The sequence below is a fragment of the Mycobacterium sp. genome, assembly GCF_019247635.1.
Taxonomy (GTDB): Bacteria; Actinomycetota; Actinomycetes; order Mycobacteriales; family Mycobacteriaceae; genus Mycobacterium.
In genome coordinates, this window is sequence record NZ_JAFBAR010000065.1 from 1 (window position 1) to 50192 (window position 50192).

34 protein-coding genes, 1 tRNA gene, 1 pseudogene and 1 riboswitch are annotated in these 50192 nt (G+C 67.0%); of the genes and pseudogenes, 7 read left to right on the plus strand and 29 right to left on the minus strand.

Annotated features, from left to right (window positions below):
• Window positions 1-150: 150 nt before the first annotated feature.
• From JO236_RS09120 to JO236_RS09155, 8 genes are all read right to left on the minus strand, one after another.
• Window positions 151-224 (minus strand) — tRNA-Pro (locus tag JO236_RS09120).
• Between the two features lie 166 nt (window positions 225-390).
• The gene (locus JO236_RS09125; protein ID WP_293327656.1) at window positions 391-2010 is read right to left on the minus strand and encodes a PE family protein; all 1620 of its coding nucleotides are present in this window, start codon (window positions 2008-2010) and stop codon (window positions 391-393) included.
• Between the two features lie 48 nt (window positions 2011-2058).
• Window positions 2059-3459: a ribosome biogenesis GTPase Der gene (gene der, locus JO236_RS09130; RefSeq protein WP_293327659.1), complete on the minus strand. Its 1401-nt coding sequence runs from the start codon at window positions 3457-3459 to the stop codon at window positions 2059-2061.
• Entirely contained in the window at window positions 3456-4139 is a 684-nt protein-coding gene (gene cmk / locus JO236_RS09135) for a (d)CMP kinase (protein WP_293327662.1), read from the minus strand. The genes der and cmk overlap by 4 nt, the downstream gene beginning before the upstream one ends.
• The gene (locus JO236_RS09140; protein ID WP_416362199.1) at window positions 4136-4897 is read right to left on the minus strand and encodes a pseudouridine synthase; all 762 of its coding nucleotides are present in this window, start codon (window positions 4895-4897) and stop codon (window positions 4136-4138) included. Before JO236_RS09140 ends, cmk begins: the two co-directional genes overlap by 4 nt.
• Window positions 4897-5592 (minus strand): SMC-Scp complex subunit ScpB, encoded by a 696-nt coding sequence (gene scpB, locus JO236_RS09145; protein ID WP_293327668.1) that lies wholly within the window; start codon window positions 5590-5592, stop codon window positions 4897-4899. The genes JO236_RS09140 and scpB overlap by 1 nt, the downstream gene beginning before the upstream one ends.
• On the minus strand, window positions 5592-6443 hold the full coding sequence (locus tag JO236_RS09150; RefSeq protein ID WP_293327671.1) for a segregation/condensation protein A: 852 nt from the start codon (window positions 6441-6443) through the stop codon (window positions 5592-5594). The genes scpB and JO236_RS09150 overlap by 1 nt, the downstream gene beginning before the upstream one ends.
• Window positions 6440-7303, minus strand: a complete 864-nt coding sequence (locus JO236_RS09155) for a ParA family protein (RefSeq protein WP_293327674.1) — start codon at window positions 7301-7303, stop codon at window positions 6440-6442. The genes JO236_RS09150 and JO236_RS09155 overlap by 4 nt, the downstream gene beginning before the upstream one ends.
• 233 nt (window positions 7304-7536) lie before the next feature.
• Between JO236_RS09155 and JO236_RS09160 the strand changes: the two genes are divergently transcribed.
• Window positions 7537-8289 carry an O-methyltransferase gene (locus JO236_RS09160; protein ID WP_293327677.1) on the plus strand — a complete coding sequence of 251 codons (753 nt, stop codon included), beginning with the start codon at window positions 7537-7539 and terminating at the stop codon, window positions 8287-8289.
• 27 nt (window positions 8290-8316) lie between these two features.
• Here the strand turns inward: JO236_RS09160 and xerD are convergent, their stop codons facing one another.
• The 13 genes from xerD to tyrS all read right to left on the minus strand — a co-directional run bounded on the left by xerD (window position 8317) and on the right by tyrS (window position 21654).
• The gene (gene xerD / locus JO236_RS09165) at window positions 8317-9255 is read right to left on the minus strand and encodes a site-specific tyrosine recombinase XerD (RefSeq protein WP_293327680.1); all 939 of its coding nucleotides are present in this window, start codon (window positions 9253-9255) and stop codon (window positions 8317-8319) included.
• Window positions 9252-9875 carry an NUDIX domain-containing protein gene (locus JO236_RS09170; RefSeq protein WP_293327682.1) on the minus strand — a complete coding sequence of 208 codons (624 nt, stop codon included), beginning with the start codon at window positions 9873-9875 and terminating at the stop codon, window positions 9252-9254. The genes xerD and JO236_RS09170 overlap by 4 nt, the downstream gene beginning before the upstream one ends.
• Window positions 9868-11628, minus strand: coding sequence for a CTP synthase (locus JO236_RS09175; RefSeq protein ID WP_293327685.1), 1761 nt, complete (start codon window positions 11626-11628; stop codon window positions 9868-9870). Before JO236_RS09175 ends, JO236_RS09170 begins: the two co-directional genes overlap by 8 nt.
• 123 nt (window positions 11629-11751) lie before the next feature.
• Window positions 11752-12696: a copper transporter gene (locus tag JO236_RS09180; protein WP_293327688.1), complete on the minus strand. Its 945-nt coding sequence runs from the start codon at window positions 12694-12696 to the stop codon at window positions 11752-11754.
• A 22-nt stretch (window positions 12697-12718) separates the two neighbouring features.
• Window positions 12719-13900, minus strand: a complete 1182-nt coding sequence (gene steA / locus JO236_RS09185; RefSeq protein ID WP_293327690.1) for a putative cytokinetic ring protein SteA — start codon at window positions 13898-13900, stop codon at window positions 12719-12721.
• Window positions 13901-14109: 209 nt separating this feature from the next.
• Window positions 14110-15855 carry a DNA repair protein RecN gene (gene recN / locus JO236_RS09190; RefSeq protein WP_293327693.1) on the minus strand — a complete coding sequence of 582 codons (1746 nt, stop codon included), beginning with the start codon at window positions 15853-15855 and terminating at the stop codon, window positions 14110-14112.
• A gap of 3 nt (window positions 15856-15858) precedes the next feature.
• Window positions 15859-16782 carry an NAD kinase gene (locus tag JO236_RS09195; protein ID WP_293327696.1) on the minus strand — a complete coding sequence of 308 codons (924 nt, stop codon included), beginning with the start codon at window positions 16780-16782 and terminating at the stop codon, window positions 15859-15861.
• Window positions 16779-17588 (minus strand): TlyA family RNA methyltransferase, encoded by an 810-nt coding sequence (locus tag JO236_RS09200; RefSeq protein WP_293327699.1) that lies wholly within the window; start codon window positions 17586-17588, stop codon window positions 16779-16781. Before JO236_RS09200 ends, JO236_RS09195 begins: the two co-directional genes overlap by 4 nt.
• A 5-nt stretch (window positions 17589-17593) precedes the next feature.
• A complete protein-coding gene (locus JO236_RS09205) occupies window positions 17594-17779 on the minus strand; it encodes a hypothetical protein (protein WP_293327702.1) in 186 nt (61 codons plus the stop codon).
• Between the two features lie 23 nt (window positions 17780-17802).
• Window positions 17803-18810, minus strand: a complete 1008-nt coding sequence (locus JO236_RS09210) for an HAD-IIA family hydrolase (protein WP_293327704.1) — start codon at window positions 18808-18810, stop codon at window positions 17803-17805.
• Window positions 18811-19605 carry a tetratricopeptide repeat protein gene (locus tag JO236_RS09215; protein ID WP_416362200.1) on the minus strand — a complete coding sequence of 265 codons (795 nt, stop codon included), beginning with the start codon at window positions 19603-19605 and terminating at the stop codon, window positions 18811-18813. It lies immediately after the preceding gene.
• 39 nt (window positions 19606-19644) lie between these two features.
• Window positions 19645-20004: a DUF732 domain-containing protein gene (locus tag JO236_RS09220; protein ID WP_416362202.1), complete on the minus strand. Its 360-nt coding sequence runs from the start codon at window positions 20002-20004 to the stop codon at window positions 19645-19647.
• A 369-nt stretch (window positions 20005-20373) separates the two neighbouring features.
• Entirely contained in the window at window positions 20374-21654 is a 1281-nt protein-coding gene (gene tyrS / locus JO236_RS09225; RefSeq protein WP_293327707.1) for a tyrosine--tRNA ligase, read from the minus strand.
• Window positions 21655-21818: 164 nt separating this feature from the next.
• On the opposite strand from tyrS, the gene JO236_RS09230 reads away from it, so the two are divergent.
• Window positions 21819-22697, plus strand: a complete 879-nt coding sequence (locus JO236_RS09230; RefSeq protein WP_293327711.1) for a bile acid:sodium symporter family protein — start codon at window positions 21819-21821, stop codon at window positions 22695-22697.
• Between the two features lie 399 nt (window positions 22698-23096).
• On the opposite strand, the gene JO236_RS09235 is transcribed toward JO236_RS09230, so the two are convergent.
• Window positions 23097-23714, minus strand: a complete 618-nt coding sequence (locus tag JO236_RS09235) for a DNA-3-methyladenine glycosylase (RefSeq protein ID WP_293327713.1) — start codon at window positions 23712-23714, stop codon at window positions 23097-23099.
• 59 nt (window positions 23715-23773) lie between these two features.
• Between JO236_RS09235 and JO236_RS09240 the strand changes: the two genes are divergently transcribed.
• Genes JO236_RS09240 through JO236_RS09250 form a run of 3 tightly spaced genes read left to right on the plus strand, consistent with a single transcriptional unit; the run spans window position 23774 to window position 25927 of the window.
• Window positions 23774-24538, plus strand: a complete 765-nt coding sequence (locus JO236_RS09240; protein ID WP_293327716.1) for an ABC transporter ATP-binding protein — start codon at window positions 23774-23776, stop codon at window positions 24536-24538.
• Complete coding sequence (locus JO236_RS09245; protein ID WP_416362201.1) at window positions 24472-25302, plus strand: ABC transporter permease; 831 nt, start codon at window positions 24472-24474, stop codon at window positions 25300-25302. Before JO236_RS09240 ends, JO236_RS09245 begins: the two co-directional genes overlap by 67 nt.
• Before the next feature lies 1 nt (window position 25303).
• Window positions 25304-25927 (plus strand): TetR/AcrR family transcriptional regulator, encoded by a 624-nt coding sequence (locus JO236_RS09250; protein ID WP_293327717.1) that lies wholly within the window; start codon window positions 25304-25306, stop codon window positions 25925-25927.
• Here the strand turns inward: JO236_RS09250 and JO236_RS09255 are convergent.
• Together JO236_RS09255 and JO236_RS09260 are read right to left on the minus strand one after the other, a co-directional pair.
• Window positions 25893-26105, minus strand: coding sequence for a Trm112 family protein (locus tag JO236_RS09255; RefSeq protein ID WP_293327720.1), 213 nt, complete (start codon window positions 26103-26105; stop codon window positions 25893-25895). The genes JO236_RS09250 and JO236_RS09255 overlap by 35 nt on opposite strands.
• Window positions 26098-29070 (minus strand): acyl-CoA synthetase, encoded by a 2973-nt coding sequence (locus tag JO236_RS09260; RefSeq protein ID WP_293327742.1) that lies wholly within the window; start codon window positions 29068-29070, stop codon window positions 26098-26100. The genes JO236_RS09255 and JO236_RS09260 overlap by 8 nt, the downstream gene beginning before the upstream one ends.
• Before the next feature lie 214 nt (window positions 29071-29284).
• Here JO236_RS09260 and JO236_RS09265 point away from each other — a divergent pair, with 214 nt between their 5' ends.
• Window positions 29285-31066 (plus strand): ABC-F family ATP-binding cassette domain-containing protein, encoded by a 1782-nt coding sequence (locus JO236_RS09265; RefSeq protein WP_293327723.1) that lies wholly within the window; start codon window positions 29285-29287, stop codon window positions 31064-31066.
• A 178-nt stretch (window positions 31067-31244) separates the two neighbouring features.
• Here the strand turns inward: JO236_RS09265 and JO236_RS09270 are convergent, their stop codons facing one another.
• Complete coding sequence (locus JO236_RS09270) at window positions 31245-32960, minus strand: NAD-binding protein (RefSeq protein WP_293327745.1); 1716 nt, start codon at window positions 32958-32960, stop codon at window positions 31245-31247.
• Window positions 32961-33289: 329 nt separating this feature from the next.
• Window positions 33290-33459, minus strand: a riboswitch (M-box (ykoK) riboswitch).
• Between the two features lie 120 nt (window positions 33460-33579).
• Here JO236_RS09270 and JO236_RS09275 point away from each other — a divergent pair.
• Window positions 33580-34863: a cytochrome P450 gene (locus JO236_RS09275; RefSeq protein ID WP_293327747.1), complete on the plus strand. Its 1284-nt coding sequence runs from the start codon at window positions 33580-33582 to the stop codon at window positions 34861-34863.
• Here JO236_RS09275 and JO236_RS09280 read toward each other — a convergent pair.
• From JO236_RS09280 to JO236_RS09295, 4 genes and pseudogenes are all read right to left on the minus strand, one after another.
• Window positions 34846-35922: pseudogene (locus tag JO236_RS09280) on the minus strand (type III polyketide synthase); the annotation flags it as partial. The gene JO236_RS09275 and the pseudogene JO236_RS09280 overlap by 18 nt on opposite strands.
• A 148-nt stretch (window positions 35923-36070) precedes the next feature.
• A complete protein-coding gene (locus tag JO236_RS09285) occupies window positions 36071-39175 on the minus strand; it encodes a type I polyketide synthase (RefSeq protein WP_293327726.1) in 3105 nt (1034 codons plus the stop codon).
• Window positions 39176-39331: 156 nt separating this feature from the next.
• Window positions 39332-45649: a type I polyketide synthase gene (locus JO236_RS09290; protein ID WP_293327729.1), complete on the minus strand. Its 6318-nt coding sequence runs from the start codon at window positions 45647-45649 to the stop codon at window positions 39332-39334.
• Window positions 45646-50192 (minus strand): SDR family NAD(P)-dependent oxidoreductase (locus JO236_RS09295; protein WP_293327732.1); only part of this gene is annotated, 4547 nt, incomplete at its 5' end. The genes JO236_RS09290 and JO236_RS09295, both read right to left, overlap by 4 nt.

A 50192-nucleotide genomic window follows, 5' to 3' on the forward strand; every position in this document is an offset into this window, starting at 1 on the left:
CACCGGGACACTGATCCGCAAACTCGTCTTAGACCCCACCCGCGACTACCAACCACGCGGCGTCAAATGCGGAAACAGCCCCGAAAACCGGCTAGAGGTGTAAACCATGTCTCGGGACACCCGTCAACGATGTCCCGAGACATGACAGTGTCGGGCTGACAGGATTTGAACCTGCGACCACTTGACCCCCAGTCAAGTGCGCTACCAAACTGCGCCACAGCCCGGTGCCTCCGGCACGTCACCGGCGGCAGGTCGACAGCCTACCGCAGACGAAGCGCAGACCCGGAAGGCCTACGCGCGTTGCCACACTCCGCGACCCTTCACAAGCGTGAACTGAGGGCGAAAATCGGCAAAGATTTTCGCCCTCAGTACACGTTGGACGAAACGCAGCTAGATGCTGGCGAAGTCGCCGACGATCGATTCGGCCGCAGACACGAGGACTATCGCTTCAAAGCCGCCTGCGATGGTGAACAGCGCGGTATCGGCCGCGATCGGATCGCCAACGGCATTGATCACCCCGGCCGGGTCACCGTTGACCGCTTGCAGGATCCCGTTTAGGAACAGATTGGCGTCATAGGACGGAACAGAAACGAGGGCGGCATTCCCGAAGTCTGTTGTCGGAAGCAGAACAGAGTAACCCGTCGAAAGCGCACTCGAAATGGCATTGGTGACACTGGTGTTCGTTGCCTGGAGCGACCCGATGACGCCGGGGATCGACGGTGGTGCGCTCAGCGACGGCGGCTGAATCACCGACAACGGCTGTGAGACCCCGGACAGCGACAGACCCGATCCCTGCGCGCCGACGTCGCTGACGAAAGCCCCGATGCCCTGCTGGGTGCCGGTGGCCAGATCGCCCAGGACTTCGCCCGCGTTGATCGGTGGGAACAGACCGAACGAGGTGGGCACGTTTGGCGGCCCGGTCGACCAGCCCTGGTCGGGGCTGCCGTAACCCAGGTTGACCAGGATCCGCATGTCCGGCTCGAGCAGGTCCGCCACCGGATTCCCGACGACCGGGATGGCGCGCAGCGGCTCTAACAACGGCAGATGCGGGTTGGGAATCATGTAGTAGTGGGTCAGGGTGGGCCCCACCGTGTTCGTCAACGGGATGGCCGAATTGATCTGTCCGGGTGTGAGATCCGCATAGGTGCCGTGCACGTAGTAGATGCCGGCCAGGGCGTTGAGGTCGGCGAGGACATTGATCGGGTACTGCGGAAAGTCGGCGAAACCGTCGTACTCGATCGTGTAGATGTTCGTCGGGAAGTCGTTGTCCGGCGTCGCGCCGTAGAACGTGAAACCCAGACTAGGCATAGTCAGGCCCGGGAAGCGCGCCAGGAGACCACCATTGGGATTCATCGGGTCACCGAGCAGTGTGAAGACGACGGGCAGCGAGCTTGGCGTACCGCTGGGGTCGAGGTTCTCCATTTCCAGCGACGCGATGATGGAACTCTGTGAAAACCCCAACACGGCAACGTGATTGCCGAGACTGAGTTGCTGCTGGATTGCGTTGTCGAGAATCGTGACGCCCCGGGCCACCGACACATTCGGAACCAGGTCCTTGATGCCGGTGAGCGGATAAAACGCCTCGGGCGTGAACAGTGCCTGCGCGTCGGCCACGGTGAAACCCGGGAAATTGGGCGTAATGTACTTCGCGACAACGGCGTTCACGTAGCTCAGTGGCGGTATCGGATTGCCGCTGCCGCCCATCACCAAAGTTACGTTCGCGGCGGCGTTGGCGGCCTCGGTCTCGGTGTAGCCGCCGAACGCGGATGACAACGCCTGGGCGAACTTGTCACGAAAAGCGCTGGCCTGCTTGATCATCGCCTGAAAGTCCTGGGCGTATGCGCCAAACAGCGTCGAGGTGGCCGTTGACACCTCGTCGCTAGCCGCGGGCACCACACCGGTGGTCGGTTCCGCCGCGGCCACGGCGGCGTCGTTAATCACCGAACCGATGCCCGTGACATCCGCGGCCGCCGCCACCAGCAGGTGCGGCGGGACGGTCACGAACGTCATTGGCAGAGCCTAAAGCGATCCCGGCCGCGGCGTCCGACATTTGCGCTCTTAGCGCCGCCGGGTTCCCCGCTTCTCGCGCGTACGGACGTTGATCCGGATGGGGCTGCTCTCGAAACCGAATGTCTCACGCAGCCGTCGTTCCAGGAACCGTCGGTAGCCGGCTTCGAGGAACCCGGTGGTAAACAGCACAAACGTGGGCGGACGCGCGGTGGCCTGGGTGGCGAATAGGATGCGTGGCTGCTTGCCGCCGCGCACCGGGGGCGGCGTGGCCGCCACGACCTCTTTGACCCAAGTGTTCAACGGGCCGGTCGCGATCCTGGTGTCCCACGACGCCAGCGCGTTCTCGAGCGCCGGGACCAGCTTCTGCACCGCGCGCCCCGTCCTGGCCGAGATGTTCACCCGCTGGGCCCAGCGCACCTGCGCGAGCTCGCGCTCCACCTCACGCTCCAGCAGATCGCGGCGGTCCTCGTCGACCAGGTCCCACTTGTTGAACGCCAGCACCAGCGCCCGCCCGGCTTCGATGACCATGGTCAGCACCCGCTGATCCTGTTCGGTGATCGGCTGCGACGAGTCGATCAGCACGATCACCACCTCCGCGGCATCGATCGCGCCGTGCGTGCGCACCGACGCGTAGAACTCGTGCCCACTGGCCTGGCCGACCTTGCGACGCAACCCCGCGGTATCGACGAAACGCCAGACTCTGTCGCCCATTTCGATGAGTGAGTCAACGGGATCAACTGTCGTCCCGGCCACGTCGTGCACTACCGATCGTTGGTCACCAGCCAACTTGTTGAGCAGAGAACTCTTGCCCACGTTGGGTTTTCCGACGAGGGCGACGCGTCGCGGGCCACCGGAGGCCGACGCCGACTCGGACACCTCGGGCAGCGCGGCAAGCACGTCGTCGAGCAGGTCGGCCACGCCGCGGCCGTGCATCGCGCTGATCGCGTAGGGCTCACCCAACCCGAGCGACCACAATGCCGCCGCGTCGGATTCGCTCCTTTCAGTGTCAACCTTGTTGGCGGCCAGGAAAACTGGCTTGCCCGAGCGGAGCAGGATGCGGGCCGCGGCCTCGTCGGCGGTGGTGGCGCCGACGGTGGCATCGACCGTCAGGATTATCGCGTCGGCGGTACGCATCGCCACCGAGGCCTGCTCGGCGACCAGTTGCTGCAGGCCTTTCGCGTCGGGTTCCCATCCCCCGGTGTCCTGCACGACGAATCGGCGTCCGGTCCACAGCGCGTCGTAGGAGACCCGGTCGCGGGTGACGCCCGGGACGTCCTGCACGACCGCCTCGCGGCGCCCCAGGATCCGGTTCACCAGCGTTGACTTCCCGACATTGGGCCGGCCGACGACCGCCACCACCGGCGCGGGTGCCGATTCGGCGACGTCGTTCGGATCGGAACCTTCGAACTCCCAATCACTTTCGTCGGTCCAGGTGCCGTCCTGGCTCATCGCACCGCCCCGCTTCGTCGCCGTATCAGCTCTAACAGGTGGGCGATGACCTCGGCCTCGGTCATGGCGCTGGTGTCGACGACCACCGCGTCCGACGCCGCGCGCAGCGGCGACACGGCCCGGGTGGAATCGAGGTGATCGCGGCGGCGGACGTCGGCCAACACGCCGTCGTAGTCGTCGGCCAGTCCCGCCGCGACATTCTGGTCGTTGCGACGCCGGGCGCGGGTTTCGGCCGACGCGGTCAGAAAGATCTTTACCGGTGCGTCGGGCAACACCACGGTTCCGATGTCACGGCCCTCCACGACGACGCTGCCCGGACCGTCGGCCATCAGGCGTTGCAGGTCCACCAACCGCGCGCGCACCGCCGGAACCGCCGATACCGCCGACACCGCACGGGTCACTTCATCTCCCCGGATATCAGGCGAAACGTCCTGTCCCGCAAGGTAACAACGATCACTTTCCGGGTCGTAGCTCACCGACAGCTGCGCGGTCGAGGCAACCGACTCGACGGCGTCGGCGTCCGCGGGGTCGACTTCGGCGCGCAACACCGCCAGCGTCACCATCCGGTACATCGCGCCGGTATCCAGGTATCGGGCGCCCAGCTCGCGGGCCAAACCCCGTGATACCGAGGACTTTCCGGTCCCAGCCGGGCCGTCGATGGCAACGACGACGTCGCTCACAGGTCAACCGCTTTGTACAGTTGGCCGACCTCGTCGCGCCGCAGCGCGCGAATGCTGCCCGGCCGCTGATTGCCAAGCGAGACCGCGCCGATATCGGTGCGCACCAACGCTTCCACCGGAAATCCCACTGCCGCCAGCAGCCGTCGCACAATCCGGTTGCGTCCCTCATGCAGCGTCAACCGCACCAACGTTTTTCCCGGAATCGCATCCATCACCGCAAAATCGTCGACGCGCGCCGGTCCGTCATCCAATTCGACCCCCGCGCGCAGCGTCTTGCCAAGGCCGCGCGGCACCGACCCGGATACCGTCGCCAAATACGTCTTGGGCACCTCGTGGGCGGGATGCATCAGCCGGTGGGCCAGCTCACCGTCGTTGGTCAGCAGGATCAGCCCTTCGGTGTCGGCGTCGAGGCGCCCGACGTGAAACAGGTTCTTGTTGCCCCGCACCTTTCGCTCGATCAGGTCGCCGATGCAGGGTCGCCCGCGGTCGTCGGACATGGTCGACTGCATCCCACGGGGTTTGTTCAGCGCCAGGTACACCAGCGAATCGTCGATGACCACCCTGGCCCCGTCGACGCGGATCACCGAGGCGTCCGGTCGGACGCGGGTGCCCAACTCGGTCACCACGTGCCCGTCCACCTCGACGCGGCCGTCGATGATCAACTTCTCGGCGGCGCGCCGCGAGGCAATTCCAGCCTGGGACAACACTTTCTGCAGCCGGATACCCTGGGGCTCGTCCGGATCGTGAGTCTGAGCCATCAATCCTGGTCCACGTCGAACGACAGTGCTCGCTCAGCCGATTGGCCGCGGTCCAGTTTGATGAAACGTGGCTCACTGTCCAGGGATTCGGTCAGATCGTCGATTGTGTCGACGTCGGGAAGCAGCGGCGCGATGTCGGGAAGGTCGGTTAACGACGTCAATCCCAAGCGCTCGAGGAACAGCTCGGTGGTGGCGAAAGTGACCGCACCGCTGTCCTCGTCGGTGCCGACCTCGGTGATCAGGCCGCGGGCCAGCAAGGTGCGCATCACGGCATCGACGTTGACCCCGCGCACCGCGCTCACGCGCGCACGGGTGACGGGCTGGCGATAGGCCACCACCGCCAGCGTCTCCAGCGCGGCGCGGGTGAGCTTGGAGCGCGCGCCATCCAACAGCAGCTTCTCGACGTAGGGCGCGAACCGGGCGCGCGTGTACATCCGCCAGCCCGCATCGGTGTTGCGTAGATCGATGCCGCTGTCGCGGTCGGTGAGATCGTCGGCCATCGCCTGAAGCCTGGCGGCGATCCGGTAGACAGGTTGTTCGGTGGCTGCGGCCAGCGCTTCGACGGTAACGGGGGTATCGACCACCAGCAGCAGGGCTTCGAGCACCGAGCCGAGCTCGTCAGGATCGAGTTCCACGGGCTCGGCGATGTCCGGGATGCCGCCCGCCACGTCGGGTTCCGGGAAATCTGCAGTCACTACTGGTCTCGCACTTCGCTGGTCGGCCGTTTCCCGGTCCATGAGATCTGGAGCACGCCAAGCGGCTCTGATTGCTCGAATGCTACCGCCCGCCCCCGATACAGTTCGAGCAGCGCAAGGAAGCGCCCGACGACCTCCATCGACGCCTGACAGTCGGCGACCAGCTCGGAAAATGTGGCCCACTGGCCAACGCCCCGCGTCTCCAGAATCGCGAGCAGCAGCCTGGCCTGCTCGGGAACCGAGACCTGCGGGTCATGCAGGTGCCCGGTGGCCACCGTCGGCACCGGCCGGGGTGTGAACGCGACCGCGGCGATCTCGGCGAACCGCGCGGCGTCGACACCGAGCATCACCTCCGGCAACAGCCCGGCGAACCGCTCCTCCAGCGACACCGAGCGCGGATAGCTGCGCAGCGCGGTGGCCTCAAGCTCGGCGAACATCTCCGCGACGTGCTTGAACGCGCGGTACTGCAACAACCGGGCGAACAGCAGATCACGCACTTCGAGCAGCGCCAGGTCCTCCTCGTCGTCCACCTGCCCGGCCGGCAGCAGACGGGCGGCTTTGAGGTCGAGCAGAGTGGCGGCAACCACCAGGAACGCCGTGGTCTCCTCGAGGCCCAGCTGGGGACCGATCTCGCGGGTATAGGCGATGAAGTCGTCGGTGACCTGGTGCAGCGCCACCTCGGTGACATCGAGCCGGTGGGCGAAGATCAGCTGCAGCAGCAGATCGAACGGCCCTTCGAAGTTGGACAGCCGGACCTGAAAGCCGGCCGAGTGACTATCCGAGAAGCCGTTCTTCGGTGCCTTCCGGCCGTGCTCGGTATCGTGCTGAGAGCCGTTCGTGGTGCCGGTCACGCGCCGAATCGGTCGATGAATTCGCGGGCCAGCGAACGGTAGGCGAGGGCGCCGCCCGATTTCGGCGCCCAGGTGGTGATGGGTTCGCCGGCCACGCTGGTTTCCGGGAAGCGGACCGTGCGGGTGATCACGGTGTCGAACACCAGATCCCCGAACCGCTCCACGACGCGCGCCATGACCTCGCGTGAGTTGACCGTCCGCGGGTCATAGCGGGTGATCAGGATGCCGCTGATGTCCAGTTTGGGGTTGAGCCGGTCGCGCACCTTGTCGACGGTGTCGGTCAACAACGCCAGGCCGCGCAGCGAGAAGAACTCACACTCGGTCGGGATGATCACGCCGTCGGCGCATGCCAGGCCGTTGACGGTGAGCAGGCCCAGCGAGGGTTGGCAATCGATCAGCACATAGTCGTAGCGGTCGAGCACCGGGTGCAGCGCCCGCGCCACGGTCTGCTCCCGGCCCACCTCGTTGACGAGCTGGATCTCGGCCGCCGACAGGTCGATGTTGCTGGGCACCAGATCCATGTGCTTGACGCGGGTGTGCAGCAGCACCTCGTCGATCGACACCCGTGGCTCCACGAGCAGGTTGTGGATGGTCTTGTCCAGCTCGTAGTGGGGCACGCCCAGGCCCGCGGACAGCGCACCCTGTGGATCCAGATCCACCAACAGCACACGGCGGCCGTACTCGGCGAGCGCGGCACCCAGATTGATCGTCGACGTGGTCTTGCCGACGCCACCCTTCTGGTTGCACATCGCGACGACCTTGGCAGGGCCGTGCGAGGTGCGCGGCCCGGGCTCGGGAATCGCCCGCGGCGGCCGTCCGGTCAGACCGATTTCGACTACGTCGTCGGAGGGGTCGGTCATGCCCGGTCGCGGCTGGAGGTGACGGGCGTCAGGGTGGACATCGCAGGAAAGTCTAACGGTTGGCTCCGCGCCAACCGGGTTGTCAGCGCAGTGTCGCGCGGGCGATTAGCGCTGGTTGCATGGGCCGAACCGTCTCACGTCACACCCGTCACACCCGTATCGGAAGTGGGTGTCTCGACCAATCGCGGACGTGCAAGCGCCGGCGATATCTGCGACGCATATCGTGGATTTCCATGAACCTCAAGCGAAGGATTCCGCTGCTCCGCTGGTCGGCCTGGCGGATGGCGCCCGGAATTCGCAACATCAACAGGACGGGTCAGATCGGTGACGGCCGCGAAGCCGCCGCGGTCGACTATGTGCTGAACAACGCGCGTCCCGGTGACATCGACGACGTGCTGGCCACCATCGACAAGTTCGGCTACGAGAAGTCGATCCTGATCAACATTGGCGACGAGAAAGGGTTGATCCTCGACGCCGCGGTACAACGCGCCAACGCCGCGTTGGCCCTGGAGCTGGGCACCTACTGCGGCTACGGCGCGCTGCGGATCGCGCGCGCGGCCCCCAACGCGAAGGTGTATTCCGTCGAACTCGCCGAGGCCAACGCCGCCAATGCCCGCCAGATCTGGGCCCACGCCGGCGTCGCCGACCGCGTGACGTGCGTGGTCGGCACCATCGGCGACGCGGGGCGAACCCTGGACCGGCTTGCCAACGATTATGGATTCAGCTCTGGCGCACTGGATTTCATCTTCCTCGATCACGACAAGGACGCCTACCTGGATGATCTGCAGAGCATTATGGCGCGGGGCTGGCTGCATACGGGGTCGGTCGTGGTGGCCGACAACGTGAGGGTTCCGGGCGCCCCGAAGTACCGCAAGTACATGCGCGACCAGCAGGGCCAGCACTGGAGCACCACCGAGCACAAGACCCACCTGGAATACCAGAGCCTGGTCAGCGACCTGGTGCTGGAATCGCAATACCTGGGCTGAGTCCTGGAGAGCGTGCGGCTGGAAACGCTAGGTGGCTCGCGGGTGGGCCCCGGCCCACACTTCACGCAGCGCATGCACGGTGACCAGGGTGTAGATCTGCGTCGTGGTCACCGAGGCGTGGCCCAGCAACTCCTGGACCACGCGGACGTCGGCGCCGCCTTCGAGCAGGTGGGTGGCGAACGAATGGCGCAGCATATGCGGCGAGACGCCGGAGGTGATGCCGGCGCGGTCGGCGGCGTCCTGCAGCACCTGCCACGCGCTTTGCCGCGACAGCCGACCGCCGCGCGCATTGAGGAAGATGGCGGCCGTTCCGCGGCCGCGACGGGCCAGGTCGGGGCGCCCACGCACCAGATAGGCGTCCAGCGCCTGCACGGCGGGCCGCCCGACCGGCACCAGCCGCTGCTTGCCGCCTTTGCCGCGCAGCAGCGCCGACCTGGCCTCGGTGTCGATGTCGTCGACGTCGAGGCCGACCGCCTCGGAGATCCGAGACCCGGTCGAGTACAGCAGCTCCAGCAGCGCCCGATTGCGCAGTGTGAGCGGGCCGTCGGCCGGGCCATCGCCACCCGCGGCCTCGAGCAGCGCGAGCACCTCGTCGATCGTCAGGCTTTTGGGCAGCCGCCGTCCCGGTGTCGGCGGCCGCACGGCCCGCGCCACGTCGGCTTCGGCCAGCCCCTCCGCGGCGGCGAAGCGGTGCAGTCCGCGGACCGCGATCAGCGCGCGGGCCGCCGACACCGCCGACAGCGCCACCGCCCCGGAATCGGGATCCCCGCGCCGCAGCGCCACCAGGAAATCGCTCACATCGTTTTCCGCGACCCTGGCGAGGTCGTGGATACCGCGGTCCTCCAGATGCTTGGAGTACCGGCGCAGGTCTCGGCGATAGGAGCTCAACGTGTTGGCCGCCACGCCGCGCTCGATGGTGAGGTGGTCGAGATAGCCCTGGAGTTGCGTCTCGAGCACGACCGTCATCGCGCGGTCTTCCGCGTTATGAACGCCGTCGGCTTGTCGATCCATGGGGTGTCCAAGGGGCGCGCCTCGGCGAACCCGTTCGTCACCGCGTGGGCTGCCAGAATGCCGCCAACGGCAATGGAATTGACGATCTCGCCATGCAGCACCCGATGCGCGGCCTCGGCGATGGCGACCCACTGCATCGTCATGTCGGCTTCTTCGTCCTGGGCCTCCGGCCGGCCGACTTGGGTCAGCCCGGTAGCCAAATACACCCGCACCGATTCATCGCTGTAGCCCGGCGCGGTGTTGATGTCGATGAGCACCTGCCAGGTGTCGGCTTGCAGGCCGGCTTCCTCCTCGAGTTCACGCACGCCGGTGAGGTGCGGCGGTTCCCCCGGGACGTCGAGCAGACCAGCGGGCAGCTCCCATATGCGTCTGCCGTAGGTGTGGCGGTACTGGTAAACCAGCGGGATGTTGCCGTCGTCGTCCATCGCCACGACGGCAACCGCACCGTAGTGCTCGACGACTTCACGTTTCGCGATGGTGCCGCCAGGCATCCGTACCTCATCCCGGCGTAACGCGAAAATGGCTCCCTGATGCAGGGTTTCGGACGCTACGGTCTCGAAGACATGGTCACCCACGAGATGCGGGTTCGGGTAGCGGCTGCCCGACGCTATCCCGGTGCGGGCTGCCGTTCGGCGCTTGCTCAGCAACTTCGGGAATCTCGACGGGCAGCAGCTCGACGTCCTTGTATTCGATGGCCGCCTTGACGAATGCGACAAACAGCGGATGCGGGCGGGTAGGCCGGCTCTTCAACTCGGGATGTGCCTGGGTGCCGACGATGAAGGGATGGATGTCGGGCGGATATTCGACGAACTCCACCAGATGACCGTCGGGCGACGTCCCCGAGATCCTGAGACCGCCTTCGGTGAGCTTGTCACGGTAGGCGTTGTTGACCTCGTAGCGATGCCGGTGCCGCTCGGACACCTGCGTCGTCTGATACGCCTGGGCCACAATCGAATCCGGCTCCAAAACGGCCGGGTAGGCGCCCAGCCGCATCGTGCCGCCGAGGTCGGCCGCGCCGGCCACGATCTGTTCCTGGTCGGCCATCGTGGAGATGACGGGATCGGGTGTCTCCGGATCGAATTCGGCCGAACTGGCGTCGCTGAGACCCACCGATCGCGCGGCCTCGATCACGATGCACTGCAGACCCAGGCACAGTCCCAACACGGGCAGCCCGTTGGCGCGTGCGTGCCGGATGGCACCGATCTTGCCCTCAATGCCGCGGATGCCGAAGCCGCCTGGGACCAACACGCCGTGCACTTCGGCCAACGCCGCCGCCGCGCCAGCGGGGGTCTGACAGCCATCGGAGGCCACCCAGATGATCTCGACCTTCGCGTGGTGCTTGAACCCGCCCGCGCGCAGCGCTTCGCCCACCGACAGGTAGGCGTCGGACAGTTCAACATACTTGCCTACCAACGCGATTCGCACCGTCTCGTGGGGCTCGTGCACCCGGCGCAACAGGTCGTCCCATTCGGTCCAGTCGACGTCGCGAAACGGCAGATTGAGCCGCCGGACCACGTATGCGTCTAGTTCTTCGCGGTGCAGCACCTTGGGGATGTCGTAGATCGAGGGCGCGTCCGGGGTGGAGATGACGCCGTCGATGTCGACGTCACACATCAGCGCGATCTTGTCCTTCAGGGCCTCGGGAACGTTGCGGTCGCTGCGCAGGATCAGCGCGTCCGGCGTGATACCGATGCTGCGCAGCGCGGCCACCGAGTGCTGCGTCGGTTTGGTCTTCAGCTCGCCGGACGGGGCCAGGTACGGCACCAGCGACACGTGCAGAAAGAACACGTTCTCCCGGCCGAGGTCGTGGCGGACCTGCCGCGCCGCCTCCAGGAAGGGCTGCGACTCGATGTCGCCGACGGTGCCGCCGATTTCGGTGATCACCACGTCCGGGCGGTTGCCGTCGGTGTCCGGTTCGGCCATGGCCAGGATGCGGCCTTTGATTTCGTCGGTGATATGCGGGATGACCTGGACGGTGTCGCCGAGATATTCACCGCGCCGCTCCTTGGCGATGACGGTCGAATACACTTGTCCGGTAGTGACATTCGCCGAACCGGACAGATCGCGGTCGAGGAATCGCTCGTAGTGCCCGACGTCGAGATCAGTCTCCGCGCCGTCCTCGGTAACAAAGACTTCACCGTGCTGGAACGGGTTCATGGTGCCCGGGTCGACGTTGAGATAGGGATCGAGCTTTTGCATCGTCACATGCAACCCGCGAGCGGTCAGTAGCTGTCCGAGACTGCTGGCGGTCAAACCCTTGCCGAGCGAAGAAGCGACGCCACCGCTGACGAAGAGGTGCTTGGTGGTGGTTTGCGGATGCTTACGCACTTGAAGCGACCTCCGTGAAGACGGGCAGGGCTGTTATGGGCCTGCCAACCCACGGGAATCCACCCTAACATCCGGCGCGCCGGGCCGCCGGTAACACGCCCTAGGTGTGACCTACTACGACCGCTACTGCGGCACGGTGAGCGAGGTGGCCCCTTTGCCGGCGCCGTACTGCGCGCTATGGCCGCCGTTGACCAGATCGTGCAGGCCCAGGATCGCGGTGATCCGTCCGGCCTCGGCGTCGACGTTGTCGACGGTGCTAATGGTCGCGGCCATGCCGCCGTCGGCGCGGGTCACGGCAACTGCGGCGGAGCCGGTCGCCGAGCCGTCGCGGCCGGCCAGCAGGGTGCCCGACCCATGCGGCGCCAGCGCCGCCGCGAACCGGGCCACCGTGGCCCCCCGGTTGCCAGCGTCGGTGGCCACCCCCCCGCCGGTGATCACCAGCGCGGCGTTTGCTGCGCCGAAGTGGTCAATGGGCTGATAGGTGATAAAGCCGGTGTCCCGCAGGGCGGCCAACACCGTGTCCCGCTGGGTGTCGTCAACTGAGGGGGCGCCTGGGGTGGCGTTGATCAACAACGCGATCCCGAGTAGGTCTCCGGCCTGCGAACCCTGATCCACCAGCTTGGTGCTCAACTGGGTGCCGGCCGGCAGGACGGACGAATTCACCACGGTGCGCAACTTTTCGGCGGAGTTGGCCTCGACGAACTCCTGTGTCAGCGTCACCGTCCCGGTGACCGAACCGCCGGCCTGGCCGACGATCTTCGACACGGCGGCCACGTCGTCGTCCTTGGCGTCCGGGGTGCGGAAGACCACCACCGTCTTGCCCGTCAACGCGTCGTGCACGATCCGGCCCAGCACCTGAGCGTCGAAATTGTTTGCCGCGCTGAGCTTCTCGCTCAGCGCATTCTTCTGGTCGGTGAGTCCGCTGATCTGCGCGTAAAGGTCGCGTTTCTCGTTACGCAGGCTGGACAGCAGGGTGTCGGAGAAAAAGCCGGAACCCAGCACCACTCCCACGGCCAGCGCAAGGAAGACCGCGGCCAGCGAAATCGCATGTTGGCGTAACGAGATCATGTGGACCACCGTCCTCGAAGGTTTAGGACACCAGGTGCTGCACCCAGAGGGAGAACCGGTTCCAGTAGTCGACGACCCAGTGCAGGACCGTGGCGTCCGTCCGCGACACCCACAACGCGACGATGACCGCGATTAGCATGGTCATCGCCAGCAGCGCGATGGCGCCGGCCGAGATGTGGTTGCGGTACAGGGTGGCAACGGCCTTGGAGTCCACCAGCTTCTCCCCCACTCGTAGCCGGGTGAGGAAGGTCGAGGGGTTGCTCTGCGCGCGTGTCCGGTCGAAGAAGGTTTCGATATTGGCGGTATGGCCGGCCGTGACCAGCAGCGCCGCCCCGTGATGATCGGCCAGCAGCAGGGCCAGGTCTGTCGCCGAGCCGGCCGCGGGGAACGTCATCGCCCCGACCCCGAGGTCTTGGATCCGCTCCAGGCCGGGCGCATGGCCGTCGGCGTCGGCGGGCAGTACCACCTGCGCGCCGCACTTGAGGACCTCGGTGCTGATCTGGTCGGGGTCGCCGACGATGAGTTGCGGGCGGTAACCCGCCTTGCGCAACACATCGGCGCCGCTGCCCACCCCGACCAGCACCGGCTGGTACTCCTTGATGAATGGCTTGAGGGATCGCAGATCCTCGGCCGCGCCGGGCTCGTCGGAAACGATCACCACATGCCGGCGGCGCATGTCGACGTCGATGTCGGGGATGCCGATACCGTCGATCAGCAATGGGCTTTCGCTGCGGATGAACTCAATTGTGTTGCCGGCGAACGCTTCCAGATGGGCGGCCAGGCCGCTTTTGGCCTCGCGCATGAGATCGGCGATGTCGTGGTCGGTGCGCTCGGTACCGCGGATCAGCCGGCGGTCACCCGAATACACGCCGCCCTCGTGCAGCCGAATCTTGGCGCCGTCCTTGATCTTCTTGAAGACGTCGGGGCCGGTCTCATCGATAAGCGTGACCCCGTTGTTGACCAGCACCTCCGGGCCCAGATTGGGGTAACGGCCCGAGACAGACGGCGACGCGTTGACGACGGCCGCGATGTCGGCTTCCACCAGCGCGTCGGCGGTGATGCGGTCCAGGTCCAACACATCGAGGACCACGATGTCGCCTGGGCACACCCGTCGCAGCAATCGGTCGATGTTGCGATCGACCCGTGCGGTGCCGATCAAACCCGGCCGGGAGGCGTTACGGGACAGAAGCGTTGTCATCCTCATGGGGGCCGATTCTGGCCGCCGCCGATGGCAGTCGCGGGGAGGCGCGCCGTAACTTCTGCCCCAGAAGTTAAATCGTGTCACATCTGTATCAGGGTCGAGTTTGACTTTTCGGCGCGGGCCAGCTTGCGCGAAGGTGCACAGTTGTACGCCCGGCACGGCGTGTCCCTGTACCAACACGCACGGTCGCGGGTGGGAAGGGGAGTTGGGTTTTAGTTGCGGTCGTTCTGGGCGGTCTCGAGCAACTCCCGGGCGTGCGCGCGCCCGCTGTCGGACTCGCCGAGCCCCGCCAGCATCCGGGCCAGCTCGGCCACCCGGTCGTTGTCGGCGACCCTCCGCACCCCGCTGGCACCGTCGACGCTGTGCACCACGAGGTGGACGTCGGCGTACGCCGCGACCTGGGGCAGATGCGTGACCACGATGACCTGGTGAGTGCGCGCCAGCCTCGCCAGCCGCCGTCCGATCTGGACCGCCGCCCAACCGCCGACGCCGGCATCCACCTCGTCGAACACCATGGTCGTGCCCGCTGAGATCTTTCGAGACGCCGCCAGCACCACTTCCAGAGCCAGCATCACCCGGGACAGCTCACCCCCCGACGCGCTCTTGGCCAGCGGCAGTACCGTCATGCCGCGATGGGCCGCGAAGCCGAACTCGACCTCATCGATGCCGTCAGCTCCGACCCGAGCCAGCTCACCGGACGGCAACTGCAGCCCGGCGGGATCCTCGTGGCCGGCCAGGTCGGTGCTTACCCCGATGGTGAATTCGGCATCGGCCATCGCCAGGGCGGACAACTCCGCGGTGACCTCTTTGGCCATCCGCTTGGCCGCTTTGCGCCGGATTTTGCTGAGATCGACTGCGGCTAGGCATAATTCGCGTGCCAGCTCGTCGGTACGGCGTTCCAGCGCCGCCAGACTCTCTTCGGAGACGTCGAGTTGGGTCAGCCGGTCGCGCGATTGCTGCGCCCATTGCATAACCCCGTCGATGTCCGCGGCATACTTGCGGGTCAACGTGCGCAGCTGGGCCTGACGTGCCAGTTTGGCTTCCAAGGCGCTGGCGTCGGTCGGCAGCGCTTCGAGATAGTCGCCGAGTTCGCGGGCCGCGTCGACGACCACCGTCAAGGCCTCGTCGAGCTGTGCGGCCAAGGTGCGCAGCGCGGCGTCATCGGTCGATTCCAGTGCCGCCCTTGCCCTTCCCAAACCATTGGTGGCGCCGAATTCGTCGACGTCATCGGCTGACAGCGCGGCGCGTGCCGTCGCGGCGGCCTCACGCAGCGTGTCGAGTTCGGAGAGCCGGACAATGTCGGCGACGAGCGCGTCGTCCTCCCCCGGTTGCGGGTCGACGGCGTCGATCTCGTTGAGCGCGAACTTCAGTCGGTCGGCCTCCTGAGCGAGTTCGCGTGCGCGGTCGCGACGGTCGATGAGGTCGCGGCGCGCCGTTAGCCAGGCGTCGCGCAGCTTGCGATACCGCTCCAACGCGGGGCCGGTCGCCGCGAAACGGTCCAGCGCGTTGCGTTGTTCCTCTGGGCGCATCAGCCTGAGCTGATCGTTCTGACCGTGCAGCGTGAGCAGTTCGGCGGTGAAACCGCTCAGCGACTTGGCCGGCACGCTGCGCCCGCCCAGGTAGGCGCGTGATGGCCCGTCGCGGCTGACCGATCGCAGCGCGATCACTGAGCCGTCCTCGTCGCGCTCTGCTCCCGACGCGTCCAGCATCGCGTCCAGTTGCGCGACCGCATGGCCATCGAAATCGGTTGTGGTGAAACGACCTTCGACGACAGCGCGCTCGGCGCCGGACCGGACCCGGGTGGCGTCGGCTCGAGCGCCGCCGAGCAGGTGCAGGCTGGTCACCACCATGGTCTTGCCGGTGCCCGTCTCGCCGGTGAGAACGGTCAGGCCGCGATCGAACTCGGCGGTCGCGACGCTGATCGCACCCAACGATTCGATGCGTATCTCAGATAGCACAAGTTACTTCCCGCGCCAACCCGTCACCGGCAACCGGAACTTGCGCACCAGCCGGTCGGTGAACGGCGCGCTGTCCAGCCGTGCCCACTCCACCGGGGTACCACAACGGATCACCTCGAGCCGGCTGCCGGCCGGTACCACCATTTCGCGGCGACCGTCGCAGAAAACGAGGGCGTCGTGACCGTCCGCCTCGATCTCGATGGCGATGGTGGCATCGGGACTGGTGACCATCGGGCGGCCGAACAGCGCGTGAGCGTTGTTGGGTACCACCAGGATCGCTTCCAGATCCGGCCACAGCACGGGGCCGCCCGCGGAGAAGGCGTAGGCGGTGGATCCAGTCGGCGTGGACACCAGCACCCCGTCGCAGCCGAACGCGGACACCGGCCGTCCGTCGATTTCGACGACCACCCCGAGCACGCCGAGTCGCGGGCCCTTCTCCAGGCTGACTTCGTTGAGCGCCCATCCCTGCGCGATCACCCGGCCCTTAACGCGTAGCACGACGTCCAGCGTCAGGCGTTGCTCGACCCGATAGTCATGCGCGACAACGTGTTCGAGCACCAGGTCGATGGCCTCAGCCTCGGCCTCGGCCAGAAACCCGATCCGGCCCAGGTTCACCCCGAGCACCGGAATGCCGGCGTTGCGGGCCAGTTCGGCCGCGCGCAGGAAGGTGCCGTCGCCGCCCAGCACGAGCACCAGTTCACAACCGTCGGCGGCGTGTGGGTCGGCGTCGACCACCTCGATTCCGACGCCCATCGCACGCACGTCGCCGGGCGAGAGGTGCAAGGATCCCCTGTCGACCGCTTCGGCAGAGAGCACCCGCAGCGCAATTCCGTTGTCGCTGAGGACCTTCTGTACACGGCGTGCGGTTTCGGTAGCTTCGTCTCGGCCGGTGTGCACGACCAACAGGATGGTGCGCTCGGCGTTCATCGCGGGCCCTCGCTAACGGCCCGCTGGACGGCAGCCTGCAGCGTGCTACCGGTCATTGGCTGATTTGCCCGGGCGCGCAGCCAGAGGAAGTACTCGACGTTGCCCGACGGGCCCGGCAGTGGGCTGGCCGTCACCCCCACGGTGTGCCAACCCAGCTCGCCGGCGCGGCGGGCGACGGCGAGCACCGCGTCGCCGCGCAGCCGCGGGTCATGCACCACCCCGCCGGCGCCGACGTGGCCCCTGCCTACCTCAAACTGCGGCTTCACCATGGGAACGATATCCGCGTCCCGCGAAGCGCACGCAATCAGCGCGGGCAACACCGTTGCCAGCGAGATGAACGACAGGTCGGCGACCACCAGGTCGACGGGGCCGCCGGTCGCCTCGGGCGACAGGTCCCGCACGTTGGTCCGTTCGACGACAATGACCCGCGGATCGCAGCGCAGCGACCAGGCCAGCTGGCCGTAGCCCACATCGGCGGCCACCACTTCGAGCGCTCCGCGGTCCAGTAGCACTTCGGTGAAGCCGCCCGTCGACGCGCCGGCGTCCAGGCAGCGACGGCCCAGGACGGGGATCCCGAAGGCGTCCAGCGCGCCGATGAGTTTGTGCGCGCCGCGTGACACCCAGGCACGCTCGGCGTCGGCGGCGACCGTCAGGGCGGCGGTGACGGCGACGGCGGTGCTCGGCTTGGCCGCGGGCATGCCGTCGATGCTCACTTTTCCCGCTCCGATCAGCTCCGCGGCCTGCTGGCGGGATCGCGCCAGGCCGCGCCGGACCAGTTCGACGTCAACGCGGGCACGCCGTGCCACTGCGCTCAGCCCTTCTCCGCCGACTCCAGGGCCTGCAAAAGCACGTCATGCGCCTCAGAAAGACGGCGTGCTATCTCTTCGAGCTCGGCGAGAGACGGTCCCTTCCCGGCGTCGACCGGATGGGCCGGATCCGGCAGCTGGGCCAGCAGCGCGTCGATTTCGGCACGAATTTGGACGGGATCAATAGTCATTGAGTCCATACGGTAGTCACCCGCTAGTCGTCATGCAGCAGCGACCAGCGGTCCAGCGCGTCACGGGCCCGCTCGTCGCCGGCCTCGATCCGCGGGGGCCGGCCGTCGGCCCCGGCGTCCCACACCGCGCTGGCAACGGCGCGGACGACAGAAAGCCCATCTCCTTGCGCACCTTGGCCGCGCACTCGCACAGCGTCGGCACTGACGTCAACCTGCCAGTCGTCCTGTGAGCCCACCGCGAGCAGCGCGCCGTCCTGGTGCAGTGCACGCAAATCGTGGCCGATATATGTGGGCCGCCGAGCAGGCTCGGCGTACACGGCCTCGCGCGCAGTGCTGACGCCGGTGAGCACCATCAGGCTGGGCAACCCCGCGGCGTTGGCCCCTTCGATATCGGTGTCCAGGCGGTCACCGATGACCAGTGGCGCCTGGAAGTCGCCGCGGGCCACCGCATCGGCCAGCAGCTGCGGGCCGGGTTTGCCGGCTACCTGAGGCTCGGCACCGGTAGCGGCGCGCAACGCCGCCACCAGGGAACCGTTGCCTGGCAACAGACCGCGCTCGGTGGGCAACGTCGGGTCGATGTTGGCCGCCACCCAGACGGCGCCGGCGCGGATCGCCAACGCGGCCTCGGCAAGCTCCGGCCAGCCGACGGTCAGCGAAAGGCCTTGGACCACCGCGTCGGGCTGGTCGTCAAAGCGCCGCACCGGTCGCAGCCCGACCGCGCTGATTTCGTCGGCCAGCGCTTCGGTGCCTACGACCAGCACCTTGGAACCGGGCGCCAGCCGATCGGCCAGCAGATGCGCCGCGCTCTGCGCGCTGGTGACGACGTCCTCGTCGGCCGCGGTGAAGCCGAGTTCGCGCAGGTGCGCGGCGACCTGGTCGGCGCTGCGCGACGCGTTGTTGGTGACGAACAGCTTGCGGCTGTCGACGCGGGCCAACGACTGGATCGCGCCGTCGGTGGGCTCACGGCCGCGAAAGACCGTGCCGTCCAGGTCGATCAGCAAGCAGTCATATTGCTGCGCAAGCGTTTTCATTCAGCCCAGCTCGCTGACGCGATCTTCGGCGTCGGTGACGCCTTCGACGTCCGCGGCGGCCGACCGCAGAAACCACCGCAGCGCCTCCTCGTCGCGGCCCAGCGCCAGCAGCGTGTCGGCGTAGGCATAGAACAACCGCGCCGCTGTCGAGCCGGTGCGGTGCGGATCAAGCTGCGGCGTCGACAACACGATCAGAGCCTGTTCCAGCTGGCCAAGATCCGCGCGCGCGCCGGCGGCGACAATGCGTAACTCGTCGGCATCGTCGCCGGTGAGCTGGGCCGCCTCGGGGCCGCGGGCAAGTTCGATCGCCCGCTGCGGACGGCCCAGACCACGTTCGCAATCGGCGATCAGCGCCAGCAACTCAGACTTGCTACCCATCCTGCGGGCCGCCCGCAATTCGGAGAGTGCCTGACCCCAATCACCGCACTGATAGGCCGCGATCCCGACGGCCTCCCTGATCGCTGCGATCCGGCTGGCGCGCGCCCGGGCCGCACGCGCATGATCCAGCGCGGCTTGCGGGTCGTCGTCGATCAGCTGGCCCGCGGCCACCAGGTGGCGCGCGACCGCGTCGGCGGTGACACGGTCCAGGGTGCTCAGTTCGCGCCGAACCTCCGGCGCCAATTGCCTGGCGTCAATATCCGCTGGTATCCGGGGTCCCGCGTCGGGTGGATCGTCGCCGTTGGCCGCCGCGTTTTTCGGTTGGACTGGCCGCGCGCGGCCCGGACCGGACCAGGGAATGTCGCGTCGGGAGCGCGATCGTCGCTCAGCACCGCGATCCTGCCTGTCATCGACCACTCGTTAGAGGGTACGGCCTCCCTCGTGTGCCCTCAGCCCCTATGCCTGCAGCCGGTTGGGCAACAACGGCGCAATGATCGCCGGACAGTAGGTCGCAATCGCGATGATGGTAAACACTTTCGCCTTGTCGCGGGACAGTCCATTGCCCTCGGCCATTTTGGACGCGACCCCGTCGAATGATGCTCCCGGCTGGACCACCATAGGGCACACCGATTGACCCAACGCGGTGGCGCTGGTCGCTTGGTTGTACGAGATGCCGGCATTGGTCAGGGCGGTGAGAAACGCATTGCCCATCATGTCGGCCTGTATCGGCGGCGCCGCCAACATCGCGGCGGTCGCCGCCACACTCACGCTCACCGTCAGGAAGCCCACCGCGACCATCCGCTTGCCCCCCGGCATTATTCGCCAGTCACCGAACCGAACCAAGTGCGCTGTCATCTACCATTTCTCATCCGTTGGCCGCTGCAGACGCGGGCGTTTCAGGCGCTGTGACAACAGTGCTCAACGCGGGTCACATCGACAACACGGGGCGGTAAATGTTTGCGCACTAACGCGTTTTGTGACAGTACCGCGCGGCCAAGCGGTAGTAACGCCGGTTGTCCTCCGATCGGAGGAATTCCTACCGCACCTACCCGTCCAGGGGATAGCGGGCCGGCCCGCCCTTGCCGCGACTAGAGCGCATCGCACATACAGACGTCAGCGGGAGCCTCGTCGGCCCTCCCCCACGACATGCGTCCCGCTGAGCTTTGCCGGACCTTCGACATCACGTTAAACCCGCTGTATCCCAGCGATATTGCGCTTGCCACGCCGCAGCACCAGCCAACGGCCGTGCAGATAATCCGAAGGCCTGGGCGCCCACTCTTCGTTTTCGATGCGGGCGTTGTTGACGTAGGCGCCACCTTCGCCGATGGTGCGCCGCGCGGCTTTCCGGCTCTCGGACAGGCCGCTGGCCACCAGCAGGTCGACGATCCCGTCGGGTTCGCCGGGTTTCAGTTCGGCGACCGCCGTCTCGCGCAGTGCCGCCCCGAGCGTCGCGTCGTCGAGGCGGGACAACTCTCCCTGTCCGAACAGCGCCCGGCTGGCATGTTCGACGGCTTCGGTGGCCGCCTCACCGTGCACCAGGGTGGTGAGCTCGGCGGCGAGCCGCCGTTGCGCGGCACGCTGCTGCGGGCGTTCGGCCGTCGCCCGCTCGAGCTCGGCCAGGTCGTCGGCGGACAGGAAGGTGAACCACCGTAGATAGCGGATCACGTCGGCGTCGGCGGTGTTGACGAAGTACTGGTACCAGGCGTACGGGCTGGTCAGCTGCGGATCCAGCCAGAGGCTGCCACCGCCGGTGGACTTGCCGAACTTGGTGCCATCGGCGGCCGTCACCAGCGGCACGGTGAGCGCATGCACTGTGGCGCCGAGCTTTTGGCGCACCAGGCGCACCCCGGCGATGATGTTGCCCCACTGGTCCGAGCCGCCGATCTGCAGTGTGCAGCCGTGCCGTTTGTGCAATTCAACGTAATCGTTGGCCTGCAGCAGCATGTAACTGAATTCGGTGTAGGAGATGCCCTCGCCCTCCAGCCGGCGGCGGACGGTGTCGCGGTCGAGCATCACGTTGACCGAGAAGTGCTTACCGACGTCGCGCAGGAATTCGATGGTGGACATGCCGCGGGTCCAATCGAGGTTGTTCTCGATGATGGCTCCGGTGGGCGAGGCCCCAGATTCCGAGAAGTCGACGAAGCGCTTCAGCTGACCGCGGATGCGATCCGTCCAGTCGGCGACGGTGTCGGCCTCGTTGAGACTGCGCTCGCCGATTTCGCGCGGGTCACCGATCATGCCGGTGGCCCCGCCCGCGAGCACGATCGGCCGGTGGCCGGCCTGCTGGAAACGGCGCAATCCCAACAGCGGCACCAGGTGTCCGGCGTGCAGGCTTGGCGCGGTGGGGTCGAAGCCGGCGTACACGGTCATCGGTCCCCGCTGCGCCTCGGCGGCCAGCGCATCGAGATCGGTGGACTGCGCGATCAACCCGCGCCAGCGCAGCTCGTCGAGGATTCGAGAAGACATCGCGCACGACTCTAGTCGCAGCGCCCCGGCGATTCGTTCACGATGATCCTGGATGGCTTGCGCGCGGCCGGCGCAGCCGTAAACTAGCGTTGCTGTTATATTAAGACAAGCTAATTACCAGGCGCATCGGCGCGCCATCTGCGCACCCAAGACCGTGGAGCGTTATGCAAAACCAATTCTTTCCTCTCGTCGTCGTGGCGGTCATGCTGGCGCTGGGTTTGACGCTCACAATTGCCGACTTCCGGCGCGCCGCTACCCTGCGCCGCCCACTGCTGGTGGCGCTGATCTGTCAATCTTTGCTGCTGCCGGCCTTATGCCTGCTGATCGCCGAAGCCCTCCACCTCGCCCCGAATCTGGCGGTTGGGTTGATGCTGATGGCCGCCACCCCGGGCGGAATGCTGGCGAACGTGCTCAGTCATCTGGTTAACGGGGACCTGGCGCTCAATCTCACGCTGACAGCGATCAACGCCGTGCTGTCGATCTTCGCCATACCCGCGATATTGGCGGTTTCGCTGACTTGGTTCGTCGGCGAAGGCCGGTTCATCCCATTGCAATTCGACAAATTCTTCGCGGTGTTCGCACTTGTGCTGATCCCTACCGCGGTCGGCGTCGCCGTACGCCACCGCTTTCCCGAGCTGGCCCGGCGATTGCAAAACCCGATCAGAATCGCCGCGGCGGTGCTGATGGTGATCGCCGTCGTCGCCGGGTTCGCCGGAGGCCAGGCGACGGTATGGAAGAACTTCGGCGTGCTGAGCGCGGCGGTCATCTCCTTCTGCACGGTCAGCCTGACGGTGGGCTATCTCGTGCCACGCCGGATGCATCTCGCGCCACGTCAGGCCATCGCCGTCAGCCTGGAGATCGGACTGCACAACGCCGTGGTGGCCGTGGGGCTCGCCCTGAGTCCACAACTGCTGAACAACACCGAAATGGCGACCCCCGCCGCGGTCTACGGCGTCCTGGCACCCTTTATTGCCTTGACGTTCGTGTTCGCTGTGCGCCGCCTAGACCCCGGGTATCGGAACCTCTCCCGCTCGGCCGTCTAGCGGCGATCGCAAGAGCGGCGAAGCCGGTCGCAAGAGCGGCGAAGCCGGTCGCAGCGGGTCGCCGCCATCAGCCCCGCGGCGATCGCAAGAGCGGCAAAGCCGCTCGCAGCGGGAAGTCACGGCGAGATCCAGGCGCGATTTTCGCCCAGAGAACACGCTCGGCGAGGGGCGCGCAGATGGCCGCACCGTGGGCACGCCGAGCGTGAAGTGAGGGCGAAAATCGGGCCCGATTTTCGCCCAGAGAACACGCTCGGCGAGGGCGCGCGGCCGGCCGCCCAGGGGGCGCGCGGCTGTCCGCCCCGTGGCCGCCCCTGGCCGTGCGGATGGCCGCCCCGTGGCCGCCCCCTGGCCGCGCGGCCGGCCGCCCCCCTGGCCGCACCGTGGGCGCACAGAGCGGACCTAGTCGCTGGCGCCGGGTGCGGGTGCCCGCGGACTGCGCCGGTACCCAGACACCTCGGGGCGGCCGGCCAGCCACAGTCGCCAGGGCCGATCGGCGGCCTGGCTGATCCCGACGCGCGGGCCCGCTACCGCGCCGTGAGCCTCGTTGAGCCGCAATCGCAGCCTTACCGGGCTGCGTCGACCAAACAGGTCAATCCCGTTGTCGTCCATGGTGATTCCGAGTGCCGAACACAGGTTTCCCGGGCCACGCGCCAGCGCGACGGGACGGATCGCCGCACCGCGCCTGGTCTGCGCGAGGTCGATGCCCTCCTCGATGACGGCCGCGCGCAGCAACACGGCGGCGGCAACGCCGTCGGGCCCGCAGACGACGTTGGCGCACACGTGGATCCCATGGCTGCGATAGACGTAGAGCCGTCCGGGGGGACCGAACATCACCGCGTTGCGGCCACCGAGACCGCGGTAGGAATGCGCGGCGGCGTCGGGCCAGGGGCCGTCCGGGACCCCGCCGTACGCCTCGACCTCGACAACCATGGCGCTCACGCCACGCCCCGTGAGGGTGGCGCCCAGCAGTCGACGCGCGGCCGAAATCGGATCAGCTGTCAATTGCTCGGCGCCCACCGCACAGATTCTGCACTCCGGCTCTTGACAATCCTTCGCCAGGGGCAGATATTCATCACATGATGACTTCATCATCGGATGAATTACGGTCGGGCGACGGCGAGCCGGCCGTCAGCATCACCAACTTGCGGGTGATTCGCGGTAAACGGCCAGCGCTGCAGGACTTTTCGGTGGACATCGGCCGGGGCGCCATCACTGGCCTGCTGGGGCCCTCCGGTTGCGGCAAGAGCACGTTGATCCGCTGCATCGTCGGCACGCAGATCGTTACATCCGGCAAGGTCACGGTGCTCGGCCGGCCTGCCGGCTGCGCGGCCTTGCGCCACCGCGTGGGATACCTCCCCCAGGACCCGACCATTTACAACGATTTGCGGATCATCGACAACGTCCGCTACTTCGCCTCGCTCTACGGTTTCGACGCCGCCGCCGCCGACAGTGCCATCCAGCGAGTCGGCCTGACCGAGCACCGAACCGCCTACTGCGGCAACCTGTCCGGCGGCCAGCGCACGCGGGTCTCGCTGGCGTGCGCACTGGTTTGCCAACCCGAGCTGCTGGTGCTCGACGAACCCACGGTGGGTCTGGATCCCGTTCTGCGAGTAGACCTTTGGCAACAGTTTACCGAGCTGGCCCGCGCCGGGACCACGCTGCTGGTCTCCAGCCACGTGATGGACGAGGCCGACCACTGTGGTGATCTGCTGCTGCTGCGGGAAGGCCATCTGGTTGCCCACACCACCCCGTCCCAACTACGAGAGGACACCGGATGCACGTCGCTGGAGGAAGCGTTCCTGTCCATCATCAAACGCACCATAGAGCGCCGAGCCGGGTAGGGCTGCAGGGGTCGCTGAAGCCGTACGTCGCCAGCACCGCGCGGATTCTGCGGCAGCTCGCCGCGGATCACCGCAGTGTCGCGATGATCCTGCTGGTGCCGGTGCTGGTCATCACGCTGATGTATTTCATGTTTGAAAACGCCCCACATCGCCCCGGTACGCCGACGCCGTTCAACAACACCTGCCTGATCCTGCTGGGGCTGTTTCCGCTGTTTCTGATGTTCATCATCACGTCGATAACGATGCAGCGCGAGCGCGCCTCGGGCACGTTGGAGCGGATCTTGACCACTCCGCTGCGGCGACTCGATCTGCTACTCGCCTATGGAACCGCGTTCTCGGCTGCCGCGGCCACCCAAGCTGTCCTGGCTTGCATCGTGTCGTTTTGGTTGCTCGGCTTCGACACCGCGGGCAGCCCGGTCTGGGTTTTCGTGATCGCGATCGTCAACGCGGTGTTGGGCGTTGGGCTGGGCTTGCTGTGTAGTGCGTTCGCGCGCACCGAGTTTCAGGCCGTTCAGTTCATCCCGTTGGTGATGGTGCCGCAGTTGCTGCTGGCCGGCATCATCGTGCCTCGGGCCGCGATGCCGCACTGGTTGCAACTGATCAGCGATGCGCTGCCGGCCAGCTACGCGCTCGAGGCCTTGCAGCAGGTCAATACTCACCCGGAGCTGACCGGCACGGCAGTGCGCGACATCGTCGTCGTGCTGGGTTTCGCCCTCGCGTCGTTGTGTTTGGCCGCAGCCACGCTGCGGCGACGGACACCGTAGCGTGTCCGGTACCAAGGTCGCGCGCCGGCGCCCCGGCCGGCCCGCGGGATCCTCCGACAGCCGCGATCGCATCCTGGCCAGCGCGCGAGAACTGTTTGCGCGCAACGGGATTGACCGGACCTCAGTGCGGGCTGTGGCCGCTGGAGCGGGTGTGGACGCCGCCCTTGTGCACCACTACTTCGGCACCAAGCAGCAGCTTTTCGCGGCCGCAATCCACATCCCGATCAATCCGATGGACGTTCTGGTGCCCCTGCGGCAGATACCGGTCGAGCAGCTGGGCTACACGCTGCCGTCGGTGTTGCTGTCGCTGTGGGATTCCGAGATGGGCGCGGGGTTGATTGCCACGCTGCGGTCCCTACTGGTCGGCGACGAAGTGAACTTCGTGCGGTCCTTCATCCAGGAGATCATCGTGGCCGAGGTGGGTCCGCGTGTCGACACACCGCCAGGGACTGGCGCGCTGCGCATCCAATTCGTCGCGTCGCAGATCATCGGCTTGGTGTTGGCGCGCTACATCGTGAAGATTGAGCCGTTCGCCTCGCTACCGGCCGAACAGGTCGCGCGGACCATCGCACCAAACCTGCAGCGCTACCTCACGGGGAAGCTGCCGGAGGGGCTTGTGCCATGAGCTTGGCGTGCTCGTCGTCGTCGACGTCGCGGGCCTCGTCGACGAGCAGCACCGGGATGTCGTCGTCGATGCGATAGGCGCGGCGCAATCGCGGGTTGTAGAGCAAGTTGCCGATCAGCAGCAGCGGACCTCGGTCGGCCGGACACACCAGGATGTTCAGCAGTGCCTCGTCAACCATTGGTGGGCTCGCCGGTCAGCTCGCCGTATACCGCGGGGGTCAGCTTGCGAAACTCGTTGCTGGTTGGGTCCAAAGACCAGCTGTGCCGCCCGGGTTTGGGAATGCCCGCCGCTCGCAGCGCACTGACCGTGGGCCGGCAGGTCGCGCTGAGCGTCAAGTCCGAGACCACGTGGACGACGTCGGGCCCCAACCCCACGGGCATGGCGGCCACCGCTTCGGTCAGGTCGGCGGCGGTGATGCTGGCTCCCGGCAGCAGCGTCAGCGCCGACACCGCGACCTGACGGTCACCCACCGACACCCCGTAGGTCACCGCGAGGTCGACGCCGTTGATCAGGCCGAGCGCGTCGCTGACCGGCTCGGCGTAGACCATGCCGCGTGCTGTATGCACCTCCGAACCGCGCCGGCCCGCCAGCCAGTAGTCGCCGTCGTGGTCACGCCAGAACAGGTACTCGGTCGATATCCAGGTGTCCGCCGGCGCGAACACCCCACGTTTCACCGCCGCGGTCGGGTCGATCGGACCGCTGGACTGCGCCAGCAGCACCCCGATCTGGTCGACGTCGGCAACGTCGACGAAGCCGCGGTCGTTCTCCAGGATCAGGTCGTGCTCGGCGTCGTAGGCAGCCAGCTCCACCCGTCCCGCGCCGGGCAGCGGCCGGCCCTTGCTGCCGACCTTGGCCCCTGCCACGTTGGCCAGCACCGCCTGCCCGTCGGTGGTGGCGAAGAACTCGACGACGTGGGCGGGGGCGAACGCCTCGACCACCCGTCCCCACAAGCCGGTCGGCATACCCGAGCCGATGAACAACCGCACCGGATGGTTTCCGTGCAGCACGAAGGCCGGATCGTCGACGACTTCGCGCAGCATGGCCCAGGTGTAGGACACCACGGTCACGCCGTATTGCCGTACCTCCTGGACGAACCGGTCCGGGCGCAGGCCGCGCGACAATGCGATGCGGGTTCCGCCGACGACCGCACCGCCCAGGCTGACCAGTAACGCGGACTCGTGGTACAGCGGCGTTAGGCAGTACACCGTGTCTTTGCGGTCCAGACCCGCCGCCGACGCGGTGCCGAACGCGGAGACCGCCCAGCGGTAGTTGGTGATCTGCTTGGCGGTCAGCTCGCCGCCGACCGCGCTGAACGCGATGAACGCCAGGTCACGCGCCAGTCCCGGGTTTCGCCGATACCACGCCGGCAGCGCGACGGCCTCCGGGTCGATCTGTTCCATGTCGATCACTTGGTTTTGTTGCAAGGCGTCGTCGGGCAGATGCAGATCGCGCGTCTCCCCGCCGCCCAGCACCAAGACGTGCCCGGGCAGCTGCCGCGCGGCGTCGAGGTGGGTGGGGTCGGTGATGATCTCACTGACTCCCCCGAGCCGCACCTGCGCCGCCAGGTCGGCGTCGGGCCGCGTCACCACCGCGATCGCGCCAAGCCGGGACAGCGCGGCGATTGCGACCAGCGCGCTGGGCCGGGTCTCCATCAGGACGCCCACCCGGTCGCCCTGCCGGACCCCGACCTCGATCAGGCCGCGAACGACGTTGTCGATGCGCCGGTTGACCGCCTCGTAGGTGTGCACCCGCCCGTCGAACAAGAGGAATTCGCCCTTCGGGGCGTCGTGGGCCTGCTCCTCGATGATGCGGCCCAGCGATATCCGGGTGTGGTCGTTGAGCTGTCCCAAGCGGACCAGTCGCGGCAGGGTACGGACCGTCTCGACGGCCATGGTGCGCATCGACTTGTTGGCCGTGACGACGGCCCCGGCCGCGCCGCGCGCCAGCGCCAGCGCCGCTTCGGAAACCTCCCCAATGCTGTGGACGATCCGGGAGCTGAACGCGACGCCGCTGTCGGTGTGCTGCTCGGGCTGATCGGCCATCAGGTCGATGCTGTTGGGCTTGTCGCCCCCGGCAGAAATCCAGCTCACCCATTCGGCGACCGTGGGCCAGCTCTCGTGGGCAGCCTTGGTGCCGACCACCAGACCGAAATGACCTGCCCGGATGGGGCGTTCGTAGACCTCGGCGTTGGGCGCCGCGCGCCGGATGCCGCGCACGGATGCGGGCTGGCCGATGTCGTCGACCTCGCCGACGAACGCCAGGACGGGGCAGGTGATGTCGGTGAGCGTCACCATCTGCCCGTTGATGGCAAAACCGCCGGTCATCATTCGGTTGTGTGCGATGAACTGTTTGAGCAGCTCGGAGATGGCCGGGCCGGACCAGGCGATCCAGCCTTCGGACTCGAGGAATCGGCGCTGCTGTTCGCGCGGCAGCAGCGCCTCGCGGTCGTGTAGTTGTCGCACGAAGTCCACCCTGGCCTTCGCGGTTTTGAGCGGGTCCAGCATCTGAAAACCGGTGCGCGCCAACCAACTTGGCACGTTCAACCGATTGAAGACGTGATCGGCCATGAAATCGGCCATGGCGGGAGCCAGGTTCGCCGGCAGGCCCATGGGCAGCGCGGCCAGGGTGTCCACCGGGGAACCGAACGTCACGATGCTCGCGAGGTTCTTCGAGCGCCGATACGCCGCGACCTGATAGCACCACATCCCGCCCTGCGAGTAGCCGACCAGGTGCACGTCGTGGCCCGTGGCGTCCTTCACCGTGTCGATCGCCTGATCGAGCGCGACGATGTGGTCGGCCAGGGTGCGCTGCATGCCGCCCTCGACCTTGTCGGGTGAGCCGAAGTCGATAACCCACGGATCCAGGCCGCTGGCGTGCAGGATGCCCACCGCGCCGTCCCCGCGGGTGACATCCCACATATCCGCCGACATCATCATCGGGTGCACCATCAGCACCGGCTGACCCGCTTTTGCCTGCCCGGACCGGCCGCCCGGCGGGAAGTACCGTCGCAGCTTGTACATCGGTACGCTCTCGACGACCTGCGACGGCGAGGGCACGCTTTCGGTTTCCAGGCCCCCCAGTCGCAGGACTTCCAGTCCGTTCTGCGCCGTGGCCACCAGGCGCTCCACCGGCCGCGTGACCATCGAAAAGTTCAGCTCCACCGCCACTCCTGACGCGCACACCTTGACAGCCTGGCAATCATGGCACACCGGCGTTTCGCCCGGTTTTGATCAGGCGATTGCCGGCGCGACGGGCGCTCACCGCCACCGCGTCGAGATTGCCGTGAGGGCTGTGATTTCGGCCGGATCACGACCGTGGCGGCAATCTCGCTGACTGTTGATCGGTAGCTTTGGCCGGGTGGCGCACCTCCTCGGGGCCGAGGCCGTCCACCTGGCATATCCGACCCAGGTGGTGTTCGAGTCGGTCTCCCTCGGCGTCAACGACGGCGCGCGCATCGGCATCGTGGGCCGTAATGGGGACGGCAAGTCCACGCTGCTGGGCCTGCTCATCGGTCAAGTGCGACCGGACTCCGGACGGGTCACTCGGCGCAGCGGGTTGCGGGTCAGCGCGCTGAGCCAGGCCGACACCCTGGACCCCGGCCGCACCGTGGGCTGGACGCTCGTCGGCGACCAACCCGAGCACCAGTGGGCCGGCGACCCGCGGGTGCGTGACGTGGTGGCCGGCCTGGTATCCGATATCGATTGGGGTGCAACGGTTTCCACGCTCAGCGGGGGTCAGCGGCGACGGGTGCAGCTGGCTCAACTGCTGATGGGCGAATGGGACGTGATCGCTCTCGACGAGCCGACCAACCACCTCGACATCGAGGGCATCACCTGGCTGGCCGGGCACCTGCGAGAGCGCTGGGCCCGTAACACCGGCGGCCTGTTGCTGGTCACCCACGACCGGTGGTTCCTCGACGAGGTCGTCACCACCACCTGGGAGGTGCACGACGGGATCGTCGAACCATTCGAAGGCGGCTATGCGGCATACGTGCTGCAGCGCGTCGAGCGCGACCGGCAGGCCGCGACGGCCGAGGCCAAGCGGCAAAACCTGATGCGCAAGGAGCTGGCCTGGCTGCGCCGGGGTGCACCGGCCCGGACGTCGAAACCCAGGTTCCGCATCGAGGCCGCCAACCAACTGATCGCCGACGTGCCACCGCTGCGCAATGGCGTGGAGTTGGCCAAGCTCGCGACCGCGCGGCTGGGCAAGGACGTCATCGACCTGCTCGACGTGTCGGTCTCATTCGAGGGGCGCCCGGTGCTGCGCGACGTCGAATGGCGGATCGCCCCGGGCGAACGCACCGGCATCGTCGGGGCCAACGGCGCCGGCAAGTCGACGCTGCTGGGACTGATCGCCGGCACGGTGCAGCCGGATACCGGGCGCGTGAAGCGCGGCAAGACCGTCCGGCTGGCGGTGCTCGACCAGCTGGGCGACGAGCTGGCGGCGATGTCCGGCGACCGGATAGCCGACGTGCTGGGCAGGCTGCCGGGCGACTATGAGGTCGAGGGCCGCGAGGTCACCCCCGCCCAGCTGCTGGAGCGCCTCGGCTTCGCCCGTGGCCAGCTGTCCGCGCGGGTCGGTGAACTCTCCGGCGGTCAGCGGCGACGGTTGCAGCTGATGCTCGCGCTGCTGTCCGAGCCGAACGTGCTGCTGCTCGACGAGCCGACCAACGACGTGGACACCGACATGTTGACCGCAACGGAGGACCTGCTCGACTGGTGGGCGGGCACGTTGATCGTCGTCTCACACGACCGGTATCTGCTCGAACGTGTCACCGACCAGCAGTACGCGATCCTCGATGCCACGCTGCGACACCTGCCCGGCGGCATTGACGAATACCTGCGGCTGGCCGCCCGGCCGGTGCGCACGGCCGAGACGGGTCGACAATTAGCGCCCGCCGAGCCGCCAGCGATGTCCGGCGCGCGGCGGCGGGCAGCGGAAAAGGAGTTGGCCTCCATCGATCGTCAGCTCGCGCGCCTCGCCGACCGGATCGCAGCCAAGCACACCGAACTCGCCGGCGAGAGTGAGTCTGGGGATCACGTTGCCCTGACCCGGCTGACCGAAGAGTTGCGGGCCCTGGAAGACGAGGTCGCCATAACGGAGAGCCGGTGGTTGGAACTGTCGGAAATACTCGAGTAGGCAACTGTCACATCGACCGATCCGACGCAGCACACGCAACAGAGTGAAACGTGTGGCCGGCGTGGGTTCGAGCGCCACCGCGGCGAAAGGCACCTACCCGCAGGTCACCGAGTTGGCTGAGCCGACGGCAAGACCGCCGGTTCGGTTCGTCGCCTGCCGCGCAACACGCCTGAACCGTTTAAAGCGTGGCCTCGCGCGCGGGCTGAGTGCCGAGGCCGGGCTCACAGACCCGCCGCGCCTTGCGCAGCGTGTCCAGCAACTCCCGGTACGGGCCCACCAGATAGGCGGTGTCCCCGGCGCGCAGGTGTGTGTCTCGGCGTGGGTGCAGCGTGACCGGTTCATCCTGCCGGGTAATGGCGATCACGCGGGTTTGGGTGGACATTTCGAACATGCGCAGCCCGTCGAGTTCGCTGCCCGCCTCCACATGCATCGCGCCGACCATGAACGACCTCTGCCCAATCGAAAACGTCCCCAGGACGTCCAGACCCATGGCGGCGCCGATGAACCACGGCGCGGCCAGGTCGACGGTCGAGCGAACGTTTTCGAAACCGAACCGCTGTGCCACCGCAAACCCTAGTTCGCGGTCGTAGATCCGCAGAACGAATGGAGCCCCGGGCCCGTCGAGCGTCATCGCGGGACCGTACATTTCGTGCAGCACGATCCCGGTCTCGATGTTGACCATGTCGTCCTGGGTCAGTACCGCCACACCGCGGGCCCGCTCGATGCCAGCCGATTCGAGCGTCTGCTCCATGGTGGCGTCCCCGAAGATCACCGGCACGCCGAGTTCGGCCGCGACCGGCAGGAAGGGGTTTTCGTCGTCCTGCTCGATGACAGCGACGTCATACCCGGCGGCGGTCAGCTCACTGACCACCCGAATCCCGACGGAGCCCAGTCCCACGACCACGACGTGATCGCGGAGATGGCGCACCCGCCGCATTCCCGACGAGTGCACAAAACGCCGCGACAGCAGCAGGTCAGCGATGAACGCAATGAGGACCGCGGTGGTGGTCATGCCGGCGAACATCAACACGACACTGAACATTCGCAACCAGGTGGGCTGTTGAGCGAAGCTGAAGTCGCCGTAACCCACCGTCGTGATCGTCTCGGCGCTGAAATACATCGCGTCGAGCCACGTCATCCCCGGGGGACGCTGGTAGCTGAAGCGCAACATGATCGTCGAGCCGATCATTAGCGCCATCCCGATCGCCGACGCGGGATAAAACGCCGGGTTGACGTCATCACGCGCGGTGCGCACCGCGTCGAGCACACGCCGCAGCAGGTGCCAGCGCGATCGCGTCAGACTCGGACCGGGGCCCTTGATGCCGTTGGCCGTCAGCTCTTCGGCAGTGCCGATCATCGCCGTCCAATCACCGGCATGCACCGTCAGGTCGCGGCCGGGGCAGACCACGATTTCGCCGGAGGCCGGAGAGTTCTCGCCGCGGATCACCGCCACCGGGGCCAGGTCGCCGTGCAGTTCGCGCAGAGTCGCCTCACGCGGCACCTCGCTGCCCCAAACGGAGAATTTGATGCCGGCGGCTTCGAAGGGGTGGGTAGCGCTCGACAGGCACGCCTCGACGACGGACGGCGCCGCCAGATCCGCGACATCCAGGATCGCCCCTTGCCCGTTGTTGGCGGCCATCGCACCCCGCACCACATCGTTGTCCAGCCTCACTACGACGCGCACGTCAGGATTGGCTCTCCTTGCCAACAGGGCGATTTCGAGATTCGTCGCGTCGTCGTCCCCGGCGCAGACCACGGCGAAGGCCTTGGCAATCCCGGCGCCGGCAAGCTCGGTGGCGGCGAGCTTGACCACCCGCGCACCCGCGTTCTTCAGCTCCTCGACGATCGTCGTCGCCAACGCGTCGTCGCCGCTGACGATGACATGGCGATCCAGGCGGAAATCGGCGTCGTCGAGGTCGTCGAACGCTTCGACTTCGTCCAGGTCGTCGAAGCCGACGTCGCGAACGCTCCACCAGGGTTTTGCTACATGCATGATAAACACCCATTCCTGCTGCACTGATGTCGAATCGGGGATCGACCCTGCGCGCCTGGCGGTATCTGAGGTAGCTAGCGCGAAACGGCGGCGCGGGGGACCGATTTGCGGCAAACGGTTTTCGGATGAGGACTGTCGCTTGGACTGTTCGCGCCCATCGGGCCCTCACCTCCTTGCCGCCGGGACACGCGCGGGTGTCGTCGTTTGTGCCGCAGGCACGGGTGTGAGGACTTACACCTCTCTCGTCAGAGCTTCGGCACTGCACGACGTATCCGGAAGCCCGGAAGCCACTTTGGCTCAACCCTTAAGCCGGGAAGAGCTGTCCTGACCCGGGGCGTCTTTCGACGTTCGGGGTCAGTGGCCTTTGTTCGCGCAGACGCCTCACCTAGCGAGGTGCTTGCTGTGCCCCATAATGACTGTCCAAGCGTTGCAAGTCAATCCGATCGGTGGGCGGTGCCACCGGGTGGCCGTCGGGTAGTGTCGGAGCCGAAACGCCATGAGCAAACACCCATATCGGACGGTGGCTTACCGACCCGGCGAAGCGCTGCTCGGGCTGTACCGCCGGCGGGGAGCGGTGATCAACTCCGGCATCGGCCGCTACGGCTACACCTATCTGCTCGGCGCCGAGGCGAACAAGTTCGTGTTCGCTAACGCCGACGCGTTCAGTTGGCAAGAGACGTTTGACACCCTCGCTCTGGTCGACGGGCCGACCGCGTTGATCGTCAGTGACGGTGACGATCATCGGCGCCGGCGCAGCGTGGTGGCCCCCGGCCTGCGGCACCGACAGATCCAGGATTACGTCCAGACCATGGTGGCGAAGGTCGACGCCGTGATCGACGGCTGGCAGCCCGGCCAGCGGCTGGATGTCTACCGACAGCTCCGCTCCGCGGTGCGGCGCAGCACCGCGGAAAGTTTGTTCGGCTCGCGCCTGGCCGCCTATTCCGACCTCCTTGGCGAACAGCTGCAACCCCTGCTGGACCTGACCCATCAGCTCCCCCCGCTGGTCCACCTGCAGCGCCGGCTCAACGCTCCCGGTTGGCGGCGGGCGATGGCCGCCCGCCGGCGCATCGACGACCTCGTCGACGCCCAGATCGCCGACGCGCGCGCCCATCCGAGACCCGACGACCACCTGCTGACCATGCTGATCGACGGCCGCGGTGAGGAGGGTTATGCGCTCAGTGACAACGAGATTCGCGACCAGATCGTTTCGCTGATCACCGCCGGTTACGAGACCACCAGCGGCGCGCTGGCGTGGGCCGTCTATACGTTGCTGACGCTTCCCGGCGCGTGGGAGACGGCGGCCGGCGAGGTAGATCGAGTGCTAGGTGGCCGGGCGCCGGTCGCGGCGGACCTCGACGCGCTCACCTATCTGAATGGCGTTGTGCACGAGACACTTCGGCTGTATTCGCCGGGTGTGGTCTCGGCTCGCCGCGTGATGCGCGACCTGCGGTTCGACGGCCACCGGATCCGGGCGGGACGACTGCTGGTGTTCAGCGCGTACGTAACCCACCGGCTCCCCGAACTCTGGCCCGAGCCAACCGAATTCCGCCCGCAGCGCTGGGACCCCGACGCGCCGGGCTACCGGAAACCGGCCCCGCATGAATTCATCCCGTTCAGCGGGGGTTTGCATCGCTGCATCGGGGCGGTGATGGCCACCGTCGAGATGACCGTCATGCTCACCCGGCTGCTCACCCGGACCACGCTGCGCTTGCCGCCTCAGCGCCTGCGGGCCGGAAATTTCGCCGCGCTGTCCCCGCGGCCGGGTCTGACGGTCGAAGTCAGACGGTTAGCGCCAACTCAGTAGCACCAGTTCCGAACAGAATCCGGGACCCATCGCGAGCATCAGCCCGGCACTCCCGGCGGGCGGCTTCTTGGCGATCGTGTCCCGCAGGATATGCAGCACCGACGCCGAGGAGAGGTTGGCGATCTCGCCCAGCGAGCGCCACGTCAGCTCGAGTGCGTCCGAGGGCAGCTCGAGGCTGTCGCTGATCGCGGTGATGACCTTGGGTCCGCCGGGGTGGCTCACCCAGGCGGCGATGTCGTCCTTGGTCAGACCGTGGGTGCTCAGGAACGAGTTGACGTCGTCGGGCAGGTAGCGCTCAATGAGTGTGGTCAGCTCCGGAGAAAGGCGCAACTGAAGGCCGTGCGAACCTACGTCCCAGCCCATGATGTGCAGCGATTCGGGATAGAGCCGGCTACACGAGTCGATGATGTCGGGCCCGCTGGCGCGAACCTGTTCGGCGCGGTTGGCGCCGACGGCCACCACCGCGGCCGCGCCGTCGCCGAACAACGCGGTGCCGATCAGGCCTGACACCGTGGGCTTGACCGCCGGGTAAGTCAGCGAGCAAAGCTCGACCGACAGCAGCACCGCGACGTCGTTCGGCGCTCCGCGCAGGTAGTCGTGCAACCGGGCTACCCCTGCCGCCCCGGCCACGCAGCCCAGGCCGAACAGCGGCATCCGGCGCACGTCGGGACGCAGGCCGACGCGCTCGGCGATTCGGGCGTCCAACGACGGCACCGCCACGCCGGTGACCGTGGTGGTGGCGATCATATCGATGTCCTGAGGCTGCAAGCCGGCTTCCTCGAGCGCACCCGTCAGCGCCTCAATGCCAAGCTCGACGGCCTTCTCGATAAAGATCTCGTTGGCTTCGCCGAAGTCGGTCAGCGACGGATACCGCTCCAACGGCAGGACAAAGTGACGACTGTTGACCTTGGCGGCCTTGTGCAGGCGCCGAACGATCTGTTCGTGCTCCTTCAAGCCGGGGAACTCGACGAACTGGTCGGTGACCTCGCTCTGGGTATAGCGATGCGGTGGCAGCGCACCGAACACACCTGCGATGACGCTCATGCCCCTGCCTCTGTGGTTCTGCTGTGTAGTTTGTGCTGGTACGGAATCCCCTTGGGTAAAAGCTTATGCGGCACGGCGCGGTCCCGCAAAGTCCCAGTTATTCAACACCTGTCGTATTTTCTTCTTACTGATGTAGCCGTAATTGAGTCTGCCAGATCGGGTTTCATGACTCATCTTCCCCGTCGGCCGGGTTGAGCGCCAACGCGATCAGCGCTTCGGGGTCCAGCGAGTCGATAACGTCGTCGCTGACAGTTGTGCCGTGAGACGTTTCGCGCTCACCGGCGAGCAGCAGCAGTTTGTCGAGCAATCCGGTTCTGCGCAATTCGTGGATAGGTATCTTGCGCAACATAGCCCAGATCTTCTCGTCGTCGTCTGCGGTATGACCGGTGTGCAGTTGTCGGCTCAAATGGTCGACCAACGCTATCGGGGTGGGGTAATCGAAGATGAGGGTGCGCGACAAGACCAAGCCAGTATCGGCTTTGAGGCGGTTGCGAAGTTCGACTCCCGTCAACGAGTCGAACCCGAGCTCTTGAAAGGCACTTTCGGCATCGATGTCGTGGCTGCTGGAGTGCCCAAGCACGGCGGCCGCGTGCGAGCACACCAACCGCATCAGGTGTGGGCGTAGTTCGTTCGGGCTCAATCCTTTCAGGTGCTCGGCGCGGCCTTCTCCGACTGGTGGAGCGGGCGGCTCTTCTCCCGTCAGCCAATAATGTTGTTGGACAAAGCCGTAGGTGGGGAGCTCGACCCGCCGAGCGCCGGGAAAGGCCATCCGCCAATCAACCGATATGCCGTTACAGAACAAGTGTCCGGCCGCGTTCAACACCGAATCCGCCTCGGGGCGGTCCTTGGTGATCGATACCAGGGGCAACGCCTGCTCGATGACCGCATTCAGATTGCCGCCGGGTCCGACCTCCACGAACAGCCCCGCACCCAACTCCTCGGCGGCCCGAACGCTCTGGGCGAAACGCACCGGCTTGCGCACGTGTTCAACCCAGTACGCCGCCGACCCGTATCCCGGACCGGCGAGTTTTCCAGTTACACTGGACACCAACGTAATCCGTGGGTGGTGGAAAGAGATGTCGGCGAGCTCATCTGTGAACTGCGGCAACATCGGCTCCATCAGCGTCGAGTGGAACGCATGCGAGACCCCCAGCCGACGCACGCGTCGACCCCAGGCCGCGACACGATCGGCGACTATGCCCACTGATCGCTCGGAACCCGAAATCACCACGGCGTCAGCAGCGTTGACCGCTGCGATATTCACATCCGCGCCAAGCATCGGTGCCAGCTCCTCTTCGCTGGCGTCCACCGCGACCATCGCACCGCCGGCCGGCAACTCCGCCATCAACCGGCCTCGAGCCGCCACCAGCCTGGCGGCATCCGTGAGTGACAGCACCCCGGCCACCTGGGCCGCGGCGATCTCCCCCACTGAATGGCCGATCAGGAAATCTGGTGTGACACCACAGTGTTGCCATAACGCGGCCAACGCCAGTTCGATTGCGAACAACGCCGGCTGAGCGAACTCCGTACTTTCCAGCGTCGTCGCGTCGGAACCCCAGATCACCTGCCGCAACGGCAGCCGCAGATGGGCGTCCAACGCCCGAGCCGCCTCGTCGAACGCGTGCGCGAACGCCGGGAAGCGGGCATGCAGCTGTCGCCCCATACCGAGCCATTGCGCGCCTTGACCGGGAAACATGAACGCCACCTTGCCCAGCGGGCGTACACGACCCGCCACCGCACCGGGCTCTTCGGCGGCCAAGGCCGCCACACCGGCCAACAGTCGGTCGCGGTCACCGACCACCACCGCGCGCTGCTCGAATACCGTCCGCGTCGTCACCAGCGACCAACCCACATCAGCCACACCTAGGTCCGGCCGCTCGCTGACGTAAGCCAGCAACCGCGCCGCCTGGTTGGCCAACGCGGCACCCGACCGAGCCGATAGCACCCAGGGCACTACCACGTCATCATCACGGGGTTGCTCCACAGTGCTTTTCGGTATTTCCGGCGCGGGGGCCTGCTCCACAATCACATGCGCGTTGGTGCCACCCATCCCGAACGAGGACACACCCGCGCGGCGGGGACTATCGTCGGTGGGCCACGGCGTCAACTCCGTATTGACTTGAAGGCCAAGCCTGTTTACGTCGGCGTCGGGGTTGGGACCTACGTAGTTGAGACTCGCTGGGATCACGGCGTTTTCGACGGCGAGGACGGTCTTGATCAGGCCTGCGACTCCTGCGGCCGCGCCCGAATGACCGATGTTGGTCTTGACCGACCCGAGGAGCAGGGGGCGCTGCCGAGGGCCCGTGAAGACTTCCCCCAGCGCGGTTGCCTCGATCGGATCCCCGACCTCGGTGCCGGTCCCGTGGGCCTCGACGTAGTCGATCTGACTTTTGTCCAGGCTGGCGGCGGATAACGCGCGCCGGATCACATCGACCTGGCCGGCCACCGAGGGCACGGTCAGCCCGGCGCTGCCGTGCCCGGCATTGCCGACGGCGCTGCCGCGAATTATGGCGCGGACGCGGTTCCCGTCCTCCACGGCGGCGGGCAACGGCTTCAGCAGCACCAGTCCCGCACCCTCAGCTCGCACGTAGCCGTCCGCGCGGCCGTCGAACGCATAAGTGTGCCCGGAAGCCGACACGGCGCCGAATTCCCTTTCTAGTAGGGCTGTCTCGGCCACCAGGTTGAGGTGAATGCCACCCGCTACGGCCACGGCCGACTGACCCGTACGCAGTCCTTCACACGCAAGGTGGACCGCCACCAGGGACGACGATTGGCCCGAATCGACTGTCGCGCTGGCGCCCTGCAGCCCGAAGGCGTAGGAGATTCTGTTGGCGATCATTGCCCGGCTCACGCCCGCGAACGTGTGATGACCGAGACCCTGCGGGTCCTCGGGGTTTTCCCGGACGTCGCGGAGCGCCAACACGGCGTAGTCATCGGTCATCGCCCCGATGTACACGGCGACCTGTTCTCCGCGGAGCGTCTCCGGCGCAAGGCAACCATCTTCCAACAGTTCCCAGGTCAGCTCCAGCGCCAGTCGCTGCCGGGGATCCATCGCGCATGCCTCGCGTGGCGACACGTTGAAGAAATCGGCATCGAACCTTGCGACGTCATCCAGCAAACCTTCGCGCTGGGTGTTGGTTCGGTCCGTTGCGCCGGGTAACTGTGTAACTTCCAGGCCGTCACGGACAACGCGCCAGAAGTCCCGGGGGTTTGCAGCGCCGGGGAATCTGCAGGCGAGTCCGATGACCGCTACGTCTGTCGGGTGCACGCGATCCTCCAGCATTCAACTGCGCCTGCAACCAAGCTACCGACGCGATCTCCCAAGGCTATTTGAAAGGTGAGTCCCGCGTAACCGCAGTGCAGGGCCAGTTCCGGAACCGACGGCAACAACGGTTCGTCCGACTGACCCGCGAGCGGTGCTGGTCTAGGGGCCCAACTCGTCATCGAGAATCGCGAACAGTTGGCTTTCGGTGGCCGCGTTGATATCGTCGTCGAACGGATAGGGACTCGGTTCCGGCTGTGGGCGAGGCATACTCAAAGCGTTCAGCAGATTCTGCAGACGGCCCGTAAGGTGAGTTTTCTCATCCGGGCCCCAGCCGGGTTGGTCGATCAGTGCCTGTAATTCGCGGGCGATGTCGTTAAAGCGGCTCATCCGGTTGGGTGGGTCATCGGTGGTGCTGGCGGTGACGGTGGCCAACTGGGTGGCGAGATGTTCGGCCAGCGCGGCGGGTGAGGGATGGTCGAAGATCACGGTGGGCGAAAGGGTCAGGCCGACAGCCGTTTTGAGTCGGTTCCGCAGTTCAACGGCGGACAGCGAATCGAATCCTAGTTCCTGAAAAGCGCTTTCGGCGCTGATGTCTGCGGGGTCGGCTTGTCCCAACACTGCCGCGGCGTTATGGCGGACCAGATCCACCAGTTCGCGGTGGCGTTGTTCGGCAGTCAGCCCCCGCAGTCGTGCCTGCAGGTCCGTCGTGGAGTTGCCACCGTCGGCGACGGCGCGACGGGTTTGGCGGCTGTGGAGTTCACCCAGGAGTGGGGGCAGGCCATCGCTGTGCTCCGCGAGCGCGCTGGGATCCAAGCGGGTGGCCACAACGACGGGGCGCTCATCCAGCATGGCGGTGTCGAACAGTTCGAGGGCATGTGGGGTCGGCAAGGGCGCCAATCCGATTCGGCTGATGCGGGCCTTGTCCCGATCGGCGAGGTGTCGGGTCAGCGCGCTGGATTGTTCCCACAGCCCCCAAGCAATCGACAGACCGGGCAGTCCGTGGCCGTGCCGATAGGCGGCCAGCGCGTCGAGGAAACTGTTGGCGGCAGCATAGTTTGCCTGGCCCGGGGCCCCCACGATCCCCGCCAATGACGAAAACAACACGAAGGCAGACAAATTCAGATCCTGGGTCAGCTCGTGCAGATTCCACGCCGCATCAAGCTTGGCCCGCAGCACGGCATCCACGCGATCCGGTGTCAGCGACAAGATCAGCCCGTCGTCCAGCACGCCCGCGGCGTGAATCACCCCCGTCAGTGGCTTGGGCACATTCGCCAACAACTCCGCCAAGGCGGTGCGATCGGCCACATCGCAGGCCGCGACCCGAACCTGCGCGCCCGCTTGGGTCAATTCGGCGACCAATTCGGCTGTACCCTCGGCATTTCCACCGCTGCGGCTGGCCAACAGCAGATGGCGCACCCCATACCGGCGCACCATATGACGAGCCAGTGCCGCACCCGCCATCCCTGTGCCCCCGGTAATCAACACCGTGCCCGCAGCCAACCCGACACCGGGTCCGTCGGGCAGCGTCAATACCACCTTGCCGACGTGGCGGGCCTGGCTGACAAATCGGTAAGCCTCTGCGGCCCGGCGCACATCCCAAGTTTTTACCGGTAACCGGTGCAGCGCGTCCTTCTCAAACAGCCCGATCAGTTCAGCCAGCATGTCTGCGATGCGGTCCGGGCCGGCCTCCATCAGGTCGAACGCCCGATACAGCACGCCCGGATACCGTTCGGCGATCACTTGCGGGTCACGCAGATCCGTCTTGCCCATCTCGAGGAAGTGCCCACCCGGTGCCAGCAGCCGCAGCGAGGCGTCCACGAAATCGCCGGCCAGCGAGTTGAGCACCACATCCACCCCGGCCCCGCCGGTGGCAGCCAAGAATTTCACCTCGAACTCCAGCGTGCGCGAATCGGCGATATGGTCGTCGTCGAATCCCAAGGCCCGCAACGTCTCCCACTTCCCCCGGCTGGCCGTGCCGAAAACCTCCGCGCCGCCGTGCCGAGCCAACTGGACGGCAGCCATGCCGACACCACCAGCAGCGGCGTGCACCAACACCTTCTGGCCGTCCCGCAGCCCAGCCAACGCTGACAGCCCGTACAACGCCGTCAAGAACGCCACCGGTGTGCCCGCGGCCTGCGCCACGCACCATCCCGCCGGCACCGGAGTCACCATCCGCGCGTCTACCACCGCCTCGGAACCGGCCACCCCCAGCAAGCCCATCACGGAATCGCCAACCGTCAATCCGGTCACACCCGGACCGATCTCGACCACCATCCCCGCACCCTCGGCCCCCACCTGCGCGGCGCCCGGGTACATTCCCAGCGCCACCAACACATCTCGGAAGTTGACCCCGACCGCAGCAACCATGACCCGAACCTGCCCGGCCGCCAGTTCCACGCGTGGGCACTCCTGCACCACCAAGTCGTCCAGTGTTCCGCCGGCGCCCGCCGCCAATCGCCATACCGCCGGTCGTTCGGGCAGACGCAAAACCAGCTGCGAACGGACCGCCCGCAAGCGCGGGGCGTACACCACCCCTCGGCGCACCACCAATCGCGTTTCACCGCCGCCGATCACCGCCCCCACATCCACCGACCCGTCCGTATCCAGCAACAGCAGACGACCCGGATGCTCTGCTTGCGCGGAACGCACCAACCCCCATACCGCGGCGCCCGCCAAGTTCGGGACGTCCGCACCGGCGAGCCCGACGGCGCCGCGGGTCAACACGACCAGCAACCCGGCGCGATCACCGCGCAACCACGACTGCAACACCCCCAGCGCCGCATAGGTGGCGGCACGCACCCCTTCCGACGGCGCCTCCCAGACCTCTCCGACGTCGTGGCTCCCGTTGCCGCCCAACGACACCGGAGACCAGGCCACCTCCAGCAGCCCGCCGCTACGAGGTGCCGCTGCCGTCGACAACTGTGCAGCCGACACCGGACGCATCACCAGTTCTCGCACCGACAACACGGGCTGCCCCACCGCGTCGGCCAGATCAACCGATACGGCCCCGCCACCGACCGGTGCTAACCGAACTCGCCCCCGCGAGGCCCCCGCCGCATGCAGACATACTCCCTGCCAGGAAAACGGCAACACCGTCTCGGCGCGCTCATCGGCCAGTCCCATTGCGTGCAGCGACGCATCCAGTATCAGCGGATGAATTCCGAAGCCAGCCAACGTCACATCCGCGTCCTGGGGAACAGCGACCTCGGCGAAGATCTCCCCACCGCGTCGCCACATGCGGCGCAGGCCCCGAAACGCTCGGCCATAGTGATAACCCCGCGCGGCCAACCGCTCGTAGGCACCATCGACGGGCAGCTCTGACGCCCCCACCGGCGGCCACACCGACAAATTGGTTGCCGGCGTCGTCGGTCGCGGACCGAGGATGCCTTCTGCGTGCAACTGCCATCCCGAATCCGGGTGCGCTCCACTCGAATACACCGAAACCGCGCGGTGCCCCGAGTCGTCGGCGCCACCCGCCACCACCTGTACCCGCACCCCACCGCCGGCCGGCAGCACCAGCGGAGCCAACAACGTCAACTCCTCCACTACCCCGCAGCCGGTCTCGTCGCCAGCCCGCAACACCAGTTCGACGAAACCCGCGCCGGGAAACAGCACCGCACCGCCGACGACATGATCGGCCAGCCACGGCTGCTCACCCGCCGACAGCCAACCCGTCAACACCAACCCGCCCACATCCGGTCGCTCCAGCACCGCACCCAGCAACGGATGATCCACCCGGACCAATTCCGCACTGCGGACATCCACGCCCGAACCGGTGCCCATGGCGCCCAGCCAATACCGACGCCGTACAAACCCATACGTCGGTAGGTCCACGCGACGGCCGGGAACCAGAACCGTCCTCCAATTGACCTCGATTCCCCTGGTGAACAGCTGACCGGCGGCCGCGAGTGCCGACTCCACCTCCGGGCGGCCCCGCGGCATCGCCACGACCGACGCCACGGGCTCGGTGCTCAGCGACTGCTGCACCGCAGCGCTCAAACCTCCGCTGGGCCCAACCTCGACAAAGACTCTGGCCCCGAGTGCCTCCGCGGTTTGAACGGCGGCGGCGAAGCGCACCGGCCGGCGCACGTGGTCAACCCAGTAGGACGCCGACCCGTATCCGGGTCCGGCCACCTGGCCAGATAGGTTGGATACCAACGTAAATCGTGGTCGCATGACCGTTAGGTCGGCAAGCAACTCCGAGAGTTCCGCCAACATCGGTTCCATCAGCACGGAATGAAACGCGTGGGAAACGGCCAGCCGATGCACCCGCCGACCCTGCGCGGATACCCGGTCCGCCACCACACCCACCGCCGGCTCGGGACCCGAAACGACCACGGCCCCAGGACCGTTGACCGCCGCGATCTCCGCGCCCTCGACCAGCAACGGCGCCACCTCCGCCTCGCCGGCGGACACCGCAACCATCGCGCCGCCGGTCGGCAACTTCGCCATCAGCCGTCCCCGCGCCCCCACCACCCGCGCCGCCTGTTCCAATGTCAGCACGCCGGCCACCTGGGCCGCGGCGATCTCACCGACCGAATGGCCCATGACCACGTCGGGCACCACACCCCAGTGCTGCCATAGCGCCGCCAACGCCACCTCCACGGCGAACAACGCCGGCTGCGCAAACTCGGTGCTCGCCAACAGGGCTGGGTCATCGCCCCATACCACCTGCTTCAACGGAAGGCGCAGCTGGCCATTCACCGCCTCGACGGCCTCGTCAAAGGCATTGGCGAACACGGGGAAACGTTCATACAGCCGCGCGCCCATACCCAACCACTGCGCACCCTGGCCGGGAAACACAAAAACTGTCCTGCCCCCCGGCCGCGCCCGGCCTGTGACCACATTCGCACTGGGTGCACCGGCTGCCAGCGCCGCCAGCCCGCCCGTCAACGCCTCGCGGTCGGCACCAACGATCACCGCCCGATGCTCGAACGACGATCGGGTGGAAATCAACGACCAGGCGATGTCCGCCGCAGCGGTATCCCGGTGAGCAGACACATGGTCCAGCAGCCGCCCCGCCTGCCTCACCAGCGCCTCTTCGGAGCGGCCGGACACCACCCAGGCTGCGGCGGCGTTATTGTGCACGGTCGCAGGGATTTCGGCATCGGCGGGCGCCTGCTCGACGATCACGTGCGCGTTCGTGCCACTGATCCCGAACGACGACACCCCCGCCCGGCGTGGCCGCGCCCCGACCAGCCAGGGTCGCGGTTCGGTCAACAGCGAGATCGAACCAGTCGACCAATCCACGTGCGGCGTAGGCACATCCAGGTGCAGGGTCTTGGGCATCAGCCCGTGATGCATCGCTTGCACCATCTTGATCACCCCGGCCACACCGGCGGCGGCCGACGTGTGTCCGATGTTCGATTTGATCGATCCCAGCCACAGGGGCTCGGTGCGGCCCTGCCCGTAGGTCGCCAACAGCGCCTGCGCCTCAATGGGATCGCCCAACACGGTTCCGGTCCCGTGTCCCTCCACCACGTCCACGTCGCTTGCGGTCAGGCGCGCGCTGGCCAGCGCGGCTCGAATCACCCGTTGCTGGGCGGGTCCGTTGGGCGCCGTGAGGCCGTTGGAGGCACCGTCCTGGTTCACCGCCGACCCCCGCAGCAGCGCCAGCACCGGATGGCCCAACCGTCGGGCATCGGCCAGGCGCTCGAGCACCAGCACCCCGGCACCCTCCGACCAGGCGGTCCCGTCGGCACCACCGGCATACGCCTTGCATCGACCGTCGGGAGCCAGCGCACGTTGCCGACTGAACTCCACAAACGCCGCCGGCGTCGCCATCACCGTCACGCCACCGGCCAGCGCCAAATCGGTTTCCCCCGAACGCAACGACTGCGCGGCCAAGTGCATCGCCACCAACGACGACGAGCACGCCGTATCCACCGATACCGCGGGGCCCTCCAAGCCCAGCACATATGCCAGCCGACCCGACGTCACGCTCAATGTCGACCCGGTCAGCCCGTAGCCTTCCAGCTCGCCCTCAACCTGGCCTCCGTAGCCGGCGTGAATGACCCCGGCGAACACGCCGGTGGCCGATCCCCGTAGGCCCAACGGGTCAATTCCCGCCCGCTCCAAGGCCTCCCACGAGATTTCCAGCATCAACCGTTGCTGCGGATCCATCGCCATCGCCTCGCTGGGCCCGATGCCGAAGAATGCCGCGTCGAAGTCTGCCGCGTCGGTCAGGAAGGACCCCTGCCGCACGTACATCTTTCCCGCCGCGTCGGGATCTGGATCGAACAACCCCGCGAAGTCCCAACCGCGGTCGACCGGAAAATCCGCTACCGCGTCGCGTCCCTCAACCACCAACTCCCACAACGACTCCGGGGAATCCACACCGCCCGGATACCGGCATGCCATTCCCACCACCGCCACCGGTTCGGAAAGCTTACCTTCCAGCTCAGCCAGGTCTCGCCGGGTGCGGCGCAGATCCGCGGTCAGGCGTTTCAGGTAGTCGATGTGCTCTGTGCTGCTCACTGACCGAGTTCCTGGTCGAGCATCGCGAACAGTTCGCTGTCGCTGGCATTGTCGATATCCGGGTCCAGGTAGGTGTCGAGGCCGGTGAGCAGGCGATGAATGCGGGTGGTGAATTGTGCCTTCTGGTCGGGACTCCAAGCACCTTGGCTTAGCAGGGCTTGCAGTTCGCTGGTGAGGTCGTTGAATCGAGTGATCAGGCTGCCCTGGTCGACGTCATCGCTCAACTGTGCGCCGAGGTGGCCGGCCAGCACGGCGGGGGTGGGATAGTCGAAAATTAGGGTCGGTGAAAGACTCAGTCCCGTAGCGGTTTTGAGTCGGTTGCGCAGTTCTACGGCGGTCAGGGAGTCGAAGCCCAGTTCCTGAAAAGCGCGTCCGGCGTTGACGTCCGCGATGCTGGAGCGCCCCAACACGGTGGCGGCGTTGCTGCATACCAAATCCACCAGCGCCCGTTGTCGTTGTTCGGCGCTAAGGCCGTGCAACCGCGCTGCCAGGCCGACCGTCGACACGGTGGCGGCGGCACGATCGACGACACGTCGCACGGCACGGGACGCCAACCCGCTCAGTATCGGCGGCAGCGCGGCACGGTGGCGGTCGAGCGCGGCCGAATCCAGGCGAGTGGCAACCACGACGGGTCGCTCGACCAGCAGGGCGGCATCGATCGAGTCGAGTGCCTGCTCGGTAGACAGTGGTACGAGCCCGAACCGGGTCATCCGGGCTATGTCGCGATCACCGAGACGTCGTGTCATCGCGCTGGCCTGCCCCCACAGGCCCCACGCTATCGACAACCCGGCCAACCCCTGTGCCCGTCGCTGGGTTGCCAGCCCGTCCAGGAAGCTGTTGGCCGCCGCGTAGTTGCCCTGACCCGGGGTGCCGACGACCCCGGCCATGGACGAAAACACCACGAAGGCCGACAAATTCAGGTGTCGGGTGAGCTCGTGCAGGTTCCAGGCGCCGTCGACCTTGGCTCGCAGCACGCCATCCACCCGCTCCGGCGTCAGTGCGGAGATCAACCCGTCATCGAGAACACCGGCGGAATGGATCACCCCCTTGAGCGGATACCGCGGGGAAAGCCCCGCCAACAAGGCAGCCACCGCGCCGCGATCGGCCACATCACAGGCCGCCACCGCCACCTCCGCGCCGGCCTCGCGCAGCTCGGCGACCAACTGCGAAACCCCTTGGGCCCGCCCACCCGAACGGCTGACCAGCACCACATTGGCGACCCCATGCCGATCAACCAGGTGACGCGCCACCGCCGAACCCGCCATCCCGGTCCCGCCCGTGATCAGCACGGTGCCCCCCGCCAACCCGGACTGCCCGGGCCCCTCGGGTAGCGTCAGCACAACCTTGCCGACGTGACGGGCGTGGCTGACAAACCGATACGCCTGCTGCGCGCACCGCACGTCGAAAGTCTTGACCGGCAACGGCACCAACGCACCCGCGTCGAACATGCCCATCAACTCACCCAGCAGCTGCGCGATGCGGTCCGCGCCGGCCTCGATCAGGTCGAATGCCCGGTAGAGCACACCTTGTTCGGCGACCAGCGCGGGGTCGCGCAGATCTGTCTTACCCATCTCGATGAAACGCCCGCCCGGAGGCAATAACCGCAGCGACGCATCAATCGACTCACCCGCCAACGAATTGAGCACCACATCCATGCCGGCTCCGGCCGTGGCCGCGCGGAATTTCGCTTCGAACTCCAACGTACGCGAGTCACCGATGTGGTCGTCGTCAAAACCCATCGCGCGCAGGGTGTCCCATTTGCCTCGGCTCGCGGTGGCGAACACCTCGACACCCCAGTGCCGGGCCATCTGCACCGCCGCCATGCCGACTCCACCGGTCGCCGCGTGCACCAACAGCCGCTGGCCCGCCCGCACGTCCGCCAACACCGACAACCCGCACAGCGCCGTCAAAAACACCGCCGGAACCCCGGCGGCCTGCACCACCGACCAGCCCGCCGGCACTCGGGTCACCAGCCGGGCGTCGACCACCGCCTCGGAACCCACCACCCCGAGCAACCCCATCACCACGTCGCCGGTGGCCACGCCGGACACATCGCGCCCCACCTCGACGACCACCCCGGAGCCGTCGACCCCCAACCTGCCGCCACCGGGGTACATCTCCAACGCCACCAACACATCCCGGAAGTTCACCCCGACCGCGGCGACCGCCACCCGCACCTGCCCGGCCGCCAATTCCGCTGCCGCACAGGGGCGCACGCGGACGTCCTCCAGTGTTCCACCACCGCCGCTGACCAAGTGCCATGGCAACTCGGGCAGCCGCAGCAGCGGCCGCGAGCGCTGCAACCGGGCCGCGTAAGCGACGCCGTTGCGGATCACCAATTGTGGCTCGCCACAACGGGCTACGGACCCGACGTCGAGTGTGTCATCAGAGTCGACCAGCACAACACGGTCGGGGTGTTCGGCCTGAGCCGATCGCACCAGTCCCCAAACCGCCGCGCCCGCCAAATCCGTGAGCTGCTCATCCGGCAGGGCCATCGCCCCGCGCGTGAGCACCACCAGGGGGCCAGGCGCGTCAGCGGCCAGCCACGATTGCAACACCCCCAGCGCCGCATGAGCGGCCGCATACACCGAGCCCACGACGGACCCATCACCGGCCCGCGACTCCCACACCACCGCTCCGTCCGCAACGCCGTGCTCCTCCAGCGCCACCGGCGACCACGTCACCTCGAGCAGTCCGGTAGCGGGAGCCGACACCACCGACAATTGGTCCACCGACACCGGACGCACCGAGAGTTCGCGTACCGACAACACCGGCAGCCCATCCGGATCGGCCATCTCGATCGAAACCGTCCCGGCGCCGGCCGGCGCTATCCGTACCCGCGCCTCCGAGGCGCCCGCGGCATGCAGGCACACGCCCTGCCACGAAAAGGGCAGCACCGTCTGGCTCTGGCCCAACCCCATCGCGTGCAACGCCGCGTCCAGTAGCACCGGATGTATCCCGGTCCGGTCAACCTGGACACCGGCACCGGCTGGGACGGCGACTTCGGCGAAAGTCTCCGAACCGCGCCGCCACATGGCCCGCAACCCTCGGAAGGCGGGACCGTAGTCGTAGCCCCGGTCGGCCAGCCGCTCGTACGCGCGGGTGACATCCACAGCCACGGCACCCGCCGGCGGCCACACCGACAGCTCGGAGGCCGGATCGTGGGTCCCGACACCCAATCTGCCCTCAGCGTGCAAGATCCACTGCGCCGCGAGCGAATATACCGATACGGCGCGGTGCCCCGCCTCCTCGGCGGCACCCACGACAACCTGCACCTGCACCTCATCGGCGCCCGACATCACCAGCGGGGCCGACAACGTCAGCTCCTCTACCACAGCGCATCCGACCTCATCCCCGGCGCGGACGACTAACTCCACGAAACCCGCCCCCGGAAACAGCACCGTGCCGGCTATGCCGTGATCGGCCAGCCATGGCTGGGCGGCCGCCGACAGCCGACCGGTCAGGACCACGCCGCCCGAATCCGGTCGCTGAACCACCGCGCCGAGCAAGCTGTGGTTAGCATTTGCCAACCCCAGGCTGCGCGCGTCCGCGGCGGTCATCGAATCAGTCAGCCAAAACCGCTGTCGCACGAACCCATAGGTGGGCAGGTCGACTCGCCGTGCGCCACCGAACACCGCCCCCCAATCGACCGCTACCCCCGCGACGTGGGCCTGCCCCACCGACAGCCAAAACCGTTCCAGGCCACCGTCGTCGCGGCCCAGCGTCGGGACGACGACCGCGTCCCCGGCAAGCGTTTCTTCGATCCCGGCGATCAACACCGGATGCGGGCTGGATTCGATGAATACGCCGTATCCGGCGTCTGCGCAGCTGCGTATCGCGTGTTCGAATTGCACTGTCTGCCGGATGCTTCGGTACCAGTACTCGGCGTTCAGATCACCGGTGTCGATGGGTTCACCGGTGACCGTGGAGAAGAACTTCACCGATGACGGTCGAGGTTCGATGCCGGCCAGCGCCTCGAGAAGGGCATCCCGAATCGCGTCGACCTGTGCCGAATGTGACGCATAGTCGACATCAATCCTGCGGGCGCGGATGCCGTCGGCCGCACAGCGTTCCAAGAGCTCGCTCACAGCGTGGGCGTCGCCCGACACGGCTAACGACGAGACACCGTTCACCGCAGCGATATTCAACCGATCGCCCCACGGCGCCACCAGCTGCTGGGCCTGCGCCAGCCCGCACGCCAGCGAGACCATGCCGCCCACGCCCGACAACGCCACCAGCAGCCTGCTGCGCAGCGCCACTACCCGCGCCGCATCTTCCAGCGAGAGCGCCCCCGCCACATACGCCGCGGCGATCTCGCCCTGCGAGTGCCCGACGACCGCGTCGGGCACGATGCCCACCGAGCGCCACAACTCGGCCAGGGACACCATCACCGCCCACAGCGCCGGCTGCACGACGTCGACCCGATCCAGTCCGTGCGCGCCGCGGATGACGTCGATCAGTGACCACTCCACGTGCTGCCGGAGGGCCTTGTCGCAACGATCCATGTGTTGGGCGAATACCGTTGACGTATCGAGTAACTGGG

Bases quoted from the DNA above. Each gene is read 5' to 3' on its own strand.
- JO236_RS09125 (WP_293327656.1), bottom strand. From the start codon at position 2,010: ATGACGTTCGTGACCGTCCCGCCGCACCTGCTGGTGGCGGCGGCCGCG.
- der (WP_293327659.1), bottom strand. From the start codon at position 3,459: ATGAGCCAGGACGGCACCTGGACCGACGAAAGTGATTGGGAGTTCGAA.
- JO236_RS09140 (WP_416362199.1), bottom strand. From the start codon at position 4,897: ATGGCTCAGACTCACGATCCGGACGAGCCCCAGGGTATCCGGCTGCAG.
- JO236_RS09155 (WP_293327674.1), bottom strand. From the start codon at position 7,303: ATGACCGACCCCTCCGACGACGTAGTCGAAATCGGTCTGACCGGACGG.
- JO236_RS09160 (WP_293327677.1), top strand. From the start codon at position 7,537: ATGAACCTCAAGCGAAGGATTCCGCTGCTCCGCTGGTCGGCCTGGCGG.
- xerD (WP_293327680.1), bottom strand. From the start codon at position 9,255: ATGACGGTCGTGCTCGAGACGCAACTCCAGGGCTATCTCGACCACCTC.
- JO236_RS09180 (WP_293327688.1), bottom strand. From the start codon at position 12,696: ATGATCTCGTTACGCCAACATGCGATTTCGCTGGCCGCGGTCTTCCTT.
- steA (WP_293327690.1), bottom strand. From the start codon at position 13,900: ATGAGGATGACAACGCTTCTGTCCCGTAACGCCTCCCGGCCGGGTTTG.
- JO236_RS09195 (WP_293327696.1), bottom strand. From the start codon at position 16,782: ATGAACGCCGAGCGCACCATCCTGTTGGTCGTGCACACCGGCCGAGAC.
- JO236_RS09205 (WP_293327702.1), bottom strand. From the start codon at position 17,779: ATGACTATTGATCCCGTCCAAATTCGTGCCGAAATCGACGCGCTGCTG.
- JO236_RS09210 (WP_293327704.1), bottom strand. From the start codon at position 18,810: ATGAAAACGCTTGCGCAGCAATATGACTGCTTGCTGATCGACCTGGAC.
- JO236_RS09220 (WP_416362202.1), bottom strand. From the start codon at position 20,004: ATGCCGGGGGGCAAGCGGATGGTCGCGGTGGGCTTCCTGACGGTGAGC.
- tyrS (WP_293327707.1), bottom strand. From the start codon at position 21,654: ATGTCTTCTCGAATCCTCGACGAGCTGCGCTGGCGCGGGTTGATCGCG.
- JO236_RS09230 (WP_293327711.1), top strand. From the start codon at position 21,819: ATGCAAAACCAATTCTTTCCTCTCGTCGTCGTGGCGGTCATGCTGGCG.
- JO236_RS09240 (WP_293327716.1), top strand. From the start codon at position 23,774: ATGATGACTTCATCATCGGATGAATTACGGTCGGGCGACGGCGAGCCG.
- JO236_RS09245 (WP_416362201.1), top strand. From the start codon at position 24,472: ATGCACGTCGCTGGAGGAAGCGTTCCTGTCCATCATCAAACGCACCAT.
- JO236_RS09255 (WP_293327720.1), bottom strand. From the start codon at position 26,105: ATGGTTGACGAGGCACTGCTGAACATCCTGGTGTGTCCGGCCGACCGA.
- JO236_RS09260 (WP_293327742.1), bottom strand. From the start codon at position 29,070: ATGGTCACGCGGCCGGTGGAGCGCCTGGTGGCCACGGCGCAGAACGGA.